This is a genomic window from Streptomyces sp. NPDC050619, from assembly GCF_040654815.1.
GTDB lineage: Bacteria > Actinomycetota > Actinomycetes > Streptomycetales > Streptomycetaceae > Streptomyces.
In genome coordinates, this window is the sequence record NZ_JBFAIR010000001.1 from 517040 (window position 1) to 574540 (window position 57501).

45 protein-coding genes, 3 tRNA genes and 4 pseudogenes (1 of these 52 running past the window's edge) are annotated in these 57501 nt (G+C 69.7%); 27 read left to right on the top strand and 25 right to left on the bottom strand.

Annotation, left to right across the window (positions count from 1 at the left end; all coding sequences use genetic code 11):
- Together casA and cas3 are read right to left on the bottom strand one after the other, a co-directional pair.
- Window positions 1-722: the beginning of a type I-E CRISPR-associated protein Cse1/CasA gene (gene casA, locus AB0I77_RS02275; protein ID WP_363280368.1), read on the bottom strand. The gene continues 967 nt to the left of window position 1, outside the view; 722 of the gene's 1689 nt are visible here — the first part of the coding sequence; its start codon is at window positions 720-722; its stop codon lies beyond the left edge, outside the window.
- On the bottom strand, window positions 715-3615 hold the full coding sequence (gene cas3, locus AB0I77_RS02280) for a CRISPR-associated helicase Cas3' (RefSeq protein WP_363280369.1): 2901 nt from the start codon (window positions 3613-3615) through the stop codon (window positions 715-717). The genes casA and cas3 overlap by 8 nt, the downstream gene beginning before the upstream one ends.
- A gap of 920 nt (window positions 3616-4535) precedes the next feature.
- On the opposite strand from cas3, the gene AB0I77_RS02285 reads away from it, so the two are divergent.
- The 7 genes and pseudogenes from AB0I77_RS02285 (at window position 4536) to AB0I77_RS02315 (ending at window position 13947) form a co-directional block, all read left to right on the top strand.
- Window positions 4536-4955: a hypothetical protein gene (locus AB0I77_RS02285; RefSeq protein ID WP_363280370.1), complete on the top strand. Its 420-nt coding sequence runs from the start codon at window positions 4536-4538 to the stop codon at window positions 4953-4955.
- Window positions 4956-5071: 116 nt separating this feature from the next.
- Window positions 5072-5710: an ABC transporter ATP-binding protein gene (locus AB0I77_RS02290; RefSeq protein WP_363280561.1), complete on the top strand. Its 639-nt coding sequence runs from the start codon at window positions 5072-5074 to the stop codon at window positions 5708-5710.
- Window positions 5707-8004 carry an FtsX-like permease family protein gene (locus AB0I77_RS02295; RefSeq protein WP_363280371.1) on the top strand — a complete coding sequence of 766 codons (2298 nt, stop codon included), beginning with the start codon at window positions 5707-5709 and terminating at the stop codon, window positions 8002-8004. The genes AB0I77_RS02290 and AB0I77_RS02295 overlap by 4 nt, the downstream gene beginning before the upstream one ends.
- 186 nt (window positions 8005-8190) lie before the next feature.
- Window positions 8191-8586: a hypothetical protein gene (locus AB0I77_RS02300; protein ID WP_363280372.1), complete on the top strand. Its 396-nt coding sequence runs from the start codon at window positions 8191-8193 to the stop codon at window positions 8584-8586.
- A 240-nt stretch (window positions 8587-8826) separates the two neighbouring features.
- Window positions 8827-9837, top strand: coding sequence for an ABC transporter ATP-binding protein (locus AB0I77_RS02305; RefSeq protein ID WP_363280373.1), 1011 nt, complete (start codon window positions 8827-8829; stop codon window positions 9835-9837).
- Between the two features lie 38 nt (window positions 9838-9875).
- Window positions 9876-11192 (top strand): annotated as a pseudogene (locus AB0I77_RS02310) (ABC transporter permease); the annotation flags it as partial.
- Between the two features lie 4 nt (window positions 11193-11196).
- Entirely contained in the window at window positions 11197-13947 is a 2751-nt protein-coding gene (locus AB0I77_RS02315) for a bifunctional YncE family protein/alkaline phosphatase family protein (protein WP_363280374.1), read from the top strand.
- Between the two features lie 63 nt (window positions 13948-14010).
- Here AB0I77_RS02315 and AB0I77_RS02320 read toward each other — a convergent pair whose 3' ends face one another.
- The 3 genes from AB0I77_RS02320 to AB0I77_RS02330 all read right to left on the bottom strand — a co-directional run bounded on the left by AB0I77_RS02320 (window position 14011) and on the right by AB0I77_RS02330 (window position 17542).
- Window positions 14011-15171, bottom strand: a complete 1161-nt coding sequence (locus AB0I77_RS02320) for an alkaline phosphatase PhoX (RefSeq protein WP_363280375.1) — start codon at window positions 15169-15171, stop codon at window positions 14011-14013.
- A gap of 68 nt (window positions 15172-15239) precedes the next feature.
- Window positions 15240-16790 carry a HAMP domain-containing sensor histidine kinase gene (locus AB0I77_RS02325; RefSeq protein ID WP_363280376.1) on the bottom strand — a complete coding sequence of 517 codons (1551 nt, stop codon included), beginning with the start codon at window positions 16788-16790 and terminating at the stop codon, window positions 15240-15242.
- Window positions 16787-17542, bottom strand: a complete 756-nt coding sequence (locus AB0I77_RS02330; protein WP_363280377.1) for a response regulator transcription factor — start codon at window positions 17540-17542, stop codon at window positions 16787-16789. Before AB0I77_RS02330 ends, AB0I77_RS02325 begins: the two co-directional genes overlap by 4 nt.
- Window positions 17543-17767: 225 nt before the next feature.
- Between AB0I77_RS02330 and AB0I77_RS02335 the strand changes: the two genes are divergently transcribed.
- Genes AB0I77_RS02335 through AB0I77_RS02345 form a run of 3 tightly spaced genes read left to right on the top strand, consistent with a single transcriptional unit; the run spans window position 17768 to window position 21303 of the window.
- Complete coding sequence (locus AB0I77_RS02335; protein WP_363280378.1) at window positions 17768-18373, top strand: carbonic anhydrase; 606 nt, start codon at window positions 17768-17770, stop codon at window positions 18371-18373.
- Window positions 18370-20346 (top strand): SulP family inorganic anion transporter, encoded by a 1977-nt coding sequence (locus AB0I77_RS02340; protein WP_363280379.1) that lies wholly within the window; start codon window positions 18370-18372, stop codon window positions 20344-20346. The genes AB0I77_RS02335 and AB0I77_RS02340 overlap by 4 nt, the downstream gene beginning before the upstream one ends.
- A gap of 30 nt (window positions 20347-20376) precedes the next feature.
- On the top strand, window positions 20377-21303 hold the full coding sequence (locus AB0I77_RS02345) for an oxidoreductase (RefSeq protein ID WP_363280380.1): 927 nt from the start codon (window positions 20377-20379) through the stop codon (window positions 21301-21303).
- A gap of 101 nt (window positions 21304-21404) precedes the next feature.
- Here the strand turns inward: AB0I77_RS02345 and nirD are convergent, their stop codons facing one another.
- From nirD to AB0I77_RS02360, 3 genes are read right to left on the bottom strand one after another with little or no spacing between them, the layout of a single operon-like run.
- On the bottom strand, window positions 21405-21764 hold the full coding sequence (nirD, locus tag AB0I77_RS02350) for a nitrite reductase small subunit NirD (RefSeq protein WP_363280381.1): 360 nt from the start codon (window positions 21762-21764) through the stop codon (window positions 21405-21407).
- Window positions 21761-24385, bottom strand: coding sequence for a nitrite reductase large subunit NirB (nirB, locus tag AB0I77_RS02355; protein ID WP_363280382.1), 2625 nt, complete (start codon window positions 24383-24385; stop codon window positions 21761-21763). Before nirB ends, nirD begins: the two co-directional genes overlap by 4 nt.
- Window positions 24385-25602 (bottom strand): FAD-dependent oxidoreductase, encoded by a 1218-nt coding sequence (locus tag AB0I77_RS02360; RefSeq protein ID WP_363280383.1) that lies wholly within the window; start codon window positions 25600-25602, stop codon window positions 24385-24387. Before AB0I77_RS02360 ends, nirB begins: the two co-directional genes overlap by 1 nt.
- A gap of 513 nt (window positions 25603-26115) precedes the next feature.
- Here AB0I77_RS02360 and AB0I77_RS02365 point away from each other — a divergent pair.
- Window positions 26116-26898 carry a TSUP family transporter gene (locus AB0I77_RS02365; RefSeq protein ID WP_363280384.1) on the top strand — a complete coding sequence of 261 codons (783 nt, stop codon included), beginning with the start codon at window positions 26116-26118 and terminating at the stop codon, window positions 26896-26898.
- Between the two features lie 182 nt (window positions 26899-27080).
- Here the strand turns inward: AB0I77_RS02365 and AB0I77_RS02370 are convergent, their stop codons facing one another.
- Complete coding sequence (locus AB0I77_RS02370) at window positions 27081-27977, bottom strand: NAD(P)-binding domain-containing protein (protein WP_363280385.1); 897 nt, start codon at window positions 27975-27977, stop codon at window positions 27081-27083.
- 97 nt (window positions 27978-28074) lie between these two features.
- Here AB0I77_RS02370 and AB0I77_RS02375 point away from each other — a divergent pair, with 97 nt between their 5' ends.
- Window positions 28075-28536 carry a helix-turn-helix domain-containing protein gene (locus AB0I77_RS02375; protein WP_363280386.1) on the top strand — a complete coding sequence of 154 codons (462 nt, stop codon included), beginning with the start codon at window positions 28075-28077 and terminating at the stop codon, window positions 28534-28536.
- On the opposite strand, the gene AB0I77_RS02380 is transcribed toward AB0I77_RS02375, so the two are convergent.
- From AB0I77_RS02380 to AB0I77_RS02395, 4 genes are all read right to left on the bottom strand, one after another.
- On the bottom strand, window positions 28474-29148 hold the full coding sequence (locus AB0I77_RS02380) for a class F sortase (RefSeq protein WP_363280387.1): 675 nt from the start codon (window positions 29146-29148) through the stop codon (window positions 28474-28476). The two genes, AB0I77_RS02375 and AB0I77_RS02380, sit on opposite strands and share 63 nt — an antisense overlap.
- A 128-nt stretch (window positions 29149-29276) precedes the next feature.
- Window positions 29277-29798 (bottom strand): hypothetical protein, encoded by a 522-nt coding sequence (locus tag AB0I77_RS02385; protein ID WP_363280388.1) that lies wholly within the window; start codon window positions 29796-29798, stop codon window positions 29277-29279.
- Window positions 29799-30057: 259 nt separating this feature from the next.
- Complete coding sequence (locus AB0I77_RS02390) at window positions 30058-30711, bottom strand: hypothetical protein (RefSeq protein WP_363280389.1); 654 nt, start codon at window positions 30709-30711, stop codon at window positions 30058-30060.
- Window positions 30712-30744: 33 nt separating this feature from the next.
- On the bottom strand, window positions 30745-32238 hold the full coding sequence (locus AB0I77_RS02395; protein WP_363280390.1) for an alpha/beta hydrolase: 1494 nt from the start codon (window positions 32236-32238) through the stop codon (window positions 30745-30747).
- A 187-nt stretch (window positions 32239-32425) separates the two neighbouring features.
- Between AB0I77_RS02395 and AB0I77_RS02400 the strand changes: the two genes are divergently transcribed.
- Window positions 32426-33607 (top strand): histidine kinase, encoded by a 1182-nt coding sequence (locus tag AB0I77_RS02400; protein ID WP_363280391.1) that lies wholly within the window; start codon window positions 32426-32428, stop codon window positions 33605-33607.
- Complete coding sequence (locus AB0I77_RS02405; RefSeq protein ID WP_363280392.1) at window positions 33608-34285, top strand: response regulator transcription factor; 678 nt, start codon at window positions 33608-33610, stop codon at window positions 34283-34285. It abuts the gene before it with no gap.
- A gap of 13 nt (window positions 34286-34298) precedes the next feature.
- On the opposite strand, the gene AB0I77_RS02410 is transcribed toward AB0I77_RS02405, so the two are convergent.
- A complete protein-coding gene (locus AB0I77_RS02410; RefSeq protein ID WP_363280393.1) occupies window positions 34299-34475 on the bottom strand; it encodes a DUF397 domain-containing protein in 177 nt (58 codons plus the stop codon).
- Between the two features lie 3 nt (window positions 34476-34478).
- On the bottom strand, window positions 34479-34898 hold the full coding sequence (locus AB0I77_RS02415) for a DUF5753 domain-containing protein (RefSeq protein WP_363280394.1): 420 nt from the start codon (window positions 34896-34898) through the stop codon (window positions 34479-34481).
- Between AB0I77_RS02415 and AB0I77_RS02420 the strand changes: the two are divergent.
- Window positions 34874-35080: pseudogene (locus tag AB0I77_RS02420) on the top strand (LuxR C-terminal-related transcriptional regulator); the annotation flags it as partial. The gene AB0I77_RS02415 and the pseudogene AB0I77_RS02420 overlap by 25 nt on opposite strands.
- A 13-nt stretch (window positions 35081-35093) precedes the next feature.
- Here AB0I77_RS02420 and AB0I77_RS02425 read toward each other — a convergent pair.
- Together AB0I77_RS02425 and AB0I77_RS02430 are read right to left on the bottom strand one after the other, a co-directional pair.
- Complete coding sequence (locus tag AB0I77_RS02425) at window positions 35094-35270, bottom strand: DUF397 domain-containing protein (protein ID WP_363280395.1); 177 nt, start codon at window positions 35268-35270, stop codon at window positions 35094-35096.
- Window positions 35271-35273: 3 nt separating this feature from the next.
- On the bottom strand, window positions 35274-36161 hold the full coding sequence (locus tag AB0I77_RS02430) for a helix-turn-helix transcriptional regulator (protein WP_363280396.1): 888 nt from the start codon (window positions 36159-36161) through the stop codon (window positions 35274-35276).
- Window positions 36162-36348: 187 nt separating this feature from the next.
- Here AB0I77_RS02430 and AB0I77_RS02435 point away from each other — a divergent pair.
- The 3 genes and pseudogenes from AB0I77_RS02435 to AB0I77_RS02445 all read left to right on the top strand — a co-directional run.
- Window positions 36349-36690: pseudogene (locus AB0I77_RS02435) on the top strand (ATP-binding protein); the annotation flags it as partial.
- 123 nt (window positions 36691-36813) lie between these two features.
- The gene (locus AB0I77_RS02440; RefSeq protein ID WP_363280562.1) at window positions 36814-37062 is read left to right on the top strand and encodes a hypothetical protein; all 249 of its coding nucleotides are present in this window, start codon (window positions 36814-36816) and stop codon (window positions 37060-37062) included.
- A pseudogene (locus AB0I77_RS02445) lies at window positions 37059-37246 on the top strand (hypothetical protein). The gene AB0I77_RS02440 and the pseudogene AB0I77_RS02445 overlap by 4 nt, the downstream one beginning before the upstream one ends.
- Before the next feature lie 176 nt (window positions 37247-37422).
- Here the strand turns inward: AB0I77_RS02445 and AB0I77_RS02450 are convergent.
- Both AB0I77_RS02450 and AB0I77_RS02455 read right to left on the bottom strand, forming a co-directional pair.
- Window positions 37423-38115 (bottom strand): VOC family protein, encoded by a 693-nt coding sequence (locus AB0I77_RS02450; RefSeq protein WP_363280397.1) that lies wholly within the window; start codon window positions 38113-38115, stop codon window positions 37423-37425.
- A 52-nt stretch (window positions 38116-38167) separates the two neighbouring features.
- Window positions 38168-39817 (bottom strand): M4 family metallopeptidase, encoded by a 1650-nt coding sequence (locus AB0I77_RS02455; protein WP_363280399.1) that lies wholly within the window; start codon window positions 39815-39817, stop codon window positions 38168-38170.
- Window positions 39818-39952: 135 nt separating this feature from the next.
- Between AB0I77_RS02455 and AB0I77_RS02460 the strand changes: the two genes are divergently transcribed.
- Window positions 39953-40372, top strand: a complete 420-nt coding sequence (locus AB0I77_RS02460; protein ID WP_363280401.1) for a gamma-glutamylcyclotransferase family protein — start codon at window positions 39953-39955, stop codon at window positions 40370-40372.
- Window positions 40373-40388: 16 nt separating this feature from the next.
- Here the strand turns inward: AB0I77_RS02460 and AB0I77_RS02465 are convergent, their stop codons facing one another.
- Together AB0I77_RS02465 and AB0I77_RS02470 are read right to left on the bottom strand one after the other, a co-directional pair.
- Window positions 40389-42533, bottom strand: coding sequence for a molybdopterin oxidoreductase family protein (locus AB0I77_RS02465; protein ID WP_363280402.1), 2145 nt, complete (start codon window positions 42531-42533; stop codon window positions 40389-40391).
- A gap of 147 nt (window positions 42534-42680) precedes the next feature.
- The gene (locus AB0I77_RS02470) at window positions 42681-43367 is read right to left on the bottom strand and encodes an ElyC/SanA/YdcF family protein (RefSeq protein ID WP_363280403.1); all 687 of its coding nucleotides are present in this window, start codon (window positions 43365-43367) and stop codon (window positions 42681-42683) included.
- 318 nt (window positions 43368-43685) lie between these two features.
- Here AB0I77_RS02470 and AB0I77_RS02475 point away from each other — a divergent pair, with 318 nt between their 5' ends.
- From AB0I77_RS02475 to AB0I77_RS02495, 5 genes are all read left to right on the top strand, one after another.
- On the top strand, window positions 43686-44492 hold the full coding sequence (locus tag AB0I77_RS02475; protein ID WP_363280564.1) for a sirohydrochlorin chelatase: 807 nt from the start codon (window positions 43686-43688) through the stop codon (window positions 44490-44492).
- Between the two features lie 118 nt (window positions 44493-44610).
- Entirely contained in the window at window positions 44611-45882 is a 1272-nt protein-coding gene (locus tag AB0I77_RS02480; protein ID WP_363280404.1) for a deoxyguanosinetriphosphate triphosphohydrolase, read from the top strand.
- Window positions 45883-46025: 143 nt separating this feature from the next.
- Window positions 46026-47291: an FAD-dependent oxidoreductase gene (locus AB0I77_RS02485; protein ID WP_363280405.1), complete on the top strand. Its 1266-nt coding sequence runs from the start codon at window positions 46026-46028 to the stop codon at window positions 47289-47291.
- Window positions 47292-47338: 47 nt separating this feature from the next.
- Complete coding sequence (gene dnaG, locus AB0I77_RS02490; protein ID WP_363280406.1) at window positions 47339-49240, top strand: DNA primase; 1902 nt, start codon at window positions 47339-47341, stop codon at window positions 49238-49240.
- 104 nt (window positions 49241-49344) lie between these two features.
- Complete coding sequence (locus AB0I77_RS02495; protein ID WP_363280407.1) at window positions 49345-50637, top strand: RNA polymerase sigma factor; 1293 nt, start codon at window positions 49345-49347, stop codon at window positions 50635-50637.
- A gap of 42 nt (window positions 50638-50679) precedes the next feature.
- Here the strand turns inward: AB0I77_RS02495 and AB0I77_RS02500 are convergent, their stop codons facing one another.
- The 4 genes from AB0I77_RS02500 to AB0I77_RS02515 all read right to left on the bottom strand — a co-directional run bounded on the left by AB0I77_RS02500 (window position 50680) and on the right by AB0I77_RS02515 (window position 56425).
- Window positions 50680-52608 carry an ABC transporter ATP-binding protein gene (locus AB0I77_RS02500; RefSeq protein WP_363280408.1) on the bottom strand — a complete coding sequence of 643 codons (1929 nt, stop codon included), beginning with the start codon at window positions 52606-52608 and terminating at the stop codon, window positions 50680-50682.
- Entirely contained in the window at window positions 52608-54341 is a 1734-nt protein-coding gene (locus tag AB0I77_RS02505; RefSeq protein ID WP_363280409.1) for an ABC transporter ATP-binding protein, read from the bottom strand. Before AB0I77_RS02505 ends, AB0I77_RS02500 begins: the two co-directional genes overlap by 1 nt.
- A 148-nt stretch (window positions 54342-54489) precedes the next feature.
- Window positions 54490-55944 (bottom strand): FGGY family carbohydrate kinase, encoded by a 1455-nt coding sequence (locus AB0I77_RS02510; protein WP_363280410.1) that lies wholly within the window; start codon window positions 55942-55944, stop codon window positions 54490-54492.
- 175 nt (window positions 55945-56119) lie between these two features.
- Window positions 56120-56425, bottom strand: a complete 306-nt coding sequence (locus AB0I77_RS02515; protein ID WP_363280411.1) for a YtxH domain-containing protein — start codon at window positions 56423-56425, stop codon at window positions 56120-56122.
- Between the two features lie 157 nt (window positions 56426-56582).
- Here AB0I77_RS02515 and AB0I77_RS02520 point away from each other — a divergent pair.
- From AB0I77_RS02520 to AB0I77_RS02530, 3 genes are all read left to right on the top strand, one after another.
- Window positions 56583-56655, top strand: a tRNA-Asn gene (locus tag AB0I77_RS02520).
- Between the two features lie 5 nt (window positions 56656-56660).
- Window positions 56661-56733, top strand: a tRNA-Asn gene (locus AB0I77_RS02525).
- A gap of 177 nt (window positions 56734-56910) precedes the next feature.
- Window positions 56911-56984: transfer RNA gene (locus AB0I77_RS02530), tRNA-Ile, on the top strand.
- The last annotated feature ends 517 nt before the right edge of the window (window positions 56985-57501 follow it).

Below are 57501 nucleotides of genomic sequence, written 5' to 3' on the forward strand. Positions count from 1 at the left end.
CCGCAGGGTTCGCGCCGCCAAGCCGGCCGGTCGTCTCCGCCGAACCGTAGACCGTCGGTGTCGGCGGCCACCAGATTCAGCAGCAGGGTCTCGCGGAGGTTGTCGCCTTCGGCGAAGACTCCGCCGAGCGCTCCGGCCCAGCCGACCCCGAGGGGATAGACCTTGCCGCCCTTGGCGCGGTCGTCGCCCACAGCGCCGCTCTTGATACCGGAGGTGTCGTAGGCGTGAGCGTGAACGACCCAGCGGGCGGCCTCGGCGAAATCGAGCCGTTCCACGCTCGGCAGGCGGGAGCTGAAGAAGGGATCACCGTTGGGGACGTCGGCGACGATCCTGTTGAGGGAGAAGACTTCGTCCTTCGCCGTACGCAGCTGTGCCACCTGGTAGAACGGGGCGTTTGGGTGGAGCAGGTCGAACCGTGCCCGATGCTCGTCGAGGTACGGGCCGACGCGCGTGAAGCATTCGTCATCGGCCCACAGGTCGGCCCAGTGCTCGGTATCCCGGGGCCCGTCGAAGGCGTCGTGCGCCACGGCCAGAAGCAGCCTCAGCAGTGCGAACTCCTGGGTGGGCAAGTCTCCGACGAGACGGCGTAATTCATGAGCTTGCTCGAACACCGCGCGCAGCGACAGTTCGTCCGGGCTGCCGTCAAGGCGCAGGACCGGAATCCATGGCTGGCTGGTGAGATCGAACGCCAAGGCGCCGGCGTCGTCGCTTGGTTCAGGCACGGGTCACCTCAAGACCGTCGCGTTCGCTGTAGTGGAGCTGAAACCCTGCCAGGTGGGTCTGACAATCGGCGTCGAGCGCGAGAATCAGCTGGCCGGCGAGCCAGTGGCTCTCCTTCACCTGCCACGCGGGGACGTAGAGCTCTTCGAGCGCCGCGATCGCCTTGTCCATCACGTCGGCGTAGGAGAACTGGATCGGCAGTCGCAGACCGCAAGTGGCCGCCGCGCGGGCCGCTTTCGGCGAGGGCACCCGGTCCTGGGGCAACTCCAGTCCTGCCTTGCCGTCGGCGAGCCAGGGCACCGTGGCGAGGGATCCGTCGTCCAGGCGCTGGACGACGATGACCTCCAGGCTCTCTCTGCTGTCGCGCACCTGGGCGCGCCCGGCCCTGCTGTCGTCCGCGTCACCGGCGCCCGCCGCGACCCAGCCGATCAGCGGGCGCCCGGGCCGACTTGCCGGGGCAAGGAGGAACGTGTCGGCCCTGCTTGCCTGGTCAGCGCGGTGCTCTGAGTAGGCATCGCGCGCCTTCGCCATGGCATCAGCCCACTCTGCGGGACCCGCTGCCGCGTCCGCATACGCCTCTTGCACCAGAGGGCTGATGTCCTGCGGAAGCCGGATGGGCTGGTCTTCCGTGTCCAGGTGCGGCAGCAGGACGGCGGCAGACCGCAGCAGCATGTGAGCCCCGTAGACCGCGACTGATCCGCGCACCGGGGAGGGCACACCTGCGTCCCAATCGACGCCGGTCACCAGACAGCGCGCCGTGCGAAGCCGCTCGGGACGAGCGTCCTGAGCCTCACCGCGCTGATGCCGATGCAGACGCCCCACACGCTGGAGCAGAAGGTCGATGGGGCACAGATCCGTGATGAGCAGATCGAAGTCGACGTCGAGGGACTGCTCCGCGACCTGACTGGCCACCACAATGTGCGTCCCTGGCCGCCCGGTGGCCTTCCCGGGCGGTCCGAAACGCTTGAGGAGATCGGCGTCCTTCGCGGCCCGGTCGACATCGATGAAACATGAGTGGGCGACCGTCACGTGCTCGTCGCCGAACCGCTCTCGTAAGACGCGGGCCGCATCCAAGACCCGTTTGACCGTGTTGCGGACCACGAGCGCACAGCCACCGCCGTCGAGCTCCGTGGCGAGTCGATCGGCCAGCACGTCCAAGTCGTCGTCGAGCCGCTCAACCTGGATTGCCCCACCGCGCGCAGAAGCTCCAGGCTGCTCAACGACTGGCTCGCGCCCGGGCGCCACAGCCGTCAGCAGCGGATATGCGCTTGTCTGGCCCAGCACGTCGAAAGCCGCGGACTCTTCGCCGACCCCCGCGTAGGCCTCGGCGAGTTGTCGACGCCTCGCCGCGGGCAGTGTCGCGGAGAGCACCACCACCGGCACCCGGTACTCACCCAGCCACGACAGCACCCGGTCCAGATACGCGCTCATATACGTGTCGTAGGCGTGCGCCTCATCGATCACGATGACCTTGCCGGCGACCGCGAGGTGACGCAGCGCCAAGTGCCGGGATTTGAGCCCCGCGAACAGCAACTGGTCCACAGTTCCCGCCACGAACGACGACAACATGCCCTTCTTACGGCCCCGCAGCCATTCATGCGCCACAAGTTCCGCCGCAGCAGCCCGGGTCGGATGCGAGGGCCGCCATTCCTCGAAGACAGCATCCGAATCAACGGCCGTGATGGACTGGCGGCTTTCTCGCATGAGATCGGCGTACTCCTCATTCAAAGCAGCCTTGGAATGCGCCAGCAGCACAGAGACGCGTGCGCCGCCCTCGGCAGGCAGCCGCTCAAGCCAATCCAGCAGGCGAGGGAACATCGCGTTGCCGGTCGCCATGGTCGGCAACGCGAAGAACACGCCCCCAGCGCCCGCACGCGCCGCGAAAATCTCGGCAACAGCAAGAGCCGCCTCTGTCTTCCCCTCACCCATCGGCGCCTCGACCATCAACAGCCCCGGTTCCGGCATCTCCCGCGCGAGCCGGACCGCCGCCGCCTGCACCGGGCGGACCTTCGCTCCCTCAGGCAATTCGAAGCGGGAGGCAAAAAGCTCCTGCACATCCCCGCCGCCTGGAACGTCAGGCCGCCACGGCGGCGGAAGACGCAATCCTCGCCAGGCCGCAGCCACCCGCGCCTTACCGCTGCGCGGCGACTCCTCCGGAAAGTACGGAAACAACGCCGGGTTGCTGGCAACCCAATCGGCGATGATCACCAGGGCGGTGAGCAGCACCTGCACCGGCTGCGGCAATCTCGCCGTTCGCCACTCCGCCAGCCGCCCGCGCACCCCGTACTCATCAGCGCAAGCATCGAGTAGCTCGTCCTGCACCCGCTGCCACAGTGGGCGGCTCGGCCCTGGTGTGCGCAGCAGATACGGTCGATCGTCCAGCGCCTTGATCTGACCGTGGTCCGGCGGCACTCCATGGTGGCCTCCCACCACGATCGTGAACTGCCCGGACTGCCGCCCCGTCCAGCCGTGCGATGCGAGCCACTCGCTGAGCAGCAAGTGCCCGGCCAAGCCGTGGGGAGCCATCCTGCGATCCGGGCCGAATGCGCGCGCCGTCCGCATCTCCAGGCCCTCCGCCCGCATCCGGTCGGCAAGTTGATCGACCTGACAGGCAAAGGCAGGCGTCGCCTTTCCGATGTCGTGGACCGCAGCGAGCCAAACCACGAGGCATCGGGCATCCGCCTCGCCGCCGGGTAACGACTCGGCGATTAAGCCGCGAAGACTGCTCGGCACCCAGTTGTCCCACAGCAGTCCCGCCACGGCAGCACTGTCGTCCATATGCCGCCACAAAGGCAGCCAGCCGTCAGTATCACGGTCATGCTTGGCCCACACGGTCCGCACTGGACCCGCCAGGCGGCCACCTAGCCCTGAGTGGCGCTCCCCGTCATCTTTCATGGCTCGATGAATACAGGTAATTGCCAGGCTGCGTAGGCATCTGCAGGAAATCATCCATATTTCTGGCGTACTTCAAGTCTGGAACCCTCGGCAGGGGTAGGCAGGCCGTAGAATCCACCGTCGACCAACCTCATGATTTCTGGAGCGCCCCGGTATGTCGGGATCGACGGTTTCGGTGAAACTCTATGAAAACCAAGCACGCCAGCCATGGAGCCGCAGGTCACGCAGTCTGCTCCCCGCGCACGCCGTGATGGTCACACGGACGTCTCTGGGTGTGGGGCGCACCCAGGCAGATGAGCGCGCCGCTCGCCTCGCCTGGTCGCTGCCGATGGCCGGGCGGGCCACCTGTGCCGGGCCGCCGACGTGCTGGATCTCGTGATCCTCGGTCACATCCTGACTGACGAGGACGGAGAATGACCGCGCCCGCCACGGAGACCTCGCCGTTGTCGGCGGAATGCATGCTTGCGTAGCGCCCGGAATGCAGGCGGCGCTGCATGGCGACTGCCGCCAGACCAAGGGCAGCCCGCTCCTTGGAACCAGGGGCATCCTGCTCCAGCCAGCTACGGCTGCTCTTGCCATCCCTTCAACATGCCCGGCGTCTGAACGACCGCTCTGCCCTGGCGGCAGGGCCCCATGGCGACATGCGGGAGGTGGGGCAGAGCGGCTTCGCCGCGGCGGGGAGCGAGCGATCACCGGTGGGCATGCGGGCCTTACTGAACGGGGCTGTATGCGCTCCTGCTGAACTCGGATCTCGGTGGCGAAGGAGCGCATCTCCAACTTTCTGCCGAGACGTGCGTCTTTGCTTCTGGATCACCTGATGTGGTGGTGATGGGACGATAGATCGTTTCTGTTGATTCCCGCCCCGCTACAGTCCGTTACTTAGGGCGACGAACATGTCGCTTTTGGTAACGGAGGTGTGTGTGAGCAGGGCATTGATCGGGGCAGTGGCAGCTGGGCTGATCCTCGCGGGGGCGGGAACGGCGCTGGCAGCGCAGTCGGGAAGCATCCCGCAGCTTTCCTCGGGAGGCGTCGAATTCACGGACGGGAAGTTCAAGTTCAACCCAGCCGGCACCAACCATGGCGCCTTCGAGTGGCGGGGGCGGCTCCATGACACGTCCCCCGACGACGGCCACAACGTGTACATGCAGGTCCGCGTCGAGGGGCACGGGTGGGTGCGGTACAACGGCAAGCAGCGCAGCTCGGTGTGGATGCATCACTCCACCTGGGACGGCGCTCAGCGGTATACGGACGACGCGAAGATCCGCGCGTGCCGTGACCGGGGGAGTTTGCGCCCGGACAACTGCTCGAAGACCGAGAAGTTCTCGCACCACGTCGACTGAGCCTGCTGGACGTTCAGAGCCCAGGCGCTTTCGCCTGGGCTCGCGCTCTTTCTTAGGGGAATGAGATCAACACGTCAGAAGTCTTGTCCGCCAAGGGAGTCGACCTTCTCTACGGTCTGACTCCCGCTGTCAGGAACGCGGAGATCTCCTTGGGCAGGGGAGAGGTCGCCGCGATCACCGGCCAGAGCGGTTCCGGCAAGTCGTCGTTGTTGTACTGCCTGGCCGGAGTGCTGCCCGTGGCCGGTGGTGAAGTCCGTTTCGAGGGTCGTTCGCTGGCGGAGCTCGATGATGAGGAACTCAGTGCGCTGCGGCGCGAGCGCTTCGGGTTCGTTTTCCAATACGGGGAACTGCTCCCGGAGTTGACCGTCGAGGAGAACACGGCCCTGCCGCTGCGGCTTGCCGGGCAGCGCAAGGCGCCGGCGCTGGCCGCGGCCGGAGAGGTCCTTGGGCGGCTGGGCCTAGCCGATCTGCGCGAGCGGCGGCCTTCGCAGGTGTCGGGAGGGCAGAGCCAACGCATCGCGGTCGCTCGGGCGTTGGTGCACAAGCCCGCCGTGGTCTTCGCCGATGAGCCCACCGGTTCGCTCGACAGCGCCAACGCCGCGGCCGTGCTGAAGGAGTTCCTCACCCTCGCCCGCTCCCAAGGGACGGCAGTGGTACTGGTGACACACGACGACCAGGTGGCATCCCGTGCGGACAGCCGCTACACCATGCGCGACGGCGTCCTCACGGCCCAGACGAGGGAGGAGGCTTCGTGAGGGAGTTCCTGCTGGGTCTGAGACTCCTGTTGGGCAGCGGCCGGGGCAATCGCGTGCGCTTTCTGCTCATGGTGACGGGTAGCGCGATCGGGGTGTGCTGCCTTGCGGCAGTGCTGGCGATCCCCGACATCCTTGCCGCACAGGACGGGCGCAAGGCGGCGCGTTATCCGGACTGCGACAGGAAGGACTATGAGGGCTACTGCATCGCCACCGCCGGCGACTCCTTCGAACTCACCAGAACGGACCCCTACGGTTCGGAACCCCTCACTCGAGTCTTCGTGGCCCGAGGAGGCAATCCCATCGAACCGCCACCCGGTCTGAGTGAACTCCCCGCACCGGGCGATGTGTTCGTCTCTCCTCGATTGAGGGAGACACTTCATCAGGAGCCCGGACTGGCTCAACTCGTGCCGGGTAAGGACAGAGGGCTTATCGCGGCCCCTGGCCTGGCTCATCCCGACGAACTGTACGCATACGTCGGAGTCGCCCGCGATGACCTCGAAGAGGCCTACCGTGTGACGACATTCGGCAAGGAGTACCCGCCCTCTCCCACGGTGGAGTCATCGGCGCTGGACATCGTGCGCTTCACCCTCGTCGGAGTCGTGCTGCTACCGCTGGCGGTGTTCCTGTCTGTGTGTGCACGGCTCTCTGCCGCTGCCCGCGCCCGGAGACTCGCTGCTCTGCGCCTGCTGGGGCTGAGTACGAGGGGCACCCAGCGTGTCAACGCCGCCGAGACCGTCGTCGCCGCTTTGCTGGGCGCGGTCCTTGGCCTGGGTGCTTACTGGGTCGTCAACCAGTGCGTTTCGCGGACTGGGCTGCCCGGCTTCAAGTGGTACCCGTCCGATGGTGCCTTGTCCGTGTCCACCGTCCTCGTATGTGTGGTGGGCTGCACGGCCCTCGCGTGGTTTGTCGGACGGACCAGCGCCAGAAAGGCGGCGGCGAATCCGCTGGCCGTACGGCGCAGCGCTGTGGAGAAACCGCCCGGCAAGTGGGGGCTGCTGCCGCTCGTTCCGGGACTGGGCATCGTGGCCGCGTACTGCGTGGCCGGTGCGCTGGGGCGCCCACCGAGAGACACCGGACTCTCCTCGATCCTGATGCCGCTCGCCGTCGTCCTGGTCGGAGCCGGCCTCGTGCTGACCCTGCCGATCCTCACTCGGACCCTCGCCCGGAGGCTGGCCGGCTCGACCCGCTCGATCTCCTTCGGACTCGCCATGAGGCGCAACGAGGTCGAGCCAGGGGGAGCGTTGCGGGTGGCGACCGGCCTGGTGTTGCTGGTCTTCTCCGCATCGCTCGTACAAGGCGTCCTCATCGAGCTGGACCAGGTGACCAAGCACACGTCGCCAGTGCAGATGTACAAAATCCCGCTCGACGGAGTCACCGATGAGAAGCGGCAGGCATGGGAGAAGGTGAAGGGGCTTCAAGGACATGCCGTCGTCATGGACTCATGGACGGACTTCGATTTCGCTCGGCCGTCTCCGGTGATCAGTGCCGTGATCGCCACGTGTGATCAACTGCGCGCGATGGTGCCGAAGGTGGGCAGTTGTGTGGACGGACGTCCGGCGCGGCTGTGGGACCCGAATCAGGTCCACGACGAGGAGGGCAAGCCGGGGATGGTCTTCCCCTTCCACTTGCGGCAGGAGAAGCAACGTCGTGTCATGCAGGTGAAGGTGCCGCGACAAACGCTCCCATACCGCGACCATGCCGGGCTGTTGGCTTTCGGCACGGGGGATGTCCTGCTCCCGCCCTCTGCCCTCCCATCCGGCTTCCGCCCCGAAAAGGCCACCCTCGTCCTGCTCAGTAGTTCAGCCCCCGAAACTGTCCGCGCCGTTCTCGACAGCATCGCTGCGGTCGACCCCACCATCGAGGTCCGTACGCCTGGCATCGTCGTCACGTCACTCCAGCAGATCACCGTCGTGAAAACCCTCCTGGCCGTAGGCATGGTCCTAGGCCTCATCATCGGCGTAGCCGCCTACCTCGTGGCCGCCACCGACCGAGCCGTCGAACGGCGGCCGCAGGTCACGGCGTTGGCTCTGCTGGGGGCCAGGCCGCGTACCCTGCGGGCCGTGCAAGTGGCGCAGGTTGTGTTGCCGTTGGCTGTGGGGCTCGTGCTTGCCGTGGTTACCGGGAAGCTGGCCGAGTCCAGTTATCTGGTGACCGGCGGTGGGGCGATTTTCTGGGACGGGGCCGGGGTGCCACTGCTTCTGGGGGCCGCCCTCGGTGTCGTGGTCGTCGCCGCGCTCGGTGCGTTGCCGTTGGTCGGGCGGCGGATCGATCCGGAGTTGATTCGGCGGGACTGATGTGCGGAGGGCGGGTAGCGACTGCGGTACGGGAGTGGCATCTCGGGGTGTTTCCGCACTCCTTTCGATGGTGTTCGAAAGGAGTGTCCGTGCCCGTCCCGATGATCCACGCTGGGCACATCAAGGGCTGCGCGGCCGAAAAGGGCCGGGCATGCACCGAACATCGGGGGAAGGACCCACATGCGCATGACCAAGCGAATGGCCAGGAAGACGGTCGCCGTGCTCGGAGCGGCGGCAGCCGTGACCGGCCTGAGTGTCGTCAACAGCCCGACCGCGTCGGCGGCCGGTGAGTGGTGCAACCACCAGACCTGCTTCACCATCAACACCGACGGCCGTTTCGTGGGCCGTATCGAGACGTCGGTGTGGAGCCAGAACATCCAGGGCGCGACCATCAAGACGCACATCTGGGCCACCAACGGTCAGTTCGACCTCTGGACCAAGAGCGAGAACGTCGACGCCTTCACCACTTACCGGGACTTCAAGGACATCAACCAGGACGTTCCGCCCGGCACGCGGATCTGCGTCGAGGGCTGGCAGAACGGCGTCAGCCGGGGCCTGCCCTGCGTGGCCGTCACCGACTGACGTCGACACCGAACGTATGGGGACCTCCACGGTGCGTGGGGGTCCCCGCTGTCGTTACTCGCAGGCCACGCCGGACTCGGTGTCTCCAAGGTTGCCCGAGTCTGGCTCGATGCTGGCTGTTTTGTGCACGCGGACTTGTCCACGGCTTGACGATTTGTTCCGTATGCGTTCAACCAGGCGTCTGTGCCTGCGTCGTGTGCCGTCCCTAACGTCCCTGAGCGTTGCGGAAGAAGGGACTCCATGGGCACACTCCTCGCTGTCCGGGCTCGCGGCATCACCAAGTGTTTCGGCGATGTCGTAGCTCTCGACGGTATCGATCTGGATGTGGCGCAGGGTCAGATCCACGGCTTGGTCGGACCGAACGGCGCCGGTAAGACGACGTTGCTCGGTCTGCTGCTGGGGCTGGCCGTCGCCGACAGCGGCCGGCTGGAGATCCTGGGTACGCCGGTCGGGCGGGCGCTCGCCGCTCCTGATGGTGTGGCCGGCTTTGTGGACGGGCCGGGCCTTTACCCCTCGCTCACCGCCAGGCAGAACCTCGCCGCGCTGGTGGCTCTGCGTGGCCGCGATGCATCGCGGACAGCGGGGATCGATGCCGTGCTCGAGCAGGTCGGGCTCACCGATGTTGCCGACGACGGGACCCGCGGCTTCTCCCTCGGGATGCGTCAGCGGCTCGGGCTCGCCGCCGCCCTGCTCACCAAGCCCCGGCTGCTTGTGCTCGACGAGCCTTCCAACGGCCTTGATCCGGCGGGTACAAGACACGTTCACGGGGTCCTCGCCCGGCTCGCGGCGGGTGGAACCGGCGTCGTGCTCTCGAGCCACCGTATGGACGACCTTCAGGCACTGTGCTCCGAGGTCACCATCCTCGCCACCGGACGAGTCGTCTTCTCCGGACCGCTGAGCAAGCTGGCCGCCGAGAACCGCGAACTCGACTACCGGTTGGTCACCTCCGATGCGCGGGCCGCCCGCCGGGTGGCTGTCGGCTCCGCCGGGATCCGCGTCGTCGGCGACGCCGGGGCGCGGCACGACGACGCCGAGAGGCTCGTCGTTCGTGCGCTGGTGCCCGCCCTCGATGAACTGGTGGTGCGGCTCGTGCATGCGGGCATCGCCTTGCGGGAGTTCGCCCCTGTGGTGTCGCCACTCGAAGCCGCGTTCCTCGCCCTCACCGAGCAGCCGACCGAGCAGCACATCGACCAGCCGACCGAGCAGCACGCCGAGCAGCAGCCCACCGAGCAGCAAGGGGCCGACAGATGACCGTGACCATAGTCAACGACCGTGCTGCCGACGCCAGTCGCGTCTCCGTTCCGCGCGGTTACCGTTTCGAGCTGGTCAAGCTGGTCTCGCAATGGCGGATCCGCTTGCTGGTTCTCGCGTGCTGGATCGCTCCGGGGCTCTTCGTCGCTGCGGTGAGTCAGCAGAGCACGCTCCCCGTCGACACTCTCTTCGGTCGCTGGATGCATGCCACGGGGTGGGCCGGGCCGCTGGTGATGCTCGGTTTCGCGGGTACCTGGGCCCTTCCGCTGCTGACGTCGGTGGTCGCCGGTGACGTGTTCGCCTCCGAGGACCGGCTCGGTACCTGGCGCCACCTGCTCGTGGCGGTGCGCTCGCCTCGGCGGATCTTCGTGGCGAAGGCGCTCGCCAGTCTCACCGTCATCCTGCTGCTCGTGGCCGGGCTGGTCTGTTCCAGCACGGTCGGCGGGGTCGTAGCGGTCGGCAACCATCCGCTGGTCGGACTCGACGGTCACCTGCTGACGCCGGGGGACGCCGCGGGCAAGGTCCTGCTTGCCTGGGCCTGCGCCCTCGCTCCGACCCTGGCCCTGGCCGCGATCGGTCTGCTCGGGTCCGTCGTGCTGGGGCAGTCCCCGATGGGGCTGTTGCTGCCCGCGCTCGTCGCGCTCGGGATGCAGGTGGCCCAGATGATGCCGCTCCCCGTGGCCGTGCGGCTCGCCCTGCCCGGCTACGCCTTCATCTCCTGGAACGGTCTGTTCACCAGCCCCGCACAGCTCGGCCCGCTGCTCATCGGCGTCGTGGTCAGCCTGGTGTGGGCGGTGACCGCGACGTCGCTGGCGTACGTGCTTTTCCTGCGGCGCGACTTCACCAACCTGAGCCACGAGGGATCGGTGCGTCGCGCGGTCACCGCCGGAGTGCTGCCGCTCGTCGGGCTGGTCGCCGTCACGGTCGCGGTCGTCGCCGCGGCGACCGGGGCCACGGGCTCCGGGATCGAGCAGGACAAGGTGCAGCGCTCGCTCGCCACGGAGTTCGCGCACCTGTACCGGGTCCAGACGGAGCAGCTCAACCGCCCCGACGTCACCGAAGCGCGGCTGAAGGCCACGGCGGCGTGCGACAAGGGCAGCGTCCAGGTCGCCGCCGAGGGGTCGGGCAACGACTGGCGTTGCGTCGTCTCCTGGCATCTCCCCGACGTCGAGGCCGTAGGGACGGCCGTCTACCAGCTCGACGTCACCCCAGACGGGCGCTTCATGGCCGATGGCGACGGACCGAAGGAAGTGAACGGCTACTTCCTGGTGCGGACTTCGACCGGTGACGCACCGAACCCGCTGTGGCAGTTCGACGGAAACGTCGAGCTGCTGTCCGCCACCCCGAAGGGATAACTCCATGCAGGTAACACGCCGTCGTCGGCGTGTCGAGAAGGCCCGTTCCGGCTTTCTCGGCAGACGCCTCGGCCGCCGGATACCCCTGGTAACGGCAGGCACCACCGCTTTCGCCATCGTCGCCGCCGGCGTCGCCTTCGCCCAGACGCACCAGTTCGGCACCGACCAGGTCGGCCAGGTCACCGATCAGGGCCAGGTCGTCTCCAGCGACCAGTACATCGCCCCGTACGGCGACCGCCTCGTCGTCAACAACGGCAAGATCATGTCGTCCACCGTCAGCCCGGACGGCGCGCACCTCGCGGCCTCGGTGACCGACGGTGGTTCGGCGCTGGCCATCGTCGACCTGAAGAACTGGAAGGTGCAGCAGCTCGTCGGCACGGCCGCGTCGTCGACCCCGCGCATCAGCAGCAACTCCGTGGGCCAGGAAGGCCCCACGTACTCTCCCGACGGTTCGCAGCTGTGGCTGGGGCAGACCGACGGCTACACCAAGTTCACCGTGAGCCCGGACGGCACCGTCGCGGGCCCGACGTCCGTCAGCATCCCGGCGGACGGGGACAAGCACGCGCTGGTGGGTGAGGCGGTGTTCTCGTCCGACGGCTCCACCGTGTACTCCGCCGTCAACGGCCAGAACCGCGTGGTGGCCATCGACGCGGCGACCGGGGACATCAAGCAGAGCTGGGCCGTGGGCAACGCACCGCGTGACATGGTCACGGTCGGCGACAAGCTCTACGTGAGCAACGAGGGCGGGCGCCCGGCGAAGTCCGGCGACACCACGATCAACTCCTACGGCACCCAGGTGCCGGCCGACCCGAAGACCGCTGCCACGACCACCGGCACGGTCAGTGTCATCGACCTGGCGAACCCCGACGCCGCCGTCTCGAGCATCAACGTCGGTCTGCATCCGACCGCCCTGTACGCCAAGAAGGGGGCGCTGTTCGTCACCAACACCGCCACCAACGACGTATCGGTCATCAACACCTCCAGCGACAAGGTCGTACAGACCATCGCCACCCAGCCGTGGCCCGAGGCATCGGTGGGCTACGAGCCCGACGCGGTGACGCTCACCGACGACGGACACCTGCTGGTGACACTCGGCCGCGCCAACGCGGTCGCCGTCTACCGGTACACCAGCCCGCAGGAGCCGGTCAGTTACGTCGGCCTGCTCCCGACGGACTACTTCCCGGCGGAGATCACAGCCGTCGGCAAGGAGGTGCTGGTCTCCAACACCCGGGGTATCGACGCCCGCCGTCCCACCACTGCCGGTGCGCACGGCACCCATGACACGACGTCGAGCGTGCAGCGTTTCACGCTGCCCGGCGACAGCGTCATCAGGTCCCAGACGGCCAAGGTCTTCCAGCAGAACGGCTGGGCCAGCGGCTCGGTCACCAAGGGCACGGGGGCGGCGGCGCCGGTGCCGGTCCCGCAGCGGCTCGGCGACCCCTCGACGATCAAGCATGTCTTTCTGATCGTCAAGGAGAACCGGACCTATGACCAGGTCTTCGGTGACATGCCGGAGGGCAACGGCGACCCGTCGCTGGCGCAGTTCGGCGAGAACGTGACGCCGAACCAGCACGCTTTGGCCAGGCAGTTCGGGCTGTACGACAACACGTACGACATCGGCACGAATTCCGCCGAGGGTCACAACTGGATGATGCAGGCGGACGACCCGGAGTACACCGAGTCCTCGGCCGGTGAGTACGCGCGCAGCTACGACACCGAGGACGACGCCCTCGGCCATCAGCGGACCGGTTTCATCTGGACCGGTGCGCAGGCGGCGGGCAAGTCCGTCCGGGACTTCGGTGAGTTCCAGCAGTTCCTGACCAAGCCGGCGGACGCGAGCTGGCAGAACCTGTACTGCGACTCCAAGAACATGGCGGCGACCGGGCAGGACACCGCCTACCCCCTGGTCTCGTCCTCGCCGATCCCGTCGCTCAACGACGTGTCGGTGCACGGGTTCCCGAAGTTCGACACCAGCGTCCCAGACATCTACCGGGAGCAGATCTGGAAGCAGGACTTCGAGAAGAACGGGCCGGCGAACCTGAACATGTTCTGGCTCTCCAGCGACCACACCGGTGGTCCGGCGAGCCCGGCCGCACAGGTCGCGGACAATGACCTCGCGACCGGCAGGATCGTCGACGAGATCTCGCACAGCAAGTACTGGAAGGACTCGGCGATCTTCGTGGCCGAGGACGACTCCCAGAACGGCCTCGACCACGTCGACGGCCACCGGGCCCCGATCCAGATCATCAGCCCCTGGGCCAGGCACGGTGTCGTCGACAGCCACTACTACTCGCAGATCACGATGATCCGGACCATCGAGCAGATCCTCGGGGTCCACCCGATGAACCAGAAGGACAGCGCGGCCAGCCCGATGCGTGGCGCGTTCACCCAGAAGGCGGACTTCACGCCGTTCAAGGCGCTGCCCAACCGGACCTCGTTGACCGATGGTCTGGCGACCCCGCCCGCGTGCGGGGTGGACACCCCGGCGGCGCAGGATCCCAAGGCGGCGGCGGTGCCCTCGGCGAAGGTGCCGGCGGACGAGCAGGGGCTCGCGGCACAGTGGCAGGACTGGAAGTCGCATCAGCGGCTGTCCGGGCCGAACGCCGTGCCCGACTTCGCGAATCCCGCGCAGATGAACCACTTCACGTGGTACGAGACGCACGGGTGGACGAAGCCGTACCCCGGCGAGGACAAGATCTTCGCTCCGAAGGATGTGCCGGGTGCCTACATCCCGTCGTCGGAGTCCGACGGCTGACGGCTGACGGCTGACGGCGGACCCCTTGACGCGGGCTGACCGCGTCAGGGGGTCCCTGGCCGACTACGACCGGAACGGCCCCCTCACCTCATACGTGATCCCGCCCGACGAACTCCCGCTCGTGCCCCGCTGGCTGGAGAAGTACAGCCGTGTGCCGTCGGGGGAGAAGGCCGGGCCCGTGATCTCCGAGCCCGACTGGCCGTCGATGCGGAGGAAGGGGGCCACTACGTCGTCGGGGGTGATGACGCAGATCTCCATGTTGCCGCCGTCCTCCGCGACGTACAGGTCGCCGGAGGCGGAGCCGGTGATGTTGTCCACGCCGGTGAGGGGGGCGGTGCCGGAGGTGACGAGGGAGTCGTCGTAGGCGAGCTCGTAGGTGTTCGTCGTCAGGTTGAGCTGCCAGACGCGGTTGTCGCCCTTCGTGGTGAACCAGACGGTGTCGTCGGCGTAGTGGCAGCCCTCGCCGCCGTTGAAGGACTTGGAACCGGATACCTGGGTGCGGGTGGTGGTGGGGGAGCCGTCCGGGTCGGGGATGTTCGCCCAGGTGAAGGAGCCCGATGTGGCGGTGCCCGCGACCATGACCTGGAGGGTGCCTGAGGACAGATCGCCCCATGTCGTGGGCACGAAGCGGTACAAGCGGCCGTTCGTCTCGTCCTCGGTCAGGTAGACGACTTTGCGCACCGGGTCGGCGGCTGCCGCCTCGTGTTTGAAGCGGCCCATCGCGTCGCGGCGGACGGCTGCCTTCGTGCCCCACGGGTCCGTCTCGTAGACGTAGCCCAGTGACACTTCCTCGCAGGACAGCCAGGTGTTCCAGGGGGTTTTGCCGCCCGCGCAGTTCTGGCGGGTGTTGGACAGGATGCGGTACGCCGAGGTGATCGCGCCCGTCGACGAGAACTTCACCGCGCTCGCTCCGCCAGACGGGTTGATCTCCGAGTTGGAGACGTAGATCCAGCCGGTGCCGTCCGGGTAGCAGGCGCCGCCGTCGGGGGCGTTGTGCCAGGTGTACGACGTTCCGGTGACCGTCTGGCCGGAGCGGGCGATCACTCTGCTGGTGAAGCCGCTGGGGAGTCTGATGCCGGCCGCGTCCGGTGAGCCGAGGGGTCCGTAGGGGCCGGTGCCGGGCTGGGCGGGGGCCGCGTAGGCGGCGCCGCGCCAGAGGGTGCCGCCGAGGACGGCCGAGGTGGCGCCGATGGCGGCCGTACGCAGGAGGGTACGACGTTCCACGCTTGCTCCAGGAGGGTGTCGTGACCGGCCCGCCACCGGTCGGCGGCGGGGTTGCACGGTGACGGACTCTAGGGGCGTGGGGTGGATTTGGGCTTGCTGTGGACGGGCTGTGGAGTGGGCGTGCGGTGAAGTTGGACGCCGAGGTGGGGCTGGGTCGGTGTTTCTCGGCGGCGTGTGCTCGGCCTTGCCAACATGTGGGCGCCGGGGGGTGGTTCGGCGGACGGCAGGCGGATCACGGCGTCGAGTCCGCCCGTTGCGGCGGCGCGCAGGCTCGCCTCGCCGCCGCTCGCGTGGGCGAGGCGTTGGACCAGGGAGAGACCGAGGCCCGTTCCGCCCTTGGGGGCGCCGGGGGCGCGCCAGAAGCGGTCGAAGGCGCGGGCGCGCTGGTCGGCGGTCATGCCGGGGCCTTCGTCGGTGACGTGCAGGTCGACCCAGCAGGGGCGGGCGTCGCGCAGGGTGCGGCGGGGCGGGACGTGCAGGCGTAGTTCGATGGTGGTCGTGCTGCCGGGTGGGGAGGCGCGCAGAGCGTTGGAGAGGAGGTTGTCCAGGATTTGTTCGGTGGATCCGGGGAGGGCGAGGACGGGGCCCACGCTGCTCGCGAACAGGACCAGGGAGACGTCTTGTTGGGCGAAGAGGGGTGCCCAGGTGTGGTGTCGTTCGGTGCAGACGGCGCCCACGTCGATCGGCGAGGGGGTGGCCGCGTCCTCCTCCAGTCGGGCCATCGCCAGCAGGCCTTCGACCAGGCGGGAGAGGCGGTCCGTCTCGGTCACGGCGGCGGTGAGGCTGGGCCGGCCGGGGTCGAAGACGTTCGGCTCCAGGTTCTCCAGGCGCAGCCGCAGTGCCGCGAGCGGGGTCTTGAGCTGGTGTGAGGCTTCGCCCGCGAAGGCGTGCTGGGAGGCGAGGAGATGCGCGAGGCGGGCGGCGGTGCGGTTGAACGCGGCTGCCAGGCTGCGGACTTCGGGCGGGCCTTTGGTGACGGTCACCGGGTCGGCCCGGCCGCCTTCCGCCAACTCGTGGGTGGCGCGTTCCAGTTCGCGGATCGGGCGGCCGGTCCAGCGGGCGATGGCGAAGCCCACGAAGGTCACGGCGGTGAGGACGCCGAGTCCGCCCAGGGCGAGCAACAGCCATACGTGGTGGACGCGTTGGTGCACCATCTGGGTGGGGACGGTGAGCCATACGGCGCCTTCCGGGCGGGCGCCCTGGCCCACGGGCGCGGCGACCGAAAGGTACTGGACGCCGCCGATGGTGGAGGTGCGGACGTCGGCCGTGGAAGTGCCGTGCAGTGCGGCCGCGATGCCCGGGCGGGAGGCCAGTGCGCCGGATACCTCGCTGCTCAGTGGGTGCGAGGTGGCGAGTGGAGCGCCTGATCCGTCTACGACCACCACCTTTCCCCCGATGCGTGCGGCGCAGTGGGCCACCCGGCCGGGCAGGTCGCGTTCGGCCCGGCCGGTGGCGAGGGACAGTGCGGCGTACGCGGAGACCGACTCGGCCTCGTCCTTCGCGGCGTTGACCACCCGCTCCCGTTCGCCGCGCGAGTAGACGAAGCCGAGCGGGATCTCCAGGCAGAGCAGGACGAGCGCGGCGAGGGTGAGGTAGCTCAGCAGCAGGCGGCGGGTCATGGGGAGGTCACCTGTTGGTCGTCCGGTCCGGTGTGCACCGCCAGCCGGAAGCCGACGCCGCGCAGTGTCTGGATCCACGCCGGGTGGCCCAACTTCCGGCGCAACGAGGCGACATGGACGTCGAGCGTCTTGGTGGGGCCCTCGTAGTGCGGGTCCCACACCCGGTCGAGGATCTGCTGCCGGGAGTAGACGGCGCCCGGGTCCTCGGTGAGCAGTGCGAGCAGGTCGAACTCCTTGGGGGTGAGGGCGACGGTGATCTCGCCGACCCAGACCTGGCGGGTGCGGCGGTCGACGACGAGGGGGCCGGGTTCGGCGGGGGGAGCGGCGGGAGAGGGGTCGTAGGACTCGTACGGAACCGCGGTGGCGGTGGTATACGGAAGGGCAGTGGCCTGTGTGGCCTGTGTGCGTCGGGTCACCGCTCGTACGCGGGCCACCAGCTCCCGTACGCTGAACGGCTTCGCCAGGTAGTCGTCGGCGCCCAGCTCCAGGCCCAGTACGCGGTCGGCCTCTTCACCGCGTGCGCTGAGGATGACGATGGGGACGTCGGAGACCTGCCGGATGCCCCGGCAGACGTCGATGCCGTCCATGTCCGGCAGCCCCAGATCGAGCAGGACGACATCGCCGTACGGCGCTCTCATCCCCTCGGTTCCGGTGGTCACATGATCCACCGTCAGGCCGAAGTGTCCCAGGCCCTCGGCGAGCGGTTCGGCGATCGTCTCGTCGTCCTCGATGAGCAGCACTCGTAGGCCCATGCGTCCTGTCTCTCCGTGAAACCGGCAACCGGAATTAATCCAGGAAACGTGAACTCGTCATTGGCTCCCCGGAGTCGACAGGTTACAAGACGGCGCTGCCTGTGCGTGTCCGGACAAAGAATGTTCAATTGCTGGCCGCGCTCTGGCGTTCCGTTAACCTTCCTCTGGTGTGTGCCCCTCTACGGTGGTCCTGAACAGGCTGAACTCCCAGTTGAGGAGGCATCGTTGAAGGCGTTGCTGGACTGTGCCCGGTCGTTCAGGCGGCGGGCGGATTTCGAGAGCGGCGAATATCGGAAGCTGGCCGAGGGGCAATATCCTGAGGCACTCTTCATTACCTGCTCGGACTCTCGGGTCATACCCGCCCTCATTACCGGCGCCCGGCCCGGAGACATATTCGAGCTGCGCAACGCGGGTAATATCGTGCCGCCGTACGGGCAACACGGCGCCTCGGGTGAGGCCGCCACCATCGAGTACGCGCTGGAGGTGCTCGGGGTTCAGGACATCGTCGTGTGCGGTCACTCACACTGCGGGGCGATGGGTGCGCTTCAGTCCGGTGACGACCTGACCGCGCTGCCCGGTGTGGACGCCTGGCTGGGGCTCGCCCGCCCGGAGCTGGCCCCGGTGCTGGCGGCCGTCTCCGACGATCCGTCGATGCCCGAGGTGGCGCAGCGCAATGTCGTCAACCAGCTTGCGGCGGTGCGCAGTTATCCGTCGGTGCGGCAGCGGCTGGAGGGCGGTCGGCTGCGGTTGCACGGCTGGTACTACGAGGTCGACACCGGGTGTGTGTACGAGATGGACGACGACGGTCGCTTCCGGGTGCATGCCGGATGAGCGGGGCGCATGCGCGGGGCCGGACGCGGGGAGCGACGACGACCGGCGGGACGGCGACGGTGACACAGGCCGCGGCGCCGGGTTCTCGCCCGTCCGGCCCGTCCGGCCCGGAGAAGACGCCGGTGTCCCGCCCGGAGAAGGGGGAGAAGGTCGATCTCGGTACTGAGATCACCGCCTCCCTCGTCGTCTTCCTCGTCGCGCTGCCGCTGTGCATCGGCGTCGCTGTCGCGTCCGGTGTGCCGGCCGAGCTCGGGATCATCTCCGGGGTGATCGGCGGGCTGGTGGTCGGCGCGGTGCGGGGCAGCACGCTCCAGGTCAGCGGGCCTGCCGCGGGTCTCGCCGCGCTGGTCGCGGAGACCGTGGCCGAGCACGGCGTGGCCATGCTGGGTGTGATCGTGCTGGGGTCCGGGATTCTGCAGATCGTCCTCGGTGTCGTACGGCTCGGCCGGATGTTCCAGGCGATCTCCCTCGCCGTCGTCCAGGGCATGCTGGCCGGCATCGGACTGCCGCTGATGTTCAGCCAGGTGTACCCGATGGCCGACGGCAAGGCGCCCGGGACGCCGATCGAGAACATGGCCGGGATTCCGGGGCTGTTCGCGGACATCCTGACGAACCGGCAGGCGATGATCGCCACCCTGCTCGGCATCGTGACCGTGGTGCTGAGCTTCGTGTGGAAGAAGGTGCCGGGGCCGGTCAAGAAGGTCCCGGCCGCGCTGGTCGCCGTGGGTATCGGCATCGGGGTGGCCGCGCTGCCCGGCGTGGACGTGAAGACGCTCCAGGTCGGCAATCTGCTGGCCTCCGTGCAGGTGCCGGGTGGTGAGCAGTTCGCGGGGCTCGCCGACGCGGCGATCATCACCTCCATCCTCACCTTCACGGTCATCGCCTCGGCGGAGAGCCTGTTCACGGCGGCCGCGGTGGACCGTATGCACAGCGGCCCGCGCACCCGCTACAACACGGAACTCATCGCGCAGGGCGCCGGGAACACGGTGGCGGGTGTGCTGGGTGCGCTGCCCATCACGGCGGTGGTCGCGCGCAGTTCGGCGAATGTCCAGGCGGGTGCGAAGACGAGGCTGTCCCGGACCCTGCACGGTCTGTGGCTGCTGGCGTTCGCGCTGCTGTTGCCGCAGGTCCTCGCGCTGATCCCGATCTCGGTGCTCGCCGGGGTGCTGGTGCACAGCGGCTGGAAGCTGTTCGCGCCGGAGGAGTTCCCGAAGATGTGGCGGCAGGACCGGGGCGAGTTCGTGGTGATGACCGTCACCACGCTGGTCATCGTGGCGACGGCCCTGCTGGAGGGTGTCCTCATCGGCCTGGCCGCCGGGATCGTCCTCGCCGCTCTGCGGATGTCGCAGACGGTCGTCAAGCAGCACCTGGAGGAGGACACCGCCAAGGTCGTCATGGCGGGCAACGCGACCTTCCTGCGGCTGCCGAAGGTGATCGAGGCGCTGGAGGCCGCCGCCGCGTCGGGGAAGCCGCGGATCCGCCTCGACCTGACCGGCGTCACGCATCTCGACCACGCCTGCCGCAACCAGGTCGAGGAGTTCACCGCCCAGCAGCGGGGGAAGGGGCTGCGGGTGGAGCTGCTGATGCCGGGGCCGGGGAAGGCGGCGGAGACGGCCTCTGCCTCTGTCTCTCCCGAGGTCGAGACGGCAGTCGGGCCGGTGACGGCCGTAACCGAGAGGACGACGTCCAGGCCCGGCGGGCGGACGATGTCCAAGCCGGGCGGACCAGCGAGCGCCATGCGCGGCCGGGCAGCGTGGACCACGCCCACCGAGCAGTGGGCCGGTACGACCGCCGACCCGACGACCACCACGCCCGCCGAGCCCTGGAGCACCACCACCCCGGCCGAGGCCACGACGGCCTCGTCCACACCCGCCGAACCGACGGAGTCCCCCGGCCCCGACGCCGAGTGGTTCTACCTGGACACGCGGCCCCTTCCGGACGATTACGCCGGGCGCCCGCCGCTCGTAGGCTGACTCCCACCCGTAAGCGGAGGGAGGTCGGTCATGTCCGGCTGGACCGAGAAGGACATCCCCGATCAGAGTGGTCGCGTCGCCGTGGTCACCGGGGCGAACAGCGGCATCGGATACGTCACCGCCCGGGAGCTGGCCCGCAAGGGCGCCCGGGTGGTGCTGGCGTGCCGGAGCGAGGCGCGGGGCAGGGCGGCGGGGGACCGGTTGGCGGCCGAAGTCCCGGGTGCGGAGCTGGAGTTCGCGCGGCTGGACCTCGGGGATCTGGCATCGGTGCGGGCGTTCGCGGCCGCCTTCTCGTACGACCACCTCGATCTGCTCGTCAACAACGCCGGGGTGATGGCGCTGCCGTACGGGACGACGGCCGACGGGTTCGAGACGCAGTTCGGCGTCAATCACCTCGGGCACTTCGCGCTCACCGGGCTGCTGCTGCCCGCGCTGCTGGCCACCTCCGGCGCCCGGGTGGTGACGCTGTCCAGCTCAGTGCACGCGCTGTCCAACATCGACATCAACGACCTCAACAGCGAGCGACGCTACCGGAGTTGGGTCGCGTACGCCCGTTCCAAGACCGCCAACCTGCTCTTCACGCACGAGCTGGCGCGGCGGCTCGCCGCCATCCGCTCCGGCGTCGTCGCGGCCGCCGCGCACCCCGGCTACGCCGCCACGAACCTACAGACCCGTGGGCCGGCGATGGCGGGCCGCAGGGGCGCCGAGCGGTTCATGCGGATCGGGAACCGGTTCTTCGCGCAGTCCGCGGACGCCGGCGCGCTGCCCGTTCTGTACGCGGCCACCGAGTCCGGCGTGCGTCCCGACTCCTTCACGGGCCCTTCGCTGCTGGGCTGGCGCGGTTCGCCCGCCAGGTCGTGGCGCGCCAGGTGGACGCTCGACGACGTGGCGGGGGAGCGGCTCTGGGATGTCTCCGAGCAGTTGACGGGGGTGACGTTCGACGCGCTGAAGAGGTGACGGGCCGGTCATTCCTTGCGGCCGGTCACGGCCACTGTCACGCCGAGCCCGATCGTGGTGAGCCCGATCGTGGTGAGCCCGCCGGCCCCTCCTTTATTCCTTTATGCGGTCTGCACCTCATACGTCGCCACCCGTACCGACTCGTCGTCCAGGCACCGCCCCGACTCCAGGTCGAACCGCTGCTTCAGCAGCGGCGAGGCGACGAAGGGCCGTCCCTTGTGGGAGCCGATCAGGCCGCGGGAGAGGACCGCCGCGCCGCCGAACGGGTCGCGGTTGTCGATGGCGTACAGCTTGCCGGACCGGTCGCGGAAGAGGGCCACCTGGCGGCCGTCGGGCAGCAGGGCCGCCACTCCGCGGCCGGGGAAGAGCAGGCTCAGGTCGCAGACCGTGAACCAGGTGTCCTCCTCGTCGTCCAGACGGAGTTGGATTTTCAGGTCGGTCGTCTCGGGTGCCAGGGTCATCGCTGGGCGCTTCCTTCCAGGACGTCTTCCGTGGGACGCATGCCGATGCTGAGCAGCGGCAGGTCGGGCTTGATCTGGTCGCGTTCGGGGACGAAGCCGACGACGGGGTCGGGGGTGTCGGGCGCGTTCACGAAGGAGACGAACCGGGCCAGCTTCTCGGGGTCGTTGATGGTCTGGGCCCACTCGTCGCGGTACCCCGCCACGTGCGCGGCCATCAGCGACTCCAGCTCCTCGCAGATGCCGAGGGAGTCCTCGACGACCACGTCGCGTACGTGGTCCAGGCCGCCCGGGATCCGCTCCAGCCAGGTCGAGGTGCGCTCCAGGCGGTCGGCGGTGCGGATGTAGAACATCAGGAACCGGTCGATCAGGCGGATCAGTTCGGCGTCGGAGAGGTCCTGGGCGAGCAGGTCCGCGTGGCGCGGGGTGGCGCCGCCGTTGCCGCCGACGTACAGGTTCCAGCCGCCCGCGGTGGCGATGATGCCGAAGTCCTTCGACTGGGCCTCCGCGCACTCGCGGGCGCAGCCGGACACCGCCGACTTGAGCTTGTGCGGGGAGCGCAGGCCCCGGTAGCGCAGTTCCAGGTCGATCGCCATGCGGACGGAGTCCTGGACGCCGTAGCGGCACCAGGTCTGGCCGACGCAGGACTTCACCGTGCGCAGCGCCTTGCCGTACGCGTGGCCGGACTCGAAGCCCGCGTCCACCAACCGCGCCCAGATGGACGGGAGTTGTTCGACGCGGGCGCCGAACATGTCGATGCGCTGGCCGCCGGTGATCTTCGTGTAGAGGCCGAAGTCGCGGGCGATCTCGCCGATCACGATCAGCCCCTCGGGGGTGATCTCACCGCCGGGGATGCGCGGGACGACCGAGTACGAGCCGTTCTTCTGGAGGTTGGCGAGGAAGTGGTCGTTGCTGTCCTGAAGGGCCGCCTGCTCGCCTTCCAGGACGTAGCCGCTCGCGCCGATCGTCGGGGCGAGGGAGGCGATGATCGAGCCGACGGCCGGCTTGCAGATCTCGCAGCCGTCGCCGCCCCGGGCGTCCTCGCGGCCGTAGCGGTCCAGGAGGTCCTGGTAGGTGTTGATGCGCAGGGCGAGGACGATCTCGTACAGCTCCTCGCGGGTCTGCGAGAAGCAGCCGCACAGGCCCTTGTCGACCTCGACGCCGCTGGCCTCCAGCTCGGCGTTGACCAGCTGGCCGAGGACCTTGACGCAGCTGCCGCAGCCGGTACCGGCTTTGGTGCACTTCTTCACCTCGGGCACGGTCGTGCACTGGTGGTCGGTGACCGCGCCGCGGATGGTGCCCTTGGAGACGTTGTGGCAGGAGCAGATGATCGCCTCGTCCGGCAGCGCGGACGGGCCGAGCTGGGCCGGGGCGCCGGCGCCGGCGGGCAGGACCAGGGCCTCGGGGGAGATCGGCGGGACGGAGCCGGTGAAGGCGCGCAGCGTGCCGTACGAGTCGGCGTCGCCGATCAGGATGCCGCCGAGCAGCGTGCCGTCGCGGCCGATGACCAGCTTCTTGTACAGGCCCGAGCGGGAGTCGGAGTAGACGACGTCCAGGCAGTCGTCGGCGGTGCCGTGGGCGTCGCCGAAGGACGCCACGTCCACGCCGAGCAGCTTCAGCTTGGTGGACAGGTCGGCGCCGGTGAAGGCGGCCTCCTCGTCGGCGGCGATGGTGGCGGCCGCGGTCTCGGCCTGCTCGTAACCGGGAGCGACCAGGCCGTAGACCCGGCCGTCGGAGGCCAGCGCGCACTCGCCGATCGCGAAGACGTGCGGGTCGCTGACCGTGCGGCACTGCTCGTCGACGCTGATGCCGCCGCGCTCGCCGACCGTCAGGCCGCTGTCGCGGGCCAGCTGGTCGCGGGGGCGGACACCGGCGGAGAACACCACCATGTCGGTGGCGAGTTCGGAGCCGTCGGACAGCTTCATGCCCGTGACGGCGCCCGAGGCGTCCGTCACGATCTCCTGCGTGCCGGTGCCGGTGTGGACGGTGAGGCCCATGTCCTCGATGGTGCGCAGGAGCGCGGCGCCGCCGCCCTCGTCGACCTGGACGGGCATCAGGCGCGGCGCGAACTCCACGATGTGGGTGGACAGTCCGAGGCCCTTGAGCGCGCCCGCGGCCTCGAGGCCGAGCAGACCGCCGCCGACGACCGCACCCGTCGTCGCCTTCGACTTCGCGTACTCCTCGATCGCGAGCAGGTCCTCGATCGTGCGGTAGACGAAGCAGCCCTCGGCGTCCTTGTTGGGGACCGGCGGGACGAAGGGGTAGGAGCCGGTGGCCAGGACGAGGAAGTCGTAGTCGAAGGTCAGCCCCGAGCGGGCGGTCACCACCTTGGCCGACCGGTCGATCGTCTCAGCCGGGTCACCGACGTGCAGCTCGATCCCGTGGTCCTTGATGAACTCCATGTCGGTCACGGAGAGGTCCTCGGGCGTCTTGCCCGAGAAGTACGAGGTCAGCTGCACGCGGTCGTACGCCGGACGCGGCTCCTCGCACAGCACGACCACGCGGTGCGCGGCGGTCAGACCGCGCTCGGCGAGCGCTTCGAGGAAGCGCTGGCCGACCATGCCATGGCCGACGAGCACGATCGTGGGGCGGGGGGCGTCCCCAACAATTGCGGTCGCGGACATCAGGAGCCTCCATCGTTGGTGAGCAGGTGGAGCAAGGGAGCACCGTCGGCGGGGAGCGGCTCTGCTCCCTCCCAGGCGCGGGCGAGTGCGCCGACGGTGCCCAGTTCGCCGACGAGGACCCCGCCGACCAGGCGGTCGTCGCGGACGACGACCTTGCGGTAGGTGCCTCGTGTGGCATCGGCCAGCTGGACGACGTCGTCGCCCGGAAGCGGCTGAGTCTCGCCGAACGCGGCGAGGTCGAAGGCGCTGTTCCCGGCGAGCGTGAGCCGGGTCAGGGAACGGGTGCCGGTGTAGCGGGCGTCCGGGTCACCCGCGAGCGATTCGGCCAGTGCGTCGGCCTGTTCGAGGGCCGGGGTGGCGAGCCCGTACACCGTGCCGTCGTGCTGCGCGCAGTCGCCGACGGCCCTGATGTGCGGGTCGGAGGTACGCAGTTCGTCGTCGACGACGATGCCCTTGCGGACGTCGAGGCCGGCGATCTGGGCGAGGCCCACGCGCGGGTGGACCCCGCAGGCCAGCACCACGAGGTCGGCGTCGAGGGCGTATCCGTCGGCCATCTCGACCGAGCGGACCGCGCCGCCGACGCAGCGCACGTCGCGCACCCGGCACTCGGTGTGGATCTCGACGCCGAGGTCGATGAGGTGGCGCCGGACCAGCTTCGAGGCGCTCGGGTCGAGCTGACGCTCCATCAGCCGCTCGGACTGCTGGGCGAGGACGACCTGCGCGCCGCGCATCGCGAGCGCCCGGGCCGCGGAGACCCCGAGGAGCCCGCCGCCGATGACGACCGCCCGCACGCCCGGCCGTACCGCCTTGGACAGGCCGAGGCAGTCGTCCATGGTGCGGAACGCGTGGACACCGTCGGGCAGTTCGTGCCGCTCGCCGGTGAACAGGCCGCGCAGGGGCGGCAGGACGGGGTTGGAGCCGGTGGCCAGGACCAGCGTGTCGTATGCGATCTTCGAGCCGTCCGCGCACTCGACGGTCCGCTCCGCACGGTCGATGCCGGTGACCCGGCCGCGGGTCAGCTCCGCGGGCGCCGGCAGGGCGATCACCTCGGGGCTGTAGCGGCCGGCCAGTACCTCGGCGAGCAGGACCCTGTTGTACGGGCGGTGCTCCTCCTCGCCGATGAGCGTCACGGGCGTGCCGAGCTCACCGAGCCGCCGGGCGAGCCGGACGCCCGCGAGTCCGGCGCCGATCACCACCACACGCGTATTCGAGGTCATGTCCAGGAGCGTGCGATGCCGGTGTTACCCGACCGCATCACGTCTGTTTCCCGCGGGGAACGCTGCCCTCAGCACAGCCGCCCGGCGGATGTGAGGGTTCGGAGTCTGCGCGGGGGCCGGGCTGTGAGATGCGGCGGGCGACGGGAGCCGAACCCCGGGTTCCGTGCAGGCGGCATCGTCTACGACCGGAGGCGGCGCGAGGCCGGAGAGGAGGGGTTTCACCAGCTCACGCGCGGGGGGACGGATCATGGACGGTGTCTGGAACATACCGGTTCGGCCGACTCGGCCGGCTCGGCTGCCGGTGCGCGCCGCCGCTGCCGTGCGGGTCCGGGGGCTCGTGCGGGAGGCGTTCGCGGCGCGGGGTGTCCCTGGGTGTGGCGTACGTCCCACTGGGTCCATTGGGGCTTTCGAGCCTCGGGAGAGGCTCGGATCGAACAGCTGAACCTCAGGAGAGGCTCAGAAGGCCGGTATTTGGTTGGACGGGCCACCGATCCCCTCCCTAGGGTCGCGATCATGCCCGACATATCACTGACCATGGTCGCCGTCCTGTGCCTCGCCGCCCTCGCGGCCGGCTGGATCGACGCCGTGGTCGGCGGCGGAGGCCTCCTGCTGCTCCCGGTGCTCCTCCTCGGGCTGCCGGCCGGCACCCCGGCCGCTTACGCGCTCGGCACCAACAAGGCGGTCGCCATCGTCGGCACCTCGGGCGCCGCGGTGACGTACGCCCGCAAGGCACCCGTGGACGTGCGCATCGCCGTACGCATCGGCCTCGCGGCCCTCGCGGGATCCTCGGCCGGGGCCTTCTTCGCGGCCGGGATGAGCACGGACGTGCTCAAGCCGGTCATCATGGTGGTGCTGCTCGCCGTCGCCGCCTTCGTGATCCTGCGCCCCGCCTTCGGCACCGCGCCCGCGACCGGCCCGGCCTCCCGCCGCCAGATCCTCGCGGCGATCGGCCTCGCGGGCCTCGGCATCGGCTTCTACGACGGTCTCATCGGCCCCGGCACCGGTACGTTCCTGGTCCTGGCCCTCACCGCCGTCCTGCACCTCGACCTGGTGACCGCCTCCGCCACCGCCAAGATCGTCAACTGCTGCACGAACGCGGGCGCCCTCGCGACCTTCGCCTGGCAGGGCACCGTCCTGTGGCAACTGGCCGCGCTGATGGCCGTGTTCAACCTCGCGGGCGGCATGCTGGGCGCGCACACCGCCCTGAAGCAGGGCAGCGGCTTCGTCCGGGTCGTGCTGCTGACGGTGGTGTTCGCGCTGGTGGGGAACCTGGCGTACGAGCAGTGGCTGGCCTAGGGCCTGTCCGGCGGAGCAGGTCGCAGGAAATCGACAGCGCTGTTCAGTGCCGGTGAGCGGGGTCTGGTGCGTGCAGCTGCAAGGCGGAGGAGGGAGTCGACGCGGAGCGTCGGCGAGTGACGACAACGCGGCAGATGTGCGTGCCAGACCCCGCGTCTGCGGCATGCTCCGCCGGACAGGCCCTAACCCCTGTTCGGGGACGCCAGTAGTTCGACCAGGCCCGTCGTGCCCTCGTGGCCGTGCCCGGCGGCGAGGCGCCGCTCCATCAGGGCCATGTACGGCGTCAGCAGCTCCGGGCTGACGCCCTGCTCCTCGGCGGTCCGCAGAAATGTGGCGTTGCCGGCCACCTGCATCGCCAGGTTGGAGACGACCCCCTTGCCGTAGTCGCCGTTCTCCAACTGCTCGGCGGCCTGGTGCGCGGCCGGTGCCATCGCGGTCAGCCACGACACGAGCAGCGGCGCGAAGTCCTTCGGCGCGATGTCCTCCCCGCGGATCAGCGCGAAGGCGTGCGTGATGCCCGCGAACATCCCGTTCATCGCGCTCAGCAACGCCACGTCGTGCAGCGCGGCGAAACCCGGGTCCGCGCCGACGTAGGTGGTGCCGGCCGGCACGGCGAGCGTGTCCCGGTGCTCCTCGAAGAGCGCGGCCGAGCCGCTGTAGAAGACGTACCCGCCGGAATCGGGCACCCCGATCATCGGCGGTACGGCCATGATCCCGCCGTCCAGGAAACGGGCCCCGCGCGCGGAGGCCCACTCGGCACGGGAACGGCCCTGCGCGGGCGTCCCGGTGGTGAGGTTCACCAGGTCGCGGCCGGTCAGGTCGGCCCCGTCGAGGGCCTCGCCGACCGAGGCGTCGTCGAGCAGACAGGCGACCACGAGACGGCCGGCGCCCACCGCCTCGGCGGCGCTGCGGGCCACGGTCGCGCCCTCGGCGGCCAGGGCCTCGGCGCGGGCGGGGGTGCGGTTCCAGACGGTCACCGGGTGCCCGGCGGCCAGCCAGGTGCGGGCGAGGGCGGTGCCCATGGCGCCGGTGCCGAGGAGGGAGACGGGCGTACGAGAGTCAGGTGCGTTGTCAGTCATGGGAGTTAGGCTCGACGAGGTGAACGGCCTGCTCAAGTACGTACTTTCGAGTGGGTGGTTACCGCCGGGAAAGGATGCAGGCAGGGGAGGGAACGGCATGGCGACCGTACGAAGGCCGGGGGCGCCGGGGGCGTACGTCTGCGGGATCGACGCGGCGATGGACGTGATCGGCGGCAAGTGGAAGGTGCTGATCCTGTGGGCGCTGCACGTGCGGCCGTGCCGCTTCGGCGAGCTGCGCCGGGAGCTGCCGGGCGTGACGGAGAAGGTGCTCGCGGCACACCTGCGCGAGCTGGAGGCGGACGGCATCGTGCACCGGGAGGCGTACGACGAGGTGCCGCCGCGCGTCGAGTACTCGCTGACGCCTCGGGGGGCTTCGCTGAACGAGGCGCTGGCACCGCTGGGCGCGTGGGGGCGGGTGAACGTGCTGGGAGTAGCGGGAGCATCGGGAGTACCACGGGTACCGGGGGTGCCGGAAGTACCAGGGGTGCCGGGAGGCTCAGCGGCTGCCCGTGAGGTGCGCGAAGACAACGACGTTCCCCTGATAGCCGGTGCTTCGTGAGTAGCCCCCGCCGCAGGTGATCACCCGCAGCTCGGGCCGCCCGGAGACCCCGTACACCTTCTCGTCGGGGAAGTCCCTCGCCTCGTACATCTCGACCGCGTCCACGGTGAAGACGGCGACACCGCCGTCGCGCCGGTCCACCTCGATGACGGCTCCCTTCTTCAGGGCGCCGAGGTCGTAGAAGACGGCGGGGCCGTCGGCGTTGTCGACATGGCCGGCGACGATCGCGGTGCCCGTCTCGCCCGGGGTGGTGCCCGCCTCGTACCAGCCGGCCAGGTTCTTCTTCGCGGCGGGCGGGACGTCGAGGCTGCCGGCCGCGGTGAGGCCGAGCCCCATCAGGGGGGCGTTCACGCGGATCGACGGGACGCGGATCCGGTCGGGCGGGGAGGGCGGCAGCGCGGGCGCCGCGGATCGCCGAGTGCGCGGATCGGCGTGGGCGCGCGGATCGGCGTCCGCCCGCGGATCGGCGTGGGCCTGCGCGGCGGACGGCTGCGGCGGGGCGTGCGTCTCGGCGCCGCTGCGCAGCAGCCACGCGCCGGAGCAGAGGGCGACCGCGGTGACGGCCGCTATCGCGGCGTTGCCGGACCCGAACCCGAACCCGAATCTGGGCATGGCGAACCCCCTTTCCAAATCTTCAGGAACGCTGCGGCCTCTTCCCCCTCCGGGCCGCGAGGGGCGGCGGACCCGGAGGGGGAGAGGACATGCTGCGGTACCGGCGGACGGACAGCGGAGGGTGTCCGTCAGATCCCGTCGCCTCTCGCCCGGCGATGCAGGAGCCAGGTACCGCCCGCGGCGGCGACGGCGAGAGCCGCCACGCCGGCCGCGGTCTGTACGGGATCGGGGCCCAGAGCGCCGCCGACCCCCGTCTTCACACTTCCTCGGGGGTACACCTGATCGCGGGTGGAGGTGAGCGTGACCACCAGGTCACCCATGACCTGTCGCCCGCTCGCCCCGCACGTCGCGGTGATCTCGTACGTCCCCGGCTGCGCGCTCGGCGGCACCCGGAACTGTCCGATCGCCTCGCCCTCGTGCGTGCTGGGCGCCAGCGTGAAGGGACCGGCGCCGACCGCGCTGGCATCGCCCGCCGCCGCACCGTCGTCCCCGCAGTCCGCCGAGTTCACCGTGACCTGCCCGCCGGGCACGACTGAGGACGGGTACACCTCCAGGCCGCCCGCGGTCCCGCCGTACGCGGGCGCGGCGCCGAAGCCCGCGACGGCGACGGCGAAGGCGGTACCGGTCAGCAGACGGGTGGGACCTCGCATCGGTGCTCCTTCGAGCTCTTCGGTGGGGGCTGCCCTTTCGAGGTAAGTGGCAGTGGGGCGGGACCGCTTCCTGAGGGAGTGTCAGAAATGAGGTGAATGGGTGTCAGGCGAGGCGTGCCCGGAGCGCTCTGGTCGACGTTTCAGCAGGTCACCGACTCGGCAGAGGCACGCCAGGAAAAGAACCCGAAGGGCGCAGGGCCGGACTGTGAACGGGTGACCGGCTGAATTGCCGTCGGTCAGCGGGTACCCCAGTCCGGGCTCAGCCCGTCCCGCCGTCGAGCAGCCAGTTGTAGCGCAGCCGCAGCGCCCGCTCGGTGCTGGCCGCCACGGTGACGAGCCCGACCACGACGTTGCCCCCTGCCGGCAGATCAATGGGCGAGGTGAAGGTCCCGACGTACTGGGCGACGCCCTCCGGCGCCCTGGTGACCTGTTCGGCGAGCTGAAGGACCAGGAGAACCACGCCGATGACGAGCACGATCGCCGAGAGGAAACCGATACAGCGGCTCAGCGCGGGGTGCGATCGGTCGAGGCGCGCGCGGCGCCCCTCGGCGGAGACCGGGTCCGGGACGAGTTGGTGCTCGGCACCATCGGCGGTGACGTAGTGGCAGCGCTTGAGCCCGAAGCCGCTCGTCCTTACTTCGACGGTGCCGCCCTGGACGGGGAAGGCGGCAGGGACTCTCGACTCGGCGTGATGCCTGCCGTCGAGGTACAGGTGGGCCTTGACGTAGCCGTCCGACTGATTCTGATGCCTGACGTCGACGGCGTAGACCGTCTGCCGGCCGTCGTCGTCCATCAGCCGAAGATGGAACAGTGCGCGGGTAAGCATCTGCCACCAGCGGAAACGCTTCAACGGTCGCCCGTCGCCGGGCTTGACCCGCTGCACGGCCCGGCGATGCCGCCATTCCTTGAGCATGCCTCTACTCCTGTACTCCTGTTACTACTCCTGTTACTTGCTGGCTTCCGCCGGGCAGGCGAGGTCCCGCGTCGGGCGCTGCCCGGTGGTCAGGAATGTCGTCACCGTGTCGTTCGCGCAGGTGTTGGGGCCGAACGGATAGACACCGTGCCCGCCCTGGTCTGCCGTCACCATCGTGGCCCGCTTTCCGAACGCCCGCCGCAGCTCCTGGGCGCCGGCCAGCGGTGTCCCCGGGTCGCGCTCGTTCTGCGCCATGAGCACGTTCGACGGCCCCCGGTCACCGATGCGCACCGGCGGCTCGACCCGCTCGTCCGGCCAGAACGCGCACGGTCCGATGCCGGCCGAGGATCCGCCCAGCATCGGGTACTTCAGCCGGTCGACCGCGACGTTGCGCTGATACTCCCGGACCGTCCCCGGCCAGCGACTGTCACCGCACATCACGTAGAAACGGCCGGCCATGAAGTTCTCGAAGTCCGCCGACGGCGGGCTGGGCGGCAACGGCCGGTCGGTGTCGAGCGCCTGCCAGAACTCGGCCAGCACGGGCATGTTCGCATCGGCGTAGAGGCGGTCGAACGTGAGCCCGCGGAACAGCGTCCCGTCGATGCCCTGGACCGGTTTCGCCTCCAGCCGCTCCGCGAGATCGAAGTACTTCGCGGTCACCTGCTCCGGTGTGGTGCCCAGACCGTACTTGGGGTGTGCGGCCGCGAACGCCGCGAAGTCCGGGAAGCGGTCCTCCAGACCACGGGCGAGCGACCGCATGGCCGTGACGTCGTAGCCGCCGGGGCCCAGGTTGCTGTCGAGCACGATCCGGTCGCCGCGCTCCGGGAACATCGTCGTGTACACCGCACCGAGGTAGGAGCCGTAGGAGCCACCGAGGTACGAGACCTTCGGCTCGCCCAGCGCCGCCCGGATGCGGTCCATGTCGCGCGCGGTGTTCGCGGTGGTGGTGTGCGGCAGCATCCACGCCGTCCGCGAGGTGGCGCACTGCTCGGCGACGGTCCGCGCGTGCCCCGCCTCCCGCGCGACATCGGCCGCGGTGTACGCGTACGGCGGGAGGTTGCCGCGGTCCTGCTGATCCTGCGTGAGATCGCAGGTCACCCGTGTGCTGCGGCCGGCGCCGCGCGGGTCGAAGCCGATCAGGTCGTAGGAGTCCAGCACCTTCTGCGGCAGCCCTGAGCCGGCGAGAACGGCCGGATAGCCGAGTCCCGTGATGCCGGGGCCGCCCGGATTGGTCAGCAGTACGCCGCGGCGCTGCGAGGGTTCCTTGCTCGCCAGCCGGGAGATCGCGATCTCGATCTGCCGGCCGTCGGGATCCCGGTAATCCAGCGGGACTTCGAGCGTCGCGCACTCGAGAGGGGGCAAGGCGGCCTTCTCCGAGGCGACGGCGACTTTCTCTGACGTGACCGCGGCCTTCTCCGAGCATGGGCTCCACCGCACGGTGTCCGGCGTCGCCGCCAACGAAGCTCCCGGAGTCATTGTCGCCACCAGTGTGGTGGCGGTGAGGGCGAGGGACAGGGGCGTGTGCATCTGGTGTCTCCTCCTGAAGGGGCGCACGACGGTTTCTCGGCAGTCTGTTCGTGCGACGCACCCGGCACATCAGCCCGGCGGATCGAGACGTCTTCGACCACGGACGAGGCTGTGGTTCGACTTAGGTCGAGGGTGAGTCAGCCCTCGGTCTGACTCACCGTCCGCACGGTTTCGCGACAATGACCAGGTGAACATGGACGTCGCGCCACGGCTCGGGTGGTGGCAGCAGACCTGGCGGCTGGCGGCTGCCGCGGCAGTGGGCATACCGATCTGGCTCTCCGTCGGTGTGCTGCTGAAGGGGCAGTCGGCCGAAACGCGCTCTTGGTTCCTCACCGGTGATCCGCTGGTGGCTCTCGGCTGCCTGACGGCGCTCGTGTGGCGGCGGCGGTTCCCGCTCGCCGTCGCCATGACGGTCGCGATCGCCTCGACCGCGTCGGCACTCGCCACCGGCGCCGGGCTGCTGGCGCTGGGCTCGATCTCCACCCGTCGCCGTCCGGTGGAGATCGGGGTCGTCGCGCTGGCCAACGTGACCGCGTCACAGTTGGCCGTCGGGCTCTACCCGGTCAGGGACTCGCCCGGCTCAGTGTGGTTCCAGCTCGCGTTCCCGGCACTGACCGCGGGCATCGCGGTGGCCGTGGGCATGGCCGTCGGCGCGCGGCGGGTGGAAGTGCGGTCCTTGCGAGACCGGGCGGAGAGCGCGGAACGGGAACAGGCCGCACGGGCGGCGCAGGCACGGGCCCTGGAACGCAACCGGATCGCCCGCGAGATGCACGACGTGCTCGCGCACCGGATCTCCCTGGTCGCCATGCAGGCCGGAGTGCTGGATCACCGCGGCGACCTCAGAGCCGAGGAAAACCGGGTGCTGGTCCGTGGCATCGCCGAGGGCGCCCACCAAGCCCTGGAAGAACTACGGGATGTCCTCGGTGTGCTCCGGGCCGACCCGGGCCACCCGGAACCACCACAACCCTCCCTCGACGCAATCCCCGACCTGGTGGCCGACGCCCGCACATCCGGACTGGACGTCACGCTCACCACCACCGTGACGGGAACACCGTCCGACGTCGCCGGACGAACCTGCTACCGGGTCGTCCAGGAAGGACTGACCAACGCCGCCAAACACGCCCCTGGCGCACACATCCACATCACCCTCGAAGGCACACCGGGCGACGAACTCGACGTCAGCGTCCACAACTCCCCAGCCACCACAGAACCCGCGCCGCGACCGGCATCGGGATTCGGCCTGCTCGGCCTCACCGAACGAGTCGACCTCGCCGGCGGAAAACTCGACCATCACCCCACACCCGACAACGGATACGTCCTCACCGCACAACTACCGTGGCCGAACCCCACCCACGAAAAGAGAACCTGAGTGGACAGCGAACGGGAGCCGGTCCGTGTCGTCATCGTCGACGACGAACAGCTGGTGCGCATGGCGCTGCGGCTCGTCATCGACGGCGAACCGGACCTGACCGTCGTCGCGGAGGCGGCCGACGGGGACGCCGCGATCACCGTGGTGGACGAACAGCGGCCGGACGTCGTGCTGATGGACGTACGAATGCCCCGCCGTGACGGTCTCAGCGCGACCCGGGAGCTGCTCACCCGACCGGCGCCGCCCCGGGTGCTCATGCTGACCACCTTCGACTCCGACGATCTGGTGCTCGGCGCACTGCGCGCCGGAGCACTCGGATTCGTCCTCAAGGACACCCAACCGCCGCGGATCCTCGACGCGGTGCGGACGGTCGCGGACGGCAACCCCGTGCTGTCTCCGGCGGCCACGGCACGGGTGATCGCCGCGGCCACCGGCCCGCAGTCCTCGCACGCTCGCACCGCATCCCGCGAAGCCGCACGGAAACAGCTGTCCACCCTGACCCAACGAGAACGCGAAACCGCTCGGGCCATCGCGGACGGACTGGGCAACCCGGAGATCGCGAAGAGGCTGCACATCAGCATCGCGACGGTCAAAGCCCACACAGGCAACCTCTTCGCCAAGCTGGCGGTCGAGAACCGGGTGCAGATCGCACTCCTGGTCCGCGACGCAGAGGAATGACGCTGACCGCTTCTCAACTATCGAGAGATGCTCGGAAGGCCAGCCAGGCCGTGGGGTGGAAGCGGAGGTATGAGCCGGTGGGGTTCTTGGAATCGCGTACGGCGACGGTGGTGGGGATGTTTGTGGCTATCTCGACGCACTCGGCCGCGTCGTCGCTGTAACTGGACTTCCGGTACTTGAATTCGGGCACGGCTCACAGTTCCTTGCGCAGCTTGTGGAGGAAGGACGCCGAATCCCGCTCCCCGAGGGAACGTTCGGTGACCATCTCGAACAACTCATCGTAAGCAGCTGCGGCCTCTCCGCCCTCTGCCCAGCGCTGGGCGAAGGGGGCCTCGACGTAGACGACGTCCATGGCCCCCGGTGCGGCGAACGAGATGATGTTGAACGATCCGTTGAGACCCGAGTGCGTACCGGCGGTGAAGGGGAAGATCCGCAGACTGACATTCGGCAGTTCCGCCGCCTTCGCGAGTTCCTCGAGCTGCCCTCTGGCCGTCGCCGAGCTGCCGGGGAAGTTGCGGAGTACCGCCTCGTAGATCACAGCCCGCAGTGACAACGGCGGGTCGTCGGACAGGCGGTGTTGGCGAGCGAGCCGCGCGGAAACAGCTGTCGACACTGACTCAACGAGAACGCGAAACCGCCCGGGCCATCGCGGACGGACTTGGCAACCCGGAGATCGCGAAGAGGCTGCACATCAGCATCGCGACGGTCAAAGCACACACCGGCAACCTCTTCGCCAAGCTGGCGGTCGAGAATCGGGTGCAGATCGCACTCCTGGTCCGCGACGCAGAGGAATGACGCTGACCGCTTCTCAACTATCGAGAGATGCTCGGAAGGCCAGCCACGCCGTCGGGTGGATGCGCAGGTATGAGCCGGTGGGGTTCTTGGAATCGCGTACGGCGACGGTGGTGGGGATGTTTGTGGCTATCTCGACGCACTCGGCCTCGGGGTCGCTGTAGCTGGACTTGCGGTACTCGAACTCGACCATGGCTCAGAGTTCCTTCCGGAGCTTGTGGAGGAACGAGACGGACTCCCGTTCGCCGAGGGACTGTTCGGCGATCTTCTCGAACAGCTCATCGTAGGCGGCGGCGCCGTCTCCGCCCTCTACCCACCTCTGGGCGAAGGGGGCCTCGACGTACACGATGTCCATGGCTCCGGGTTCGGCGAACGAGAGGATGTTGAAGGAGCCGTTAAGGCCGAAGTGCGTGCCTGCGCTGAAGGGGGAGACCCGGATACTGACATTGGGCAGGTCTGCCAGTCGGGACAGTTGGTCGAACTGGCCGCGAGCGGTTTCCGCGCCGCCGGGAAAGTTGCGCAGCACCGCCTCGTAGATCACCGATCGCAGGACGAGCGGAGTGTCACCGGACAGGCGCTGCTGCCGCGCGATCCGCGCGGCGACGAACTCGTCGTCCGGTTGCCGCTTCATGGCCGCAGAAGTGATGGGGCTGCTCCTCAAGGCCCTTGCATAGTCCGGGGTTTGCAGCAAGCCGGGGATGAACGCCGGCTGCCACACCTTGATCGCCGTTGCCGCGCCCTCCAGTGCGACGTACTCCTGCATGACCCCTTGGAGGGTGTAGTCGTCCCACCAGCCCTTCGCTTTACGGCGCTCACGGTCGACCTTGGCCAGCTCCAGAAGCCCGCCGACGACGCCGGGGTCGTGGATCTCGTACGCCTCGCACAGTGCGCGGATGTCCGGGTCGCGCACGGGTACCCAGCCGCCCTCCATCTTGGCGATCTTTGCCGTCGAGGCGGAGAGCACCCTCGCGGCCTGGGGCTGTGTAAGTCCCGCCGCTGTACGCAACTTGAGGAGTTCGGTACCTAGTCTGCGTCCCAGAACGCTGGACGTGCTGTTGCCCTGCCGTGCCTGACCTGCTGTCACTTGGTCGCTCCTTCGCGGCTCTCCAGGGTCAGTCTGGCGGGCGCTGAGCATCACTCGCAACACGATCGGTGGACATCTTCCGGGAAGAGGTTGAACGGAACGCGCCCTTCTCGCTACATTCCGTGGTGAACGGACTACAGAACGGTGCCACTTGGCGCCGTCCGTCCCTGCCCGGGAGGTGCGCGACATGGTCGCCCCCGAAGACCCCCTCCACCACGACCGCCTCGACTACACCCCGCTCCCCAAGAGCGTCACCCTCGCCCGCCGCCGAGCCCACCGCCTCCTCACCGATTGGGGCCACCCCGAACTCGCCGCCGACGCCGCCCTGTTGGTCTCCGAGCTCGGTGGCAACGCCGTACTGCACGGGTGCCTGCGCGACCGGCTCTTCCGGGTGGAACTCACCCTCACGGAGCGCGTCGTACGGATCTCCGTGTCCGATCCGAAGGGCGAGTTACTGCCGAGCCTTCGCGAGGCGACCGCGGATGACATGTTCGGGCGCGGCCTGCTGATCGTCGGACAGGTGGCCGACCGCTGGGGCGTGTGCGAACTGAGCGTTGGCAAGACGGTTTGGTGCGAGCTGGATGTCGTACGCCAGACGGCCCCGGCCCGTTACCGTGACCGCAGCGAAGCCCCGCCACCGAGGAGGATGACCATGGCCGAACCGTTGAAGACCTTCGTCAACGGCGTCGAGGTCGAGGTCCCCAACAGCATCCCCGATATTCGCGCGGCCCTCTCCAAGGAGCGGCGCGAGGAGTTCGACCGTGCCGTCAATGCGGCCGGTGTGCACGACATCCACGCGGTGATGCGGCACTGGATGCTGGAAGCCGTACCTGACCCGGAGGCCGATGCGCTCTTGGAGCGGCTGGCGGCGGACGAGGCCGAGAGGCGGGGCGCGGCTTGAGCTACCGCATCACCTATGCCCCGCCGGCGGATGACACCTGGCCAAGATGCGGAATGCCGAAGCGTTCCGGGATGCCATGGTGCGGACGATCGGGCGTGACCCGTACGGTCACGGGTCAACCGCGGTCAGGGGCGACCGAGACCGCCGGGAGGCGACCGTCCTCGACGCCATCGTGCTCTACTAGGTTTCCGCTTCCGTGCTCACCGTCACCGTGGTCAGACTCATCAACGGACGTTGAGCCACGCGACGGCCGCCCCGGCCCCAGGATCGAGGCGGCCGTAACACGCCCCCGCGCACGGCGGCACCGCGGCCGTTGATCGGGCCGGGATCCGAAGCGGCGCGTGCTGCGACGCCGACCCCTCAGTCGCGATCAAGGGCGGTGCAGACACAGACCCTGTTGCCGTCGGGGTCGGCGAGCACGGTGAATGACGGGGCTTGGGAGGGGTCGACCACCGTGCCCCCGGCGGCTACAGCGGCCGCGATGCGCTCATCCGCCACCTCGGGAGCCAGCCACAGGTCGATGTGCCAGCGCTGGCGCGGGGTCTCGTGGGCGTCGGTCTGCTGGAACCACACACTGGGGACACGGTTCGTCGGGTCGAAGACCGAGTCGAACACGGTGTGGCCGGCGTCCCCGGTGAGCAGTGCGGACCAGAACGGAGCCACCGCCGAGTCGTCGGCGGTGTCGAGGGCAAGCTCGAGCTGTGTCACCTCGCCGGGCACGGCGAGCAGGCCGTGCTCCCGGGCGAGCCCGGTGATGACGTGGGCCAGTTCGAGGTCCTTCGCGGTGATCCACCGCCCACCGGTGTCCTCGTCGACGCTGAACAGGGTGACGTCGACCATCACGGTCCCCCCGATCCCCCCGCGCCCCAGCCGGATTTCCGGTACGTCGTGCTCGGCAGCGGCTGCCGCCCGTACGACCGCTGCCACGAACGCGGCCCCGTCGGCGGCGTCGGCGGCGCGGTAGCGCGCGGCGAGGGGCTGAGCGAGCTTGCGCCAGTCGCTGAGCCCCTCCCTGATCGCGGCGAGGATCTCCGGGGTGGTGACGATGTCCATGGCCCGCATGGTCCCACCGGCCAACGGCCGCGCACCTCACCCCACGCCGACCTCACCCCACGCCAACCCCACTCCAACCCGCCCCCACCGCGCCGTACTCCCCACTCCCCGCGCCGTACAGATCCCGCGCCGCGTTCAACGTCGCCGTACGCGCCCCCGCGTAGTTCGTCGAGGACGTCATGTAGACCGTCAGCGCCCGGTACCAGATCGCGCCCAGCTTGTCCCGGCCGATTCCCGCCACCGTGGAGCCGTCGCAGGTGGGCGAGTTGTAGCTGACGCCGTTCAGTGTCTTCGGGCCGCTGCCTTCCGCCAGCAGGTACGCGAAGTGGTTCGCCACGCCCGAGGAGTAGTGGACGTCGAGATCCTTCACCGAACTACTCCAGCAGTCCGCCGAGTTGCCGTCCTTGGACGGCTTGTCCATGTAGCGCAGGGCGTCCCGGCCGAAGCCGGAGCGGACGATCTTCTCGCCGATCAGGTAGTCGCCAGGATCGGAAGCACTGCCTGCGTGCCACTCCACCAGCGTGCCGAAGATGTCCGACGTCGCCTCGTTCAGGCCGCCCTGCTCGCCCGAGTAGGTCAGTGCCGCCGTCTTCGAGGTGACTCCGTGCGACATCTCGTGGCCGGCCACGTCCAGGGACACCAGCGGGCCGAGGGTCGTCCCGTCACCGTCGCCGTATGTCATGCAGAAGCAACTGTCGTCCCAGAAAGCGTTGTTGTAGCCGTTGCCGTAGTGCACGCGGTTGTACGAGCCTTTGCCGTCGCCCGCGATGCCGTTGCGGCCGTGGACGTATCTGTAGTAGTCCCAGGTCTCGTCCGTGCCGTACTGCGCGTCCACCGCCGCCGACGCGCGGTCGGCGGTCGCGCCCGTGCCCCAGTGGTTGTCCGCGTCCGTGAAGACGGTCGACGGGGCCCGGTTGACGCAGATCCCCAGGACGCACAGGTCGGTCCTGTTCGCCGCGTCGCCGGTGTACGTGTTCCCGCGCGTCGCGTCCTTGAGCTGGTACGTCGATCCCGACGGCGTCGTCTCCAGCGCGACCGTGCCGCTGTACAGCGACTTGCCGTCGCCCGTCGCCGTCTCGATGGTGTCCCAGGCGTCGAGTTGGGCGCCGGTGCGGGCGTCGGTCAGCACCGTACGCGCGACCGGGTTGCCCAGGGAGTCCCGCGCCACGGCGTCGGTCTGCCAGGCCAGCTTCGGGGCGCCGTGCAGGGCGTCCACGACCAGCCGCGGACGGGCCGTCACCTTCTTCAGCGTCTCGCCGAGGTGGGCGCCGCGCAGAGCGTTCACCGCGAGGTCGGCGGCCTTGGGGGCCGACAGTTCCGGGGTGATGCTCGCGAGCGAGATCGCGCTCCTCGTCGCCCGGTTCGCGCTGCGGTACGAGCCGTCCGCCGCCAGGTGGACCACGAAGTCACCGCCCAGGACGGGCAGTTGGCGGTATGTGTGGTCGTAGCGGACGTGCTGTGTGCCGTCCTTGTCGACGACGACGTCCCGGACCCGCGTCGCCTGGGCGGCGGTGAGCCCGAGGGCCGCGGCCTGGTCCACCAGCGCCGACGCCGCGTTCTCGATCGCGCTGTCCCGGGTCGGTGTGTCGGCCGCGCCGGCGGCGGGGGAGAGGGCGGCGGCCAGCAGGGTGGCGGTGGTGACGGCCGCTCCGGCGGTGGCGAGTCCACGGGAACCTCGGACATGCTGCCGTATTCGGCTCATCGGTCTCCTCGGGGAGGCGCTCACGCGTGAGGGGGAGGGGGCGGCGGTGCTGACGTTGAACAAGATTTAAGTGGCCATGACATGTCATGTCCAGAGCGCCTACGCGTGAGTATGTGAGGGGAGAGAATCGGTTCCGTGAGAGCCCAGCGACTGCCGTTCTTCGTCTACGGCACCCTCCGCCCCGGCGAGCCCAACCACGACCTCTTCCTGCGCGGCCGGACACGCTCCGAGGAGCCGGCCCGGCTCACGGGTGCGGTGCTGTACGACGGGCCCGGCTATCCGTACGCCGTCGAGGAGCCCGGCGGGACGGTCAGCGGGGAACTCGTCACCGCACGGCCGGAGATGTACGCGGAGTTGCTCGTCGCACTCGACCGCCTGGAGGAGTACGCCCCCGGCGACCCGCGCAACCTCTACGAGCGCGTCGAACGCGAGGTGATCCGCGACGCCGACGGCACGGCCGTACGCGCCTGGGTGTACGTCGCCGCCCCCTCCGTCGCCGCCCGCCTGCGCGCGCGGGGCAAGTTGATGGAGGGCGGCGACTGGTCGGTCAGGTGAGGCGTCATAGCGGGATTCACCCGCGTACGGCCTCCACCCGCACCGCGCACGCCTTGAACTCCGGCATACGGGAGGTCGGGTCGAGGGCCGGGTTGGTCAGGGTGTTGGCGCGGCCCTCGCCGGACCAGTGGAACGGCATGAAGACGGTGTCCGGGCGGATGGTGGTGGTGATCCGGGCAGGCGCGACCGCGCGTCCGCGCCGGGAGACCACGGCCACCGGGTCGCCCTCGGCCGCGCCGAGCCGCTCCGCCAGCCGCGGGTGCAGCTCCACGAAGGGGCCGGGGGCGGCGGTGTTCAGCTCGTCCACGCGCCGCGTCTGGGCGCCCGACTGGTACTGCGCCACGACCCGCCCGGTCGTCAGCAGCACCGGGTACTCGGCGTCGGGTTCCTCGGCGATCGGCCGGTGCGAGACGGGGACGAAACGGGCCCGGCCGTCCTCGGTGGCGAACCGGTCGAGGAAGAGGCGGGGCGTGCCGGGATGCATACCCGAGGTCTCGTCGTCCTGCACCGGGTCCTCCCCGAGCACGTCCAGTGACGCGTCCTCGGCGTCCACCGGTGCCGCGGGACACGGCCAGAACACCCCGTCCTCCTCCGAGATCCTGCGGTAGGTGATCCCGGAGTAGTCCGCCGGTCCGCCCGCGCTCGCCCGGCGCAGCTCCTCGAAGACCTCCTCGGGGTCGGTCGGGAAGCCCTTCTCCACACCGAGCCGGCCGGCCAGCTCGTGCATCACTTCCAGGTCGCTGCGCACGCCCTCGGGCGGGGTGAGCGCCTGCTTGCGCAGCAGCACCCTGCCCTCCAGGTTGGTCGTGGTGCCCGTCTCCTCGGCCCACTGGGTGACCGGCAGGACGACGTCCGCGAGGGCCGCCGTCTCGGACAGCACCACGTCGGCGACGGCCAGGAAGTCGAGCGAGCGCAGACGTTCCTCGATGTGCGACGCGTGCGGCGCCGACACCACCGGGTTCGAGCCCATCAGCAGCAGCGACTTGATGTCCGTACCGAGCGCGTCCAGCAGTTCGTAGGCACTGCGCCCCGGCCCCGGAAGGCTGTCCGGGTCCACGCCCCACACCTCGGCGACATGCCGTCGCGCCGCCGGGTCCGTCAGCTTGCGGTAGCCGGGCAACTGGTCCGCCTTCTGGCCGTGTTCGCGCCCGCCCTGCCCGTTGCCCTGCCCGGTCAGACAGCCGTACCCGGACAGCGGGCGGCCCGCGCGGCCGGTCGCCAGGCACAGGTTGATCCACGCGCCCACGGTGTCCGTGCCCTTGGACTGCTGCTCGGGCCCGCGCGCGGTGAGCACCATCGCGGCCTCGGGCTCGCAGAACATCCGTACCGTCTCCCGGAGTTGGGGCACCGACACCCCCGTGATCCGCTCCACGTACTCCGGCCAGTGCGCCATCGCCGCCGCCCGCGCGTCCTCCCAGCCCACGGTCCGGTCCCGGACGTACTCCTCGTCGACCCGCCCCTCGGCGACGATCAGGTGCAACAGCCCCAGCGCCAGCGCCAGATCCGTCCCCGGCCGGGGCGCCAGGTGCAGGTCGGCCTGCTCGGCGGTCTTCGTGCGGCGCGGGTCGATGACGATCAACGTGCCGCCGTTCTCGCGCAGTTCGTTGAAGAACCGCAGCGACGGCGGCATGGTCTCCGCGAGATTCGACCCGACGAGGATCACGCAGCCCGACTTCGGGATGTCCTCCAGCGGGAAGGGCAGCCCGCGGTCGAGGCCGAACGCCTTCATCCCGGCCGCCGCCGCGGACGACATGCAAAAGCGCCCGTTGTAGTCGATCTGGGAGGTCCCCAGCACCACCCGCGCGAACTTGCCGAGCGAGTACGCCTTCTCGTTCGTCAGACCGCCCCCGCCGAAGACCCCGCACGCGTCCGGGCCATGCTCCGTGCGCGTGCGGGACAGCCCCTCGGCGATCCGGTCCAGTGCCTCGTCCCAGGTGGCGGGCACCAGCGTGCCCTCGGAGCGCACCAACGGGGAGGTCAGCCGCACCCGGGACGAGAGCACCGCCGGCGCGGTACGGCCCTTGCCGCACAGCGCGCCCCGGTTCACCGGAAAGTCCACCCGCTCACTCACCTCGACGGTCCCGTCCGGTGCGGGCGTCAGATTCATCCCGCACTGCAGGGCGCAGTACGGGCAGTGCGTGGGCGTAGCGGTGTTCGGCATACCCCTCAGCGTGCTTCGGCCGTGTTACACGCCGGGAGGCTCCGTGTTACACGGCCGGGACGGCGACCTCCCCGCCCCCGCCAGGCTGAAGTGAGGCGTAGGCCCGCCGCAGGTCACCGGGCGCGGTGTGGCGCAGGCCCGCCCAGGTCACCGGCTGTCGGCCAGCGCACGGCTCACTCCCGGTTCCTTCGGCCCGAGGAACCGCGGATCCGGCTCGAACACCGCGTCCAGGGCCGCCTTCCCCGCCGCGATGATCTCCCGGGCGCCCCCGTAGTACCAGGTCACATCGTGTACGTCATCGACACCGACGCCGTACGACGTCACCCCCGCCGCCTGGCACAGCGCGACCGCCCGCCGGATGTGGAAGCCCTGGCTGATCAGGACCGCCCGGTCGACGCCGAAGATCTTCTTCGCGCGGACGCAGGAGTCCCAGGTGTCGAAGCCCGCGTAGTCGCTGACGATCCGCCCGTCCGGCACACCGTGCCGCGTCAGATAGGTACGCATCGCGTCCGGCTCGTCGTAGTCCTCGCGGCTGTTGTCACCGGTGACCAGGACGACCTCGATCCGCCCCTCGCGATACAGCTTCGCCGCCGTGTCCAGCCGGTGGGCGAGATACGGCGACGGCTCGCCGTCCCACAGACCCGCGCCGAAGACGACCGCGACCTCGGTACGCGGCACGTCCGCCGTCGTACGCAGCCGGTCGCCCGTCACGACGTACATCCAGGTCGCCGGAAGCAGCGCCAGCACGCACGCGGCCATCACGACCTGCACCAGCCGCCGCTGCCCGGTACGGGTGCGCGGCAGACGGGGCCTGCGCTGCTTGGGCAGTCGCATCGAGGCGTCCCTCCCTTCCCTCCCTGGTCGGCCGTTCGACAGACACAGACGTCCGGTAAAGCCGGGCGGTTCGTTGCCGACCACGTGACCAGCCTCACGCCGAACGACGAAACCGCAGGTCGCGGCACCTCACACACCCCCTGCACCCCACCGTGAACCCCCGGAAAAGACCCGTCATTCCCGTGCAACGGGGCGGCAACCTCCCGCCTTCACCATCGGTACATGACGGCGTCGAAACCTCGGCACAGCGAGTCCACGACCCTCCCCGTCGGCAGCCAGCCGCTCCCGGGGGCCCACCTCGACAGTACGGCGCACATCATGAACCGGATCAGCAGCCAGCTCGCCACCCAGCTCAGCCTCGTCTCGCTCGACGGCAGGCGGCGCCCCGAGCCGCCCGCCCTGGTCCTCGTGGCGCACGGCAGCCGCGACCCGCGCACGCTGGCCACCGTGCACACACTCCTCGACCGCATCCGCGAGCTGCGCCCCGGCCTGCCCGTGCACCTCGGCCACATCGAGCTGAACGCGCCCCTGCTGCCCGACACGCTCGCCGCCCTCGGCACCGGCGACGCCGTCCTCGTACCGCTGCTGCTCAGCCGCGGCTACCACGTCAAGCGCGACATCCCCGAGATGGCGGCGGCCGCTCAGGCACGCACGCGCGTGGCCGCCCCGCTCGGCCCGCACCCGCTGCTCGTGGAGACCCTGTACGACCGTCTCGTCGAGGCCGGCTGGCGCACCCGCACGGACGAGGCCACCCGCCGCACCAGCGCGGTCGTCCTCGCCGCGGCCGGCTCCCGCGACCCCGAGGGCGCCGTCGACACCCACCGCACCGCCCAACTCCTCTCCGACCGCCTCGGCGTCCCGGTCGTCCCCGCGTACGCCTCCGCGGCAGCGCCCACGGTAGAGACGGCGATCCGCGCCCTCGCCGCCCGTGGCCGCCACAGGGTCGCGGTGGCTTCGTATTTCACGGCCCCCGGCCTCTTCGCCACCCAGTGCGCGGAAGCGGCCCCTTGGATCGCCTCGGCCCCCCTGGGAACCCACCCGGCCATGGCCGACCTGATCCTGCACCGCTACGACCAGTCATTGGCAGCAACGGCAACAACAGAACCGGCGCTGGCCTCAGCCTGAAAACGCCGGGTGACTATAGCTACCTAGGGGCGCGGGGAACTGCGCGACCAGCCCCCACGCACCCGCACCCGCGACACAACAGCACCCGGCAGACGCAAGGGCGCATTACTGTCAAAACATGGCAGGCACCGCACCCCCCGGCTACGACCCGACGTCAGTCACCCGCTGGGCCACAGAACCAGACAAACGCCCCGGCCGCACCGCCTTCCAACGAGACCGCGCCCGCGTACTGCACTCCTCAGCCCTACGCCGCCTCGCAGGCAAAACCCAAGTCGTCACCCCCGGCACCAGCAACCAGCCCTGGGACGCCACCCCCCGCACCCGCCTCACCCACTCCCTGGAGTGCGCCCAGGTAGGCCGCGAACTAGGCGCAGCCCTCGGCTGCGACCCCGACCTCGTAGAAGCCGCCTGCCTCTCCCACGACCTCGGCCACCCCCCCTTCGGCCACAACGGCGAACAGGCCCTCAACGAATTCGCCGACGACTGCGGCGGCTTCGAGGGCAACGCCCAGTCACTGAGGCTCCTCACGCGCATCGAACCGAAGCGGTTCACCGCGGACAGATCCGTCGGCCTCAACCTCACCCGTGCCGCCCTGGACGCCGCCACCAAGTACCCCTGGCCCCGCGGAGCGCACCCCACCGACCCCAAGTCACCGAAGTTCGGCGTCTACGACGACGACCGGCCGGTCTTCGACTGGGTCCGCGAGGGCGCCCCCGGCACCCGCATCACCTTCGAGGCCCAGGTCATGGACTGGTCCGACGACGTGGCGTACTCCGTGCACGACGTCGAGGACGGCCTGCACGCCGGCCACATCGACCCCGCCTGTCTGCACGCCGAACCCGAACGCCAGGCGGTCTTCGCGGTCGCCATCGGCCGGTACGTCCCCGAGGACACCGACCCGGCCGAGCTCGCCGAGGCCCTCGACCGACTCCTGGCCCAGGAGTGGTGGCCGCACGGCTACGACGGCTCGGCCGTCGCCCAGGCCCGCCTCAAGGACGCCACCAGCCAGCTCATCGGCCACTTCTGTCTCGGCGCGGAGGCCGCCACGCGCGCGGCGTACGGCACTGGCCGGCTGACCAGATACGCCGCCGAGCTCGTCGTACCGCACCAGACCCGCCTCGAGTGCGCGGTCCTCAAGGCGGTCGCCGACCGGTACGTCATGCAGCGCGCCGAGCAGGAGCGGCTCCGTGCCGACCAGCGGATCGTGGTCGCCGAACTGGCCCAGGCGCTCACCGCCCGCGCCCCGGACGGACTGGACCCCCAGTTCCGCGCCCTGTTCGACCAGGCGCCCGACGACCGCGCCCGCAAGCGGGTGATCGTCGACCAGATCTCGTCCCTCACCGACGCCTCGGCCCGTTCGCTTCATGCCCGTATGACGGGGCACCTGTGATCCTGATGGGACCTGATGGGAGAGAAGTGAAGTGAAACCAGCCCGAATGTGACCCTGCGTGGCCTGAACGGGCCACTCCCTCTTCCCGCATCACACTGCGTGCGGGACGCTCGCATGGCGGCACCATTACGAGGAGGCATCAAGTGGTCGACGCTGATCAGACATTCGTCATCGTCGGAGGCGGTCTCGCCGGCGCGAAGGCGGCCGAGACGCTCCGAGCGGAGGGCTTCACCGGCCGCGTGATACTGATCTGCGACGAACGCGACCACCCCTACGAGCGCCCGCCGCTGTCCAAGGGCTACCTCCTCGGCAAGGAGGAACGCGACAGCGTCTTCGTGCACGAGCCCGCCTGGTACGCGCGCAACGACATCGAGCTGCACCTGGGCCAGACCGTCGACGCCATCGACCGCCGCACCAGGACGGTCCGCTTCGGCGAGGACGGCACCGTCGTCCGCTACGACAAACTGCTCCTGGCGACCGGCGCCGAGCCCCGCCGCCTGGACATCCCGGGCACGGACCTCGCCGGCGTCCACCACCTGCGCCGCCTCGCCCACGCCGAACGCCTCAAGGGCGTCCTGGCCGCTCTCGGCCGGGACAACGGCCACATCGTGATCGCGGGCGCCGGCTGGATCGGCCTCGAGGTCGCGGCGGCGGCCCGCGAGTACGGCGCCGAGGTCACCGTCGTCGAGCACAATCCGACCCCGCTGCACTCGGTCCTCGGCCCCGAGCTCGGCAACCTCTTCGCCGAGCTGCACCGCGAGCACGGCGTCCGCTTCCACTTCGGCGCGAAGCTGACGGAGATCGTCGGCCAGGACGGCATGGTCCTTGCCGCCCGCACCGACGACGGCGAGGAACACCCCGCGCACGACGTCCTCGCCGCGGTCGGCGCGGCCCCCCGGGTCGCTCTCGCGGAGGCGGCGGGGCTGGAACTGGCCGACCGCGCCCACGGCGGCGGAGTCGCCGTCGACGACCGGCTGCGCACGTCCGACCCCGACATCTACGCGGCCGGTGACGTCGCCTCCTTCCACCACACCCTCTTCGGCACCCGCCTGCGCGTCGAGCACTGGGCCAACGCCCTCAACGGCGGCCCGGCGGCGGCCCGCGCGATGCTCGGTCAGGACATCCCCTACGACCGCGTGCCCTATTTCTTCTCCGACCAGTACGACCTGGGGATGGAGTACTCCGGCTGGGCGCCCCCGGGGACCTACGACGAAGTGGTGATCCGGGGAGACGCGGGCAAGCGTGAGTTCATCGCGTTCTGGCTGAAGGAGCACCGGGTGCTGGCCGGGATGAACGTGAACGTGTGGGACGTCACAGAGCCGATCCAGCAGCTGATCCGGTCCGGGGCCCAGGTGACCACGGAGACACTCGCGGACCCGCGCGTGCCACTGGACAGCCTGACCTCGTGAACTGACGAGGGCGATCGACTGTCACACCGCACCCGTAGAATTCACGCGTGGCAGGACGGATCAACGACGAGGACGTGAAGGCGGTTCGGGACGCGGTCCCGATCGACGCCGTGGTGTCCGAGTACCTCCAGCTGCGCAACGCGGGCGGCGGCAACCTCAAGGGCCTGTGCCCCTTCCACGACGAGAAGTCACCGTCCTTCCAGGTCAGCCCGAGCAAGGGGTTCTTCCACTGCTTCGGCTGCCAGGAGGGCGGCGACACCATCACGTTCGTGATGAAGATCGACCACCTCACCTTCTCCGAGGCGGTCGAGCGCCTCGCCGGCCAGGCCGGCATCACCCTGCGCTACGAGGAGGGCGGGTACAACCCCTCCCACCAGCGCGGCGAACGCATCCGCCTGGTCGAGGCCCACAAGACCGCCGCCGACTGGTACGTGGAGCAGCTGGCCACCAGCCCGGAGGCCGAGGCCGGCCGCAAGTTCCTCGCCGAGCGCGGCTTCGACCAGGCCGCGGCCGAGCACTTCTCGGTCGGCTACAGCCCCCAGGGCTGGGACCACCTCACCCGCTACCTGCGAGGCAAGGGCTTCTCCGACAAGGAACTCCTCCTCTCCGGCCTCTCCCAGGAGGGCCGCCGCGGCCCCATCGACCGCTTCCGCGGCCGTCTGATGTGGCCGATCCGCGACATCGGCGGCGAGGTCGTCGGCTTCGGCGCGCGGAAGCTGTACGAGGCGGACAACGGCCCCAAGTACCTGAACACGCCCGACACGGCGATCTACCGCAAGTCCCAGGTCCTCTACGGCATCGACCTGGCGAAGAAGGACATCGCCAAGTCCAGCCGCGCGGTCGTCGTCGAGGGCTACACCGACGTCATGGCCTGCCACCTGGCCGGCGTCACCACCGCCATCGCCACCTGCGGCACGGCCTTCGGCACCGACCACATCAAGATCCTCCGCCGGCTGCTGATGGACAACGGCAGCGCCCGCGTGATCTTCACCTTCGACGGCGACGCGGCCGGCCAGAAGGCAGCCCTGCGCGCCTTCGAGGACGACCAGAAGTTCGCCGCCGAGACCTACATCGCCATCGCGCCGGACAACATGGACCCCTGCGACCTGCGCCTGGCCAAGGGCGACGAGGCGGTCGCCGAGCTGGTCGAACCCCGCACCCCGCTCTTCGAGTTCGCGCTGCGCCAGATCGTCCTGCGCTACGACCTGGACACCCCGGCCGGCCGGGCGGCAGCCCTGGACGAGGCGGCGCCGATCGTCGCCCGCATCAAGAACACCGGCGCCCAGCACGAGGTCGCCGTACAGCTCGCCGGCATGCTCGGCATCCTCGACACCCAGTTCGTCGTCAAACGGGTGGCCCAGCTCGCCCGCTGGGCCCGCGACCGCGGCGGCAAGGGCCCGGCACCGGACCGGCAGCAGCGCCCCGAGCAGCAGTACGACACCGTGCGAGCCCCCTCCGGCCCGGCCCTCACCCTCCGCAACCCCGTCTACGCCACCGAGCGCGAGCTGCTCAAACTCGCCCTCCAGCGCCCCGAACTGGTCTCCCCGGCGTTCGACGCCTACGGCATGGACGAGTTCACCGCCGCGCCCTACGCCGCCGTACGCCAGGCGATCATGGACGCGGGCGGCGCGGAGTACGGCGTCCAGGACTCGCAGGAGTACCTGATCCAGGTCCGTGACGCGGCCCCCGACAACGCCGTGCGCGCCATGGTCACCGAGCTCGCGGTCGAGGCGATCATGCGCAAGACGGTCGACGAGCACTACGCGGGCGACCAGCTCGTCACCGTCCGCCGCCGCGCGGTCGAGCGCCGCATCCGCGATGTCCAGTCTCAGCTGACCCGCCTGTCCGCGGGCGGAGACCCGGCCCAGCTGGCCGCCGTACAGAACGAATTGTGGGTACTCCAGCAGTACGACCAGGCGCTGCGGGAGCACGGAGCCGCAGCTCTCTGAGGGCATCGCGGCGGCCAGGGTAACCACCCGGTCACGGACCGGACTCAAAAAGTCACCGCACGCCCCTCGTGGCGGCGATGTGTCGTACTCCACACTGGGTTCCGGTGCCTGAGTCCTCGGAGCGCGGCGGATCCGTCCCCAACGGGTCCCACACCCCCGCGGTTCCGCTCATCGCGTACGGGACGGACAGCGGCGAGGCCGTCGACTCCGCTCCCGAAGTAGCGCTGCCGCACACCTCAGCAGCGATCATCCTGGAGGTCGCCCCCGTGCAGACCCAGACCCTGACCCAGACCGACATCAGTACGGACGGCACGGAAGCGGATACGGAGACCGACGTTCTCGTCGCGGTCCCGCCGCAGAGCCGTGTCGCGCACCACCCCGAGGCGGAGCCGGAAGCCCCGGCCGAGCCGGAAGAACCCCCCGCCGAGGTTCCCGAACTCGTCGAGCCCCCCGAGCCCGCCCGCCCCGCCAAGGCCGACACCAGCGGGCCCTCCTCGGACCTGTTCCGCCAGTACCTGCGGGAGATCGGCCGCATCCCGCTGCTCACCGCGGCCGAGGAGGTCGAACTCGCCCGCCGGGTCGAGGCCGGCCTGTTCGCCGAGGAGAGGCTGCGGATCGCCCCCGACCTGGACAGCCAGCTCGCCCTCGACCTGGACAAACTGGTCGTCATGGGCCGCATGGCCAAGCGCCGCCTGATCGAGGCGAACCTGCGGCTGGTCGTGTCCGTGGCGAAGAGGTACGTGGGTCGCGGGCTCACCATGCTCGACCTGGTCCAGGAGGGAAACCTGGGCCTGATCCGGGCCGTGGAGAAGTTCGACTACGCCCGCGGCTACAAGTTCTCCACGTACGCCACCTGGTGGATCCGCCAGGCCATGTCCCGCGCGCTGGCCGACCAGGCCCGCACCATCCGCGTCCCGGTCCACGTCGTGGAACTCATCAACCGGGTCGTCCGCGTCCAGCGCCGCATGCTCCAGGAACGGGGCTACGAACCGACCCCGGAAGAGGTCGCCGCCCACCTGGACCTGGCACCCGAGCGAGTCAGCGAAGTGCTGCGCCTGGCCCAGGAACCGGTCTCCCTGCACGCACCCGTGGGGGAGGAGGACGACGTCGCCCTCGGCGACCTCATCGAGGACGGCGACGCCACCTCGCCCGTCGAGTCGGCGGCGTTCCTGCTGCTGAGGGAACACCTGGAGGCGGTCCTGTCGACCCTCGGCGAACGCGAGCGCAAGGTCGTCCAGCTCCGCTACGGCCTGGCGGACGGCCGCCCGCGCACGCTGGAGGAGATCGGCCGCATCTTCGGCGTCACCCGGGAGCGCATAAGGCAGATCGAGTCGAAGACCCTGAACAAGCTCAGGGACCACGCTTTCGCGGACCAGTTGAGGGGTTATCTGGACTAGAGGGGGGCCGCTCTTCCCGCGCGAGCGGCCCCCGCACGACGGTCAGTCGACCTCGGCCACCGCCTGAGCGAACTGCGCCTGGTACAGCCGCGCGTACGCCCCGTCGGCCGCCAGCAGATCGGTGTGGTTGCCCTGCTCCACGATCGAGCCGTTCTCCATCACGAGGATCGTGTCCGCGTCCCGGATCGTCGACAGCCGGTGCGCGATCACGAACGACGTCCGCCCGTGGGCGAGTTTCGCCATCGCCTTCTGGATCAGCACCTCGGTCCGGGTGTCCACGGAACTCGTCGCCTCGTCCAGCACCAGGATCACCGGGTCGGACAGGAACGCCCGCGCGATGGTGATGAGCTGCTTCTCACCGGCGCTGACCCCGCTGCCCTCACCGTCGATCACGGTGTCGTAGCCGTCGGGCAGCGTCCGCACGAACCGGTCCGCGTGGGCCGCCCGCGCCGCCTCCTCGATCTCGCCCCGGGTGACCTCCCTGGACGCCCCGTACGCGATGTTCTCGGCGATCGTGCCGCCGAACAGCCAGGTGTCCTGGAGCACCATGCCGATCCCGGCCCGCAGTTCGTCCCGGGACATCCGCGCGATGTCGACGCCGTCGAGGGTGATGCGCCCGCCGGAGACGTCGTAGAACCGCATGAGCAGATTGACCAGCGTGGTCTTGCCGGCGCCCGTCGGGCCGACGATCGCGACCGTCTGCCCGGGCTCCACCTTCAGCGACAGATCCTCGATGAGCGGCTTGTCGGGGTCGTACCGGAAGGACACACCCTCCAGCGCCACCCGCCCGCGCAGTTCCTCGGGCCGCACCCCCGGCACCGGATCCGCCTCCTGCTCCTCCGCGTCCAGGAGTTCGAAGATCCGCTCGGCCGAGGCGACGCCCGACTGCACCAGGTTCGCCATGGAGGCGACCTGGGTCAGCGGCATCGAGAACTGCCGCGAGTACTGGATGAAGGCCTGCACATCGCCGATGGACAGCGCACCGGCCGCCACCCGAAGCCCGCCGACGACCGCGACCAGCACGTAGTTCAGGTTCGACACGAACATCATCAGCGGCTGCATGGCCCCGCTGTTGAACTGCGCCTTGAACCCGGCCTCGTACAGCGCGTCGTTCTGCTCGGCGAACTGCGCGGCCGACTCGTCCTGCCGTCCGAACACCTTCACCAGGTTGTGCCCGGTGTACATCTCCTCGACGTGCGCGTTGAGCTTGCCGGTGACGCGCCACTGCTGCACGAAGTGCGGCTGCGACCGCTTGCCGATGCTCCTGGCCACGACGAACGACAGCGGCACGGTGACGAGCGCGACCAGCGCCAGCAGCCAGGACACCCAGAACATCATCACGAGCACACCGATGATGGTGAGCACCGAGTTGATCAGCTGGCCCATCGACTGCTGGAGCGTCTGCCCGATGTTGTCGATGTCGTTGGTGGCCCGGCTGAGGACCTCACCGCGCTGCCGTTTGTCGAAGTACGACAGCGGCAGCCGCGACAGCTTCGTCTGCACGTCCTCGCGCATCCGGTACATCGTCCGGTTGACCGCACGGTTCACCAGCCGGGTGGCCGCCAGCATCAGCAGACCGGCCACGACGAACACGCCGAGCGCGAGCAGCAGCACCTCGCCGACGGCGCCGAAGTCGATGCCCTTGCCCGGAGTGAAGTCCGTGCTCCTGAGCATGTCGGCGACGGAGCCCTCACCCCGCTCGCGCATCGCGTCGAGGACCTGAGCCTTGCTCTCCCCGGCCGGCATCTGCCGCCCGATGATCCCCGCGAACACCAGGTCGGTGGCCTTGCCGAGGATCTTCGGCCCGATGACCGACAGACCGACGCTCACCACCACACACAGCAGCAGCGTGTAGAGGGTGAGCCGCTCGGGCCTGAACTGCGCGACGAGCCGCTTGCCCGACCCCTTGAAGTCCATGGAACTCTGGTCGGGACCGCCCCCGGCCATCATGCGCCCCGCTGGGCCCGCCATCAGGCAGCCTCCGCTTCCGTCAGCTGGGAGAGCACGATCTCCCGATAGGTCTCGTTGTCCGCCATCAGTTCGTGGTGCTGCCCGGTACCGACGACCCGCCCCTCGTCGAGGACGACGATCCGGTCGGCCCCCCGGATGGTCGACACCCGCTGGGCGACGATCACGACGGTCGCCTCGGCCGTCTCGTCGGCCAGCGCCGCACGCAGGGCCGCGTCGGTCGCGTAGTCGAGCGCGGAGAAGGAGTCGTCGAAGAGGTAGATCTCCGGGCGCCGGACGAGGGTACGGGCGATGGCGAGACGCTGGCGCTGACCGCCCGACACATTCGTGCCGCCCTGCGCGATCGGCGCGTCGAGCCCGCCCTCCAGCCTGGTCACGAAGTCCTTGGCCTGCGCCACCTCCAGCGCGTGCCACAGCTCCTCGTCGGTGGCGTCCGGATTGCCGTAACGGAGATTGGTGGCGACCGTCCCGGCGAACAGATACGGCCGCTGCGGCACCATCCCGACCGTCTTCGCCAGCAGGATCGGGTCGATGACCGACACGTCCACGCCGTCGACGAGCACCTCTCCGTCGGTCGCGTCGAACAACCTCGGCACGAGCCCGAGCAGCGTGGACTTGCCGCTGCCGGTCGAGCCGATGACGGCGGTGGTCTCGCCCGGCCGGGCCACCAGGTCGATCGACTTCAGCACCGGCTCCTCGGCACCGGGGTAGCAAAAACCCGCGCCCCGGAGCTCCAGATGACCGTGCCGGCGCAGCTCGCGCACGGGAGCCGTCGGCGGAACGACGCTCGAGGAGGTGTCCAGGACCTCCTGGATGCGCTCGGCGCACACCTCCGCGCGCGGCACCATCATGAACATGAAGGTGGCCATCATCACGGACATCACGATCTGCATCAGATAGGCGAGGAACGCGGTCAGATCGCCGATCTGCATGTCCCCGCCGTCGATGCGGTGCGCGCCGAACCACACCACGGCGATCGACGACAGGTTCACCACCGTCATGACGATCGGGAACATCAGCGCGAGCAGGTTGCCGCTGGCCAGGGCAGTGTCGGTCAGGTCGGCATTGGCCTTCCGGAACCGCTGCTCCTCGTACTCGTCCCGCACGAAGGCGCGGATGACGCGGTTGCCGGTGATCTGCTCACGCAGCACCCGGTTGACGGTGTCCAGCTTCACCTGCATGGACCGGAACAGCGGACGCAGGGCGCGCACAATGAGCGTCAAGCAGATCGCCATCACCGGCACGACGGCGACCAGCACCCCGGACAGCGGCACGTCCAGACCGAGCGCCAGCACGATGCCGCCCACACACATGATGGGCGCCGACACCATCAGGGTGAACGTCATCAGGGCCAGCATCTGGACCTGCTGGACGTCATTGGTCGTACGGGTGATCAGCGAGGGAGCGCCGAACTGGCCGAGCTCGCGCGCCGAGAAGGACTGCACCCGGTCGAAGACGGCGGCCCGCACGTCCCGGCCGAGCGCCGAGGCGGTCTTGGCGCCGTAGTACACGGCACCGACGTTGCACACGACCTGCACCAGCGAGATGCCGATCATGAGGGCGCCGAACGAGAGGATGTAGCCGGTGTCACCCTTCACCACACCGGTGTCGATGATGTCCGCGTTCAGCGTGGGGAGGTAGAGGGTGGCGCAGGTCTGCAGGAACTGAAGCAGCACCAGCAGGGCGATGGGTTTCTTGTAAGGCCTGAGGTAGTTGCGGAGAAGTCGTATGAGCACGCTGTGTCTCTCGGGTCGGCGGTGGGGGCGATCGGCGGTGGGGGGTGATTGGTTGCCCCTGGCCCCTATCGTCGGACACTCCACCGGTGTTACCTCAACCGATTAACCCAAGAGGTAGGTGCTATGGGGGGTGCTACAGACGGGGGTGCTACAGGCGGAACACCCCGGGATGGGTCTGATCCCGCACCGACACGAACTGCTGGCGTACCGCCTGCCCCACCGCCAGCTCCTCGCCGGGCTCCAGGACCTGCGCCGCCGCGCCCTGCCAGGGCGGCGGGGTACGCGGATCGAGGGTGCCCTGCGACACCCCGAGCGCCCAGGCGGCCTGCCGGGCGGCACCGATCGCCGCGTAGTCCGCCGGCTGCGGTACGACGACCTGCGCCCCGAACAGCGCGGGCGCCGCCGCCTGCACGGCGGGCAGCTCGGCGGCCGGCCCGAGCAGGAAGACCCGCCGCACCTCCACGCCCCGGCCGCGCAGCACGTCCAGCGCGTCCGCGAGCCCGCACAGCATGCCCTCGAACGCGGCCCGCGCCAGATGCTCCGCCTTCATCGACTCACGCCTCAGGCCCGACAGCGTCCCGGCGGCGTGCGGCAGATTCGGCGTCCGCTCACCCTCCAGATAGGGCAGCAGCACCAGCCCGTGCGCCCCCGGCGTCGACTTCATCGCCAGGTCGGACAGGCTCTCCAGATCGGCCAGCCCGAGCATCTCGGCGGCCCCGCGCAGCGTCCGTACGGCGTTCAGCGTGGTGACGACCGGCAGGTGCATGCCGGTCGCGTCCGCCAGGGACGTGATCATCCCGGTCTGGTCGACGAGCGCCTCGGGGTGAATGGCCATCACGGACCCGGAGGCCCCGAGGGACACGACGGCGTCGCCGAGACCGAGCCCCAGCCCGAAGGCGGCGGCCATGGTCTCGCCGGTCCCGGCGGAGATCAACAGCCCCTCCGGTGTCGTACCGGCCGCCTCGGAGGGCCCGATCACCTCGGGCAGCATCACCTGGTGACCGAGCGCCAGCTCGACCAGATCGGGCCGGTAGCCGCCGGTGGCGGCGGACCAGTACCCGGTCCCGGAAGCCCCGCCGCGATCAGTGGTCCGTCTGACCGGCCGCCCGAGCAGCTGCCACACCAGCCAGTCGTGCGCCTGGAGGAGGACGGCGGTGCGCAGCGCGGCCTCGGGTTCGCTCTTCGCGAGCCAGCGCAGCTTGGTCACCGGCTGCGCGGCCTGCGGCACACTGCCCACCGCCTGCGCCCACGCCTCGCGCCCGCCGAGCGCGTCGACAAGATCGGCCGCCGCGACCTGCGCCCGCTTGTCCCCGCCGACCATCGCCGGCCGCACGGTGTTGCCCTGCGAGTCGAGCGGTACGACGGCGTTCTGCTGCGCCGAGACGCCGATCGCCTGCACGCCTTCGAGCAGCCCGCCGCCCGCCGCCTCGCCCAGGGACAACAGCCAGGCCTGCGGATCGACATCGGAGGGCCGCGCGCCGCCCTCGGTGGTTTCCACCGGATGCGGCGCGTATCCCTGCCTGAGCACGGCACCCGTGTCCGTGTCGCAGACCACGATGCGTGTGAAATCGGGCGAACTGTCCAACCCGGCGACTATCCCCATGGCCGAAATTCTGCCGTATCGCCGCGTTGGCTTGGGCCATGGGCGCCGTCGGAGTGCGTGTCGAGGGGCGGGTGCGGGTGCGTTGTGGCTGGTCGCGCCCGCGCGGCGGAGCCGCAAATGTCCACAGCCCCGCGCCCCTGAAAGAGTCGCTGTGCCCAGCGCCGACGAGGTGCCGTCAGGTGTCGCTGGTGCCCCAGTCGTCCGCGCCGCTGCCGTTGGTGTTGCGTTCGCGGAGGGTGCGCACCCGCTCGGCGACGGAGTCGGGGACGCGGTCGCCGACCTTCTCGCTCACCGCGTGGTACGCCTTGCCGGCGAACTGGCGGCCCTGCTGCGCGGCCGACTCCGCGGTGTTGCGGACGGCGGGGTTCTGCGAGACCTGGCGTGCGGACTTCTTCAACTGCTCGTAGCGCTCGCGGCCGGCCCTGGTGCCCAGCACGTAACCCAGAGCCAGTCCCGCGACGAACGTGAGTCGGTAGCGCATGGCGGCCACCCTTCCCTTGTATAGGTCGTAGGCGCGGTGTCGGTGCCGGGGGAACCGATTGGCGGAGCACCCCCCTGCTTGCGCTAATGTATGTGTCGCAGCGAGCGTCCGCCCTCTGGCGAATACCCAGGTAGCTACGTTCGATGCAACGAGGCATTCCTCCGTAGCTCAATTGGCAGAGCAGCCGGCTGTTAACCGGCAGGTTACTGGTTCGAGTCCAGTCGGGGGAGCTCGGTCCTCCGTAGCTCAATTGGCAGAGCAGCCGGCTGTTAACCGGCAGGTTACTGGTTCGAGTCCAGTCGGGGGAGCATGCTGAACGAGGGCCCCGTAGGGGTCCTTTTTCATGTCCGGGGGAACCGCCCGGGGCGCGGCGCAGTCCTCAAGGTCGTGAACGCCGTGCGAAGCCGACCATCCGAAGCAGGAGATCGTATGAGCGGCTATGCTGCGGCAGACGGCGCGCACACATGTACGCGACACGCCGCGTCGGGGCGGTAGCTCAGCCGGTTAGAGCAGCGGACTCATAATCCGTCGGCCGTGGGTTCGAGTCCCACCCGCCCCACCTGTGCAGGGTCCTGACCTGCGGAAACGTTCATCCTTGGGTTGATGTTGCTCTGACCTGCACGTATGCGCCCGGAAACGTAGCTGGTGAGGCGTGTTCTGGTCGGCTCTGCAGCGGCGTTGAGGGCGGCGACGGTCCAGATCGCGGTGGTGATGCCGTAGGCGTCGGCGAGGAAGCCGGCGAGGAGGGCGCGACGGCGAAGCCGCCGCCGCGCCACAGGCGGTAGACCCCGACGGCGCGGGCGTGCCTTCTCGGTCCCGTCTCCGGTGCGCACTTCAACCCTCAGCACGTCGAGCGAAGAGTTCGGTGGGGGTCCTCTGGGTTGTGGACCGCTCGGGATGTGCCTTGGCCATGGCCGGTAAGTGGTGAAGAAACGGCCCCTAGAGAAAGCGGCCTCGCAGGGAGCCCTCGACGGTTGTCGGGGGCGGTCGAGGCCGAGTCTCGTTGATGCTGACAGCCGCGAGGGACGGCGGTCGGACGTCCACGGTCGCACGGCGACCTGCACCCCGGTGTGCCG

Excerpts from the sequence above, each read along its gene's own strand:
- AB0I77_RS02300 (WP_363280372.1), top strand. The coding sequence starts at position 8,191 with ATGACCAAGCGAATGGCCAGGAAGACGGTCGCCGTGCTCGGAGCGGCG.
- AB0I77_RS02440 (WP_363280562.1), top strand. The coding sequence starts at position 36,814 with ATGGCCGAACCGTTGAAGACCTTCGTCAACGGCGTCGAGGTCGAGGTC.
- AB0I77_RS02480 (WP_363280404.1), top strand. The coding sequence starts at position 44,611 with ATGGCAGGCACCGCACCCCCCGGCTACGACCCGACGTCAGTCACCCGC.
- AB0I77_RS02475 (WP_363280564.1), top strand. The coding sequence starts at position 43,686 with ATGAACCGGATCAGCAGCCAGCTCGCCACCCAGCTCAGCCTCGTCTCG.
- AB0I77_RS02515 (WP_363280411.1), bottom strand. The coding sequence starts at position 56,425 with ATGCGCTACCGACTCACGTTCGTCGCGGGACTGGCTCTGGGTTACGTG.
- AB0I77_RS02450 (WP_363280397.1), bottom strand. The coding sequence starts at position 38,115 with ATGGACATCGTCACCACCCCGGAGATCCTCGCCGCGATCAGGGAGGGG.
- AB0I77_RS02500 (WP_363280408.1), bottom strand. The coding sequence starts at position 52,608 with ATGGCGGGCCCAGCGGGGCGCATGATGGCCGGGGGCGGTCCCGACCAG.
- AB0I77_RS02375 (WP_363280386.1), top strand. The coding sequence starts at position 28,075 with ATGGCGACCGTACGAAGGCCGGGGGCGCCGGGGGCGTACGTCTGCGGG.
- AB0I77_RS02390 (WP_363280389.1), bottom strand. The coding sequence starts at position 30,711 with ATGCTCAAGGAATGGCGGCATCGCCGGGCCGTGCAGCGGGTCAAGCCC.
- AB0I77_RS02345 (WP_363280380.1), top strand. The coding sequence starts at position 20,377 with ATGTCCGGCTGGACCGAGAAGGACATCCCCGATCAGAGTGGTCGCGTC.
- cas3 (WP_363280369.1), bottom strand. The coding sequence starts at position 3,615 with ATGAAAGATGACGGGGAGCGCCACTCAGGGCTAGGTGGCCGCCTGGCG.
- AB0I77_RS02370 (WP_363280385.1), bottom strand. The coding sequence starts at position 27,977 with ATGACTGACAACGCACCTGACTCTCGTACGCCCGTCTCCCTCCTCGGC.
- AB0I77_RS02470 (WP_363280403.1), bottom strand. The coding sequence starts at position 43,367 with ATGCGACTGCCCAAGCAGCGCAGGCCCCGTCTGCCGCGCACCCGTACC.
- AB0I77_RS02360 (WP_363280383.1), bottom strand. The coding sequence starts at position 25,602 with ATGACCTCGAATACGCGTGTGGTGGTGATCGGCGCCGGACTCGCGGGC.
- AB0I77_RS02315 (WP_363280374.1), top strand. The coding sequence starts at position 11,197 with ATGCAGGTAACACGCCGTCGTCGGCGTGTCGAGAAGGCCCGTTCCGGC.
- AB0I77_RS02325 (WP_363280376.1), bottom strand. The coding sequence starts at position 16,790 with ATGACCCGCCGCCTGCTGCTGAGCTACCTCACCCTCGCCGCGCTCGTC.
- AB0I77_RS02465 (WP_363280402.1), bottom strand. The coding sequence starts at position 42,533 with ATGCCGAACACCGCTACGCCCACGCACTGCCCGTACTGCGCCCTGCAG.
- AB0I77_RS02510 (WP_363280410.1), bottom strand. The coding sequence starts at position 55,944 with ATGGGGATAGTCGCCGGGTTGGACAGTTCGCCCGATTTCACACGCATC.
- AB0I77_RS02340 (WP_363280379.1), top strand. The coding sequence starts at position 18,370 with ATGAGCGGGGCGCATGCGCGGGGCCGGACGCGGGGAGCGACGACGACC.
- AB0I77_RS02365 (WP_363280384.1), top strand. The coding sequence starts at position 26,116 with ATGCCCGACATATCACTGACCATGGTCGCCGTCCTGTGCCTCGCCGCC.
- nirB (WP_363280382.1), bottom strand. The coding sequence starts at position 24,385 with ATGTCCGCGACCGCAATTGTTGGGGACGCCCCCCGCCCCACGATCGTG.
- AB0I77_RS02380 (WP_363280387.1), bottom strand. The coding sequence starts at position 29,148 with ATGCCCAGATTCGGGTTCGGGTTCGGGTCCGGCAACGCCGCGATAGCG.
- AB0I77_RS02395 (WP_363280390.1), bottom strand. The coding sequence starts at position 32,238 with ATGCACACGCCCCTGTCCCTCGCCCTCACCGCCACCACACTGGTGGCG.
- AB0I77_RS02330 (WP_363280377.1), bottom strand. The coding sequence starts at position 17,542 with ATGGGCCTACGAGTGCTGCTCATCGAGGACGACGAGACGATCGCCGAA.
- AB0I77_RS02385 (WP_363280388.1), bottom strand. The coding sequence starts at position 29,798 with ATGCGAGGTCCCACCCGTCTGCTGACCGGTACCGCCTTCGCCGTCGCC.
- AB0I77_RS02455 (WP_363280399.1), bottom strand. The coding sequence starts at position 39,817 with ATGAGCCGAATACGGCAGCATGTCCGAGGTTCCCGTGGACTCGCCACC.
- nirD (WP_363280381.1), bottom strand. The coding sequence starts at position 21,764 with ATGACCCTGGCACCCGAGACGACCGACCTGAAAATCCAACTCCGTCTG.
- AB0I77_RS02425 (WP_363280395.1), bottom strand. The coding sequence starts at position 35,270 with ATGGTCGAGTTCGAGTACCGCAAGTCCAGCTACAGCGACCCCGAGGCC.
- AB0I77_RS02305 (WP_363280373.1), top strand. The coding sequence starts at position 8,827 with ATGGGCACACTCCTCGCTGTCCGGGCTCGCGGCATCACCAAGTGTTTC.